The organism is Riemerella anatipestifer (genome assembly GCF_009663465.1).
GTDB classification, from domain to species: domain Bacteria; phylum Bacteroidota; class Bacteroidia; order Flavobacteriales; family Weeksellaceae; genus Riemerella; species Riemerella anatipestifer_C.
This window is the reverse complement of record NZ_QXHU01000004.1, coordinates 140,343-198,013: the sequence shown is the minus strand read 5'-3', so window position 1 is coordinate 198,013 and position 57,671 is coordinate 140,343. Positions and strand designations below refer to the sequence as shown.

56 protein-coding genes, 1 tRNA gene and 1 riboswitch (1 of these 58 only partly in view) are annotated in these 57,671 nt (G+C 35.1%); of the genes, 10 read left to right on the top strand and 47 right to left on the bottom strand.

The genetic code is table 11. The features are described 5' to 3' along the window. The first annotated feature begins 52 nt into the window (after positions 1-52). Positions 53-409 (top strand): DUF4870 domain-containing protein, encoded by a 357-nt coding sequence (locus tag D1003_RS07105; RefSeq protein WP_153936279.1) that lies wholly within the window; start codon positions 53-55, stop codon positions 407-409. Here the strand turns inward: D1003_RS07105 and D1003_RS07100 are convergent. The 24 genes from D1003_RS07100 to uvrB form a co-directional block, all read right to left on the bottom strand. Beyond that, complete coding sequence (locus tag D1003_RS07100) at positions 406-1,152, bottom strand: LytTR family DNA-binding domain-containing protein (protein ID WP_153936278.1); 747 nt, start codon at positions 1,150-1,152, stop codon at positions 406-408. The two genes, D1003_RS07105 and D1003_RS07100, sit on opposite strands and share 4 nt — an antisense overlap. 10 nt (positions 1,153-1,162) lie before the next feature. Next, positions 1,163-2,185, bottom strand: a complete 1,023-nt coding sequence (locus D1003_RS07095; RefSeq protein ID WP_153936277.1) for a sensor histidine kinase — start codon at positions 2,183-2,185, stop codon at positions 1,163-1,165. A 57-nt stretch (positions 2,186-2,242) separates the two neighbouring features. Further along, complete coding sequence (locus D1003_RS07090; protein ID WP_153936276.1) at positions 2,243-2,902, bottom strand: hypothetical protein; 660 nt, start codon at positions 2,900-2,902, stop codon at positions 2,243-2,245. Positions 2,903-3,024: 122 nt separating this feature from the next. Continuing rightward, the gene (locus D1003_RS07085; protein ID WP_153936275.1) at positions 3,025-3,216 is read right to left on the bottom strand and encodes a hypothetical protein; all 192 of its coding nucleotides are present in this window, start codon (positions 3,214-3,216) and stop codon (positions 3,025-3,027) included. 183 nt (positions 3,217-3,399) lie between these two features. Then, positions 3,400-3,603, bottom strand: coding sequence for a hypothetical protein (locus D1003_RS07080; protein ID WP_153936274.1), 204 nt, complete (start codon positions 3,601-3,603; stop codon positions 3,400-3,402). After that, positions 3,600-4,991 carry a radical SAM protein gene (locus D1003_RS07075; protein WP_153936273.1) on the bottom strand — a complete coding sequence of 464 codons (1,392 nt, stop codon included), beginning with the start codon at positions 4,989-4,991 and terminating at the stop codon, positions 3,600-3,602. Before D1003_RS07075 ends, D1003_RS07080 begins: the two co-directional genes overlap by 4 nt. Next, positions 4,981-5,727: a prolipoprotein diacylglyceryl transferase family protein gene (locus tag D1003_RS07070; RefSeq protein WP_153936272.1), complete on the bottom strand. Its 747-nt coding sequence runs from the start codon at positions 5,725-5,727 to the stop codon at positions 4,981-4,983. The genes D1003_RS07075 and D1003_RS07070 overlap by 11 nt, the downstream gene beginning before the upstream one ends. A gap of 413 nt (positions 5,728-6,140) precedes the next feature. After that, positions 6,141-6,509, bottom strand: a complete 369-nt coding sequence (locus D1003_RS07065) for a YraN family protein (RefSeq protein WP_014937641.1) — start codon at positions 6,507-6,509, stop codon at positions 6,141-6,143. A 3-nt stretch (positions 6,510-6,512) separates the two neighbouring features. After that, positions 6,513-7,442, bottom strand: a complete 930-nt coding sequence (locus D1003_RS07060; RefSeq protein ID WP_153936271.1) for an LD-carboxypeptidase — start codon at positions 7,440-7,442, stop codon at positions 6,513-6,515. A gap of 6 nt (positions 7,443-7,448) precedes the next feature. Continuing rightward, on the bottom strand, positions 7,449-8,135 hold the full coding sequence (locus D1003_RS07055; RefSeq protein ID WP_153936270.1) for a LysE family translocator: 687 nt from the start codon (positions 8,133-8,135) through the stop codon (positions 7,449-7,451). Positions 8,136-8,181: 46 nt separating this feature from the next. Continuing rightward, a complete protein-coding gene (gene trpS / locus D1003_RS07050; RefSeq protein WP_014937644.1) occupies positions 8,182-9,150 on the bottom strand; it encodes a tryptophan--tRNA ligase in 969 nt (322 codons plus the stop codon). 97 nt (positions 9,151-9,247) lie between these two features. Beyond that, positions 9,248-9,943, bottom strand: a complete 696-nt coding sequence (locus D1003_RS07045; protein ID WP_153936269.1) for a YjjG family noncanonical pyrimidine nucleotidase — start codon at positions 9,941-9,943, stop codon at positions 9,248-9,250. A 15-nt stretch (positions 9,944-9,958) separates the two neighbouring features. Next, positions 9,959-10,093 (bottom strand): hypothetical protein, encoded by a 135-nt coding sequence (locus tag D1003_RS11270; protein ID WP_014937646.1) that lies wholly within the window; start codon positions 10,091-10,093, stop codon positions 9,959-9,961. A gap of 47 nt (positions 10,094-10,140) precedes the next feature. Next, on the bottom strand, positions 10,141-10,731 hold the full coding sequence (locus tag D1003_RS07040) for an RNA polymerase sigma factor (RefSeq protein ID WP_004916220.1): 591 nt from the start codon (positions 10,729-10,731) through the stop codon (positions 10,141-10,143). Positions 10,732-10,903: 172 nt separating this feature from the next. Continuing rightward, positions 10,904-12,436: a YifB family Mg chelatase-like AAA ATPase gene (locus tag D1003_RS07035; protein WP_153936268.1), complete on the bottom strand. Its 1,533-nt coding sequence runs from the start codon at positions 12,434-12,436 to the stop codon at positions 10,904-10,906. A gap of 44 nt (positions 12,437-12,480) precedes the next feature. Next, entirely contained in the window at positions 12,481-13,569 is a 1,089-nt protein-coding gene (locus D1003_RS07030; RefSeq protein ID WP_153936267.1) for a mannose-1-phosphate guanylyltransferase, read from the bottom strand. Between the two features lie 9 nt (positions 13,570-13,578). Continuing rightward, the gene (locus D1003_RS07025; protein ID WP_153936266.1) at positions 13,579-14,160 is read right to left on the bottom strand and encodes a SprT-like domain-containing protein; all 582 of its coding nucleotides are present in this window, start codon (positions 14,158-14,160) and stop codon (positions 13,579-13,581) included. Positions 14,161-14,239: 79 nt separating this feature from the next. Further along, on the bottom strand, positions 14,240-14,848 hold the full coding sequence (locus D1003_RS07020; protein ID WP_014937650.1) for a 50S ribosomal protein L25/general stress protein Ctc: 609 nt from the start codon (positions 14,846-14,848) through the stop codon (positions 14,240-14,242). Positions 14,849-14,903: 55 nt separating this feature from the next. Further along, complete coding sequence (locus tag D1003_RS07015) at positions 14,904-15,842, bottom strand: ribose-phosphate pyrophosphokinase (protein WP_014937651.1); 939 nt, start codon at positions 15,840-15,842, stop codon at positions 14,904-14,906. Between the two features lie 91 nt (positions 15,843-15,933). Next, positions 15,934-17,394: an SGNH/GDSL hydrolase family protein gene (locus D1003_RS07010; protein ID WP_153936265.1), complete on the bottom strand. Its 1,461-nt coding sequence runs from the start codon at positions 17,392-17,394 to the stop codon at positions 15,934-15,936. A gap of 12 nt (positions 17,395-17,406) precedes the next feature. Continuing rightward, on the bottom strand, positions 17,407-18,642 hold the full coding sequence (locus D1003_RS07005) for an OmpP1/FadL family transporter (protein WP_153936264.1): 1,236 nt from the start codon (positions 18,640-18,642) through the stop codon (positions 17,407-17,409). 491 nt (positions 18,643-19,133) lie between these two features. Next, on the bottom strand, positions 19,134-19,700 hold the full coding sequence (locus tag D1003_RS07000; RefSeq protein WP_153936263.1) for a DinB family protein: 567 nt from the start codon (positions 19,698-19,700) through the stop codon (positions 19,134-19,136). A gap of 50 nt (positions 19,701-19,750) precedes the next feature. Continuing rightward, complete coding sequence (locus tag D1003_RS06995; protein WP_153936262.1) at positions 19,751-20,275, bottom strand: Crp/Fnr family transcriptional regulator; 525 nt, start codon at positions 20,273-20,275, stop codon at positions 19,751-19,753. A gap of 25 nt (positions 20,276-20,300) precedes the next feature. Beyond that, positions 20,301-22,301 (bottom strand): excinuclease ABC subunit UvrB, encoded by a 2,001-nt coding sequence (gene uvrB, locus D1003_RS06990; RefSeq protein ID WP_153936261.1) that lies wholly within the window; start codon positions 22,299-22,301, stop codon positions 20,301-20,303. A 157-nt stretch (positions 22,302-22,458) separates the two neighbouring features. On the opposite strand from uvrB, the gene D1003_RS06985 reads away from it, so the two are divergent. Beyond that, positions 22,459-23,505, top strand: a complete 1,047-nt coding sequence (locus tag D1003_RS06985) for a Cj0069 family protein (protein WP_052911473.1) — start codon at positions 22,459-22,461, stop codon at positions 23,503-23,505. Positions 23,506-23,568: 63 nt separating this feature from the next. Here D1003_RS06985 and D1003_RS06980 read toward each other — a convergent pair whose 3' ends face one another. Beyond that, positions 23,569-24,330: an amidohydrolase gene (locus D1003_RS06980; protein ID WP_153936260.1), complete on the bottom strand. Its 762-nt coding sequence runs from the start codon at positions 24,328-24,330 to the stop codon at positions 23,569-23,571. An 81-nt stretch (positions 24,331-24,411) separates the two neighbouring features. Between D1003_RS06980 and D1003_RS06975 the strand changes: the two genes are divergently transcribed. From D1003_RS06975 to D1003_RS06960, 4 genes are all read left to right on the top strand, one after another. Next, positions 24,412-24,840, top strand: a complete 429-nt coding sequence (locus tag D1003_RS06975; protein WP_014937658.1) for a DUF6646 family protein — start codon at positions 24,412-24,414, stop codon at positions 24,838-24,840. A gap of 107 nt (positions 24,841-24,947) precedes the next feature. Continuing rightward, positions 24,948-26,270 carry an RIP metalloprotease RseP gene (gene rseP / locus D1003_RS06970; protein WP_153936259.1) on the top strand — a complete coding sequence of 441 codons (1,323 nt, stop codon included), beginning with the start codon at positions 24,948-24,950 and terminating at the stop codon, positions 26,268-26,270. A gap of 70 nt (positions 26,271-26,340) precedes the next feature. Beyond that, positions 26,341-26,414: transfer RNA gene (locus tag D1003_RS06965), tRNA-Asn, on the top strand. Between the two features lie 192 nt (positions 26,415-26,606). Beyond that, entirely contained in the window at positions 26,607-26,753 is a 147-nt protein-coding gene (locus D1003_RS06960; protein ID WP_260393352.1) for a hypothetical protein, read from the top strand. Between the two features lie 154 nt (positions 26,754-26,907). Here the strand turns inward: D1003_RS06960 and D1003_RS06955 are convergent, their stop codons facing one another. After that, positions 26,908-27,459, bottom strand: coding sequence for a hypothetical protein (locus tag D1003_RS06955; RefSeq protein WP_153936258.1), 552 nt, complete (start codon positions 27,457-27,459; stop codon positions 26,908-26,910). A 26-nt stretch (positions 27,460-27,485) separates the two neighbouring features. Next, a complete protein-coding gene (locus tag D1003_RS06950) occupies positions 27,486-30,407 on the bottom strand; it encodes a hypothetical protein (protein WP_153936257.1) in 2,922 nt (973 codons plus the stop codon). Positions 30,408-30,544: 137 nt separating this feature from the next. After that, positions 30,545-30,643, top strand: a riboswitch (SAM-I-IV-variant riboswitch). Between the two features lie 73 nt (positions 30,644-30,716). Here D1003_RS06950 and D1003_RS06945 point away from each other — a divergent pair. Next, positions 30,717-32,018: a Na+/H+ antiporter NhaC family protein gene (locus D1003_RS06945; RefSeq protein WP_153936256.1), complete on the top strand. Its 1,302-nt coding sequence runs from the start codon at positions 30,717-30,719 to the stop codon at positions 32,016-32,018. Positions 32,019-32,088: 70 nt separating this feature from the next. Here D1003_RS06945 and ftsH read toward each other — a convergent pair whose 3' ends face one another. Together ftsH and rsfS are read right to left on the bottom strand one after the other, a co-directional pair. Next, complete coding sequence (gene ftsH, locus D1003_RS06940; RefSeq protein WP_153936255.1) at positions 32,089-34,062, bottom strand: ATP-dependent zinc metalloprotease FtsH; 1,974 nt, start codon at positions 34,060-34,062, stop codon at positions 32,089-32,091. Between the two features lie 15 nt (positions 34,063-34,077). After that, on the bottom strand, positions 34,078-34,446 hold the full coding sequence (gene rsfS / locus D1003_RS06935; protein WP_014937664.1) for a ribosome silencing factor: 369 nt from the start codon (positions 34,444-34,446) through the stop codon (positions 34,078-34,080). Positions 34,447-34,521: 75 nt separating this feature from the next. Between rsfS and D1003_RS06930 the strand changes: the two genes are divergently transcribed. Beyond that, positions 34,522-35,232: a biotin--[acetyl-CoA-carboxylase] ligase gene (locus D1003_RS06930; RefSeq protein ID WP_153936254.1), complete on the top strand. Its 711-nt coding sequence runs from the start codon at positions 34,522-34,524 to the stop codon at positions 35,230-35,232. Here the strand turns inward: D1003_RS06930 and D1003_RS06925 are convergent. The 4 genes from D1003_RS06925 to D1003_RS06910 all read right to left on the bottom strand — a co-directional run bounded on the left by D1003_RS06925 (position 35,226) and on the right by D1003_RS06910 (position 38,775). Continuing rightward, entirely contained in the window at positions 35,226-36,320 is a 1,095-nt protein-coding gene (locus tag D1003_RS06925; protein ID WP_153936253.1) for an LptF/LptG family permease, read from the bottom strand. The genes D1003_RS06930 and D1003_RS06925 overlap by 7 nt on opposite strands. Before the next feature lie 199 nt (positions 36,321-36,519). Beyond that, positions 36,520-37,656, bottom strand: coding sequence for a tRNA guanosine(34) transglycosylase Tgt (tgt, locus tag D1003_RS06920; RefSeq protein ID WP_014937667.1), 1,137 nt, complete (start codon positions 37,654-37,656; stop codon positions 36,520-36,522). A 7-nt stretch (positions 37,657-37,663) separates the two neighbouring features. Beyond that, positions 37,664-38,062: a DUF4296 domain-containing protein gene (locus tag D1003_RS06915; protein WP_153936252.1), complete on the bottom strand. Its 399-nt coding sequence runs from the start codon at positions 38,060-38,062 to the stop codon at positions 37,664-37,666. Continuing rightward, the gene (locus D1003_RS06910; protein ID WP_153936251.1) at positions 38,059-38,775 is read right to left on the bottom strand and encodes a polyprenol monophosphomannose synthase; all 717 of its coding nucleotides are present in this window, start codon (positions 38,773-38,775) and stop codon (positions 38,059-38,061) included. Before D1003_RS06910 ends, D1003_RS06915 begins: the two co-directional genes overlap by 4 nt. Positions 38,776-39,592: 817 nt before the next feature. Here D1003_RS06910 and D1003_RS06905 point away from each other — a divergent pair. Together D1003_RS06905 and D1003_RS11265 are read left to right on the top strand one after the other, a co-directional pair. Further along, complete coding sequence (locus D1003_RS06905; protein ID WP_153936250.1) at positions 39,593-39,976, top strand: HU family DNA-binding protein; 384 nt, start codon at positions 39,593-39,595, stop codon at positions 39,974-39,976. Positions 39,977-40,266: 290 nt separating this feature from the next. After that, the gene (locus D1003_RS11265; protein ID WP_260393350.1) at positions 40,267-41,511 is read left to right on the top strand and encodes a hypothetical protein; all 1,245 of its coding nucleotides are present in this window, start codon (positions 40,267-40,269) and stop codon (positions 41,509-41,511) included. Between the two features lie 155 nt (positions 41,512-41,666). On the opposite strand, the gene D1003_RS06895 is transcribed toward D1003_RS11265, so the two are convergent. From D1003_RS06895 to D1003_RS06830, 14 genes are all read right to left on the bottom strand, one after another. Further along, positions 41,667-42,044 carry a DUF2809 domain-containing protein gene (locus D1003_RS06895; protein ID WP_153936249.1) on the bottom strand — a complete coding sequence of 126 codons (378 nt, stop codon included), beginning with the start codon at positions 42,042-42,044 and terminating at the stop codon, positions 41,667-41,669. A 6-nt stretch (positions 42,045-42,050) separates the two neighbouring features. Beyond that, positions 42,051-44,642: a DNA mismatch repair protein MutS gene (gene mutS, locus D1003_RS06890; RefSeq protein ID WP_153936248.1), complete on the bottom strand. Its 2,592-nt coding sequence runs from the start codon at positions 44,640-44,642 to the stop codon at positions 42,051-42,053. 86 nt (positions 44,643-44,728) lie between these two features. Then, positions 44,729-47,230: an exopolysaccharide transport family protein gene (locus tag D1003_RS06885; RefSeq protein WP_153936247.1), complete on the bottom strand. Its 2,502-nt coding sequence runs from the start codon at positions 47,228-47,230 to the stop codon at positions 44,729-44,731. A gap of 4 nt (positions 47,231-47,234) precedes the next feature. Continuing rightward, on the bottom strand, positions 47,235-48,107 hold the full coding sequence (locus D1003_RS06880; protein WP_153936246.1) for a polysaccharide biosynthesis/export family protein: 873 nt from the start codon (positions 48,105-48,107) through the stop codon (positions 47,235-47,237). Between the two features lie 27 nt (positions 48,108-48,134). Continuing rightward, positions 48,135-49,238 carry a glycosyltransferase family 4 protein gene (locus D1003_RS06875; RefSeq protein ID WP_153936245.1) on the bottom strand — a complete coding sequence of 368 codons (1,104 nt, stop codon included), beginning with the start codon at positions 49,236-49,238 and terminating at the stop codon, positions 48,135-48,137. A 23-nt stretch (positions 49,239-49,261) separates the two neighbouring features. Beyond that, on the bottom strand, positions 49,262-50,389 hold the full coding sequence (locus D1003_RS06870; RefSeq protein WP_153936244.1) for an EpsG family protein: 1,128 nt from the start codon (positions 50,387-50,389) through the stop codon (positions 49,262-49,264). A 9-nt stretch (positions 50,390-50,398) separates the two neighbouring features. Then, positions 50,399-51,394, bottom strand: a complete 996-nt coding sequence (locus tag D1003_RS06865) for a glycosyltransferase family 2 protein (RefSeq protein WP_153936243.1) — start codon at positions 51,392-51,394, stop codon at positions 50,399-50,401. Between the two features lies 1 nt (position 51,395). Next, the gene (locus tag D1003_RS06860; RefSeq protein ID WP_153936242.1) at positions 51,396-52,460 is read right to left on the bottom strand and encodes a formimidoylglutamase; all 1,065 of its coding nucleotides are present in this window, start codon (positions 52,458-52,460) and stop codon (positions 51,396-51,398) included. Positions 52,461-52,469: 9 nt separating this feature from the next. Beyond that, positions 52,470-54,989, bottom strand: coding sequence for a type I DNA topoisomerase (gene topA / locus D1003_RS06855; protein ID WP_153936241.1), 2,520 nt, complete (start codon positions 54,987-54,989; stop codon positions 52,470-52,472). A 251-nt stretch (positions 54,990-55,240) separates the two neighbouring features. Then, on the bottom strand, positions 55,241-56,197 hold the full coding sequence (ftsY, locus tag D1003_RS06850) for a signal recognition particle-docking protein FtsY (RefSeq protein WP_153936240.1): 957 nt from the start codon (positions 56,195-56,197) through the stop codon (positions 55,241-55,243). A 100-nt stretch (positions 56,198-56,297) separates the two neighbouring features. Then, a complete protein-coding gene (locus tag D1003_RS06845) occupies positions 56,298-56,447 on the bottom strand; it encodes a DUF4295 domain-containing protein (protein ID WP_080985966.1) in 150 nt (49 codons plus the stop codon). A gap of 22 nt (positions 56,448-56,469) precedes the next feature. Beyond that, positions 56,470-56,652 carry a 50S ribosomal protein L33 gene (gene rpmG / locus D1003_RS06840; RefSeq protein ID WP_004916141.1) on the bottom strand — a complete coding sequence of 61 codons (183 nt, stop codon included), beginning with the start codon at positions 56,650-56,652 and terminating at the stop codon, positions 56,470-56,472. A 10-nt stretch (positions 56,653-56,662) separates the two neighbouring features. Continuing rightward, the gene (rpmB, locus tag D1003_RS06835; RefSeq protein WP_004916140.1) at positions 56,663-56,899 is read right to left on the bottom strand and encodes a 50S ribosomal protein L28; all 237 of its coding nucleotides are present in this window, start codon (positions 56,897-56,899) and stop codon (positions 56,663-56,665) included. Between the two features lie 121 nt (positions 56,900-57,020). Continuing rightward, positions 57,021-57,671: the 3' portion of a S9 family peptidase gene (locus tag D1003_RS06830; RefSeq protein ID WP_153936336.1), read on the bottom strand. 1,398 nt of this gene lie beyond the right edge of the window; the window shows 651 of its 2,049 coding nt (coding positions 1,399-2,049); its start codon lies beyond the right edge, outside the window; the stop codon is at positions 57,021-57,023.

The following is a 57,671-nucleotide window of genomic DNA, read 5'->3' as shown; positions in this document are numbered from 1 at the left end:
AGACTATTCAATATCAAATAAATTAGTTATTTTCGTAAAAAACTTTATAAAAATGGAAAACCTTAATTTTTCTCAAATGAAAGAAGACAAAGATATGTTGTTCCTACTACATCTATCTCAATTATTTAATCTTATTACAGGATTCGGTGGGCTTATAGTTCCTATCTTAATTTGGGTATTCAAAAAAGATGAAATACAAGGAATAAATGAACAAGGCAAAGAGGTTATTAACTTTCAAATCACTATGTTTCTAGCCATTTTGGTATCTATACCTTTATGCTTTATTCTGATAGGTTTTTTATTCATATCTATTATAGCACTTCTTATGATTATAGTACCTATTATACAAGCTATTAAATCTAAAGATAATCAATCTGTAAGATATCCTTTAACTATTAGATTTATTTAAAAATCTCCCTCAAGCCAAGATTTAAAGTGTTTTACTCGCTCTCTACTTATTGTAATTTCTTGCTCTATTGAATGATTAAGTTCCACTTTATAATATGGGGAAGTATGGATATTTTTAATATGCTCTAAATTGATGATGAATTGTCTACTAACTCTGAAAAATTTCTTTAAATCTAACAGTTTTTCTAACTCATCTAAAGTAAATTCCGTAGGATAAGCTCTGTTCTCGGTTTGAGCATAAACGATTTTGTTTTCGCTGTAAAAACAACTAATATTTTCTATACTCAATACCTTTAAATTATATCCTACTTTAGCTACAACTCTTGTGAGTTTAGGTGTTTCCTTTTGGATAAGTTCTTTAAAATTTAGTTGTTCGTAGCCTTGTTCTTTTGGAAGAAAAGAATGAAACTTCTCTATCGCTTGCTCTAAATCCTCTTGTGAAAAAGGCTTTAGTAAATAATCAATAGAGTTAAGTTTAAATGCCTTTAAAGTATATTGGTCAAACGCCGTAGTATAAATAATGAAACTTTTGGTTGGCACTTGTTCAAAAATATCAAAAGACAGCCCATCACCTAACATAATATCCGAAAAAATAAGGTCGGGGTGTGGTTGTGTTTTAAAATAATCAACGCCTTCCTCTACCGAAGATAAAGTTGCTACCACTTCTATCTCTGGAAACTTTTCTAACATTCGTTTTAGCTTTCTTGCAGCAAGTTGTTCGTCTTCTATAATAATTGCTTTCATTTTTTTAATATTATATCAAAGGGATTTCTACACGAAAAATAGTTTCATTTTTAATAATATTCACTTCCTTATGCGTGAGTAAGGCGTAGCGTTGCTGAATATTTTTTAATCCAACTCCTGTACCACCTGCAGGTATCTCTCTTGCTTGTAAATTATTTTCTACCATCAAATAAGACGAGGTGGTATAAACCTTAATATTCAACGGTTTTTGAATGGTTGCAAAGTTGTGTTTAATCACATTCTCCAACAATAATTGTAAGGACAATGGCACTACTAAATGATTTTCAAAGCTGGGATTTATATCAAAACTAAAATTAACACTGTCTTCAAAACGGGTTTTAAGAAGTTCGGCATAGGTTTTTGCAAAGCTGATTTCTTCGGCAACACTTACCGTTTTTTTGTCCCTTTGTTCCAAAACATAGCGGTATATTTTAGACATATCCTCCGTAAACTTTTGAGCTTTCGGTGGGTTTTCCTCAATCAACGCTGTTAAGACATTTAAAGAATTAAAAAGAAAATGCGGGTCTAACTGAGTTTTTAAACTTTGAAACTGTGCCTCCGAGGCTTTGGCTAATTGCTCCTGCACTTCTATTTTCTCTTGAGTGCTTTGCTGCAAGGCTTTCATAAAACCATAGGCGTGAAGAATAGAAGATATCAACAAAACAAAAATAATCATAAATAAGTTTACCGAATGTGATTTGGCACTAAAGTAATCCTCAGTTGGTATTCCACGAATAATTACAAAATGGAAATAATTAAACCCATAAACAAGAATAATATTAATAATAACCCCGATTATTCCCCCAAAAAGCCTAAGTTTAAGTTGGGTCGTCCAATTGTATTTTTTATCTAAAAACTCATTTAGCAAGCCATTCGTAATACCAAACCCAAATGTATATAGAAGCGATATTGCCCAACTAATAAAAAAGTTATGAATTGTTTTTTCAGGTGTAGCAAATAAAAAGAAGAAAAGGGCAGAAAGTACACTTACAATAAATAAAGTGCGTATATTTTTAAAGGAAAATGTTTTCATAAGTTAAATTTTGAAAAAGATGGTGAGGAAGAACTTTCCTCACCAAAATATTTATATTTACTTCAAAGATAAGAAATACTGAGCCTCTTTCTTACCCCAATGAGGTAATAGTTTTTGCTCGGCTTCTTGGGTTTCAAACTGTTTTAAAGCTTTTTCAAATAGTTTTAAACCAAGTTCCTTACTTCCACCGTGTTCTTTTGGTATATGATACACCGTTTCAGCTTCTAGTAAAGTAATTCTCGGATTATTAGGACTAAGTTTTTTAGCCTTCGCTAAATTTTCACCATAAGATTTGCCATCAGTCGCATAATATTTCTGTGGATTTATCATCATTCTCAATCTATTGATGCGAGCTTTAAGAATATAAATCTCTGCATTTTCAGGCGAAAGAGCCTCTGCCTTTTTCATCCATTCTTCAGCTTGGTTAGCTAAGGTTTCTAACTTGGTTTTATCGGCATAATTACCTCTGAAGCCTTCCATTACACTATTGTAACTCGCATAATAGTAAGGCAACCACTGGTTAGGATTTTCTTCGGCTATTTTCGCAAATGCTTTAGTTACAGGAGCTAATTCTTGGGCGTTTTTGGATTGTTCCATCTGAACAATGCTCTTTTGTAGTTGGGATTGGTAATCGGTTTGTGCGTGTGCAAAACCTGTACTAACGACTACGGCTAAAACAGCGACCCATTTCTTTGTGTTTAGAACTTTGTCTTTCATAATAAGATATTTTTTTGTTAAACTTTCTGATGCAAATGTAAAACGAACATTTGCCCTAAAGAAAAATATCTTACTGAACGGTAGTTTTAAATGAGTGAACGGTTATTTCTCATTAAAAACAGTTAAAAAAATCCTCCACAAATGCCAATACCTATTATGATATATACTCCTGCTAGAATAAAAAATATATTAGCCACTTTAGGACTTTTTTTTCTCAAAAGAAACTCTATAATACTAAATAATAACGGAGGTCCAAACATTATTGTCATAATAAGGGCAACTAATCCATTTAAATTACCTTCTAATATTGTCATATTTATTTTTTTAACTTATCTAACTAATTCCTATAAAATTATTTCATCATCAAAGATATGTTACGAACCTCATCTTCCAAATCTACTCTTATAAATTAAGATATTTTGTTAAACTTTCTGGCACAAATTATTTACCTTAGAAAAAATGGTGTTTTAAGCAGTTATTATCCCATTAAAAACAGGTTATTTAAATCCTCCACAGATACCAATACCTATTATAAGTAATATGAAAAATAATATGAAATACACCCATATTAAATTAAAAAAGACTTTAGCTGCTTTAGGGTTCTGTTTTTTTACCAAGATGCCTATAATACCAAAAAGTATAGCTGGGCTTGATATTGCCAAGAGGGCTGCTATAATATAGGGCAATCCTTCTAATGTCATATTTCTTTTTTTAATTGGTTCAAATAGTCTACCTTTTCATCTCTGTAAAACAAATTCATAGTTTCAAAAGGTATAATGGTATTATCTTTATTTACAATGTGTACGCAAGATTTTTTTATGGCACGAACATCAAAATTATAAGCATCAATAAATTGCATAATAATAATTCTGAATAAGTTATCGTATCCTAAATTAGGAGCTTCTACAAAAGGAAGACAGCACAAAAGACTATGCAATTTAGATGAAGCCTTATCGGTAGATGTCCCTGTGCTAAATATCTCAAACATTTTTTGATGCAATGCTTCATCTTGCTCATATACAATGGTATTTTTGCTATTATCCAGCAAGTCTGTAGGGTTAATATATCTTGTAAGTGGAATATTATTTCCATTTAGTTTTAATATATAGCCCATCGCCAATGCATCTGGGTTGCACGGAACAGGAATTAAATCATCTGGGGTAAATATATCCGTCTGTTCCAATATCTTTCTACGAACTTCTGTGAGCGTAATTCGGTCGGTTTCATGATTAAAGTGTTCCAATCTTCCTGCTATCTGTGTAGGCTGAAACGTTACTCCTCTTACACATTTTTGTTTAAGCCCATACTCTATTATCTCACCCATTTCATCATCATTAAGCCCTTTTTGTAGGGTAACTACTAAAGTAGTTGAGAGGTTTAATTCGTTTAAATGTTCTATTGCTTTTTCTCTAATTTTCTTTAGAGTAGCCCCTCGTAATGATAATAAAGCCTCTTCTTTAAAAGAATCAAACTGTAAATAAATTTCAAAGTCAGGAGCATAGCTTTTTAAACGTTTTGCAAATTCGAAATCTTTAGCTATACTAATCCCGTTGGTATTTACCATAAGATGTTTTATCGGCAGCGTTTTGGCGTAATCCAATATCTCAAAAAATTGAGGGTGTATTGTAGGCTCTCCACCACTTATTTGCACCACATCAGGCTCCTTCTCATTTCTAACAATGGTATCTAACATCGCTTTTACCTCTTCTAAAGTTCTATGTCTGCCATAAGTAGGAGATGAACCAGCGTAACAAGTAGGACAGGTTAAATTACAACGGTCTGTTATTTCCACAACTGTAAGACACGAATGTTGTTCATGGTCGGGGCATAATCCACAGTCGTAGGGACAGCCATAATGGGTTTTAGTATTAAACTTATATGGCATTTCCGAAGGTTTGTTGTAGTTCCTGATGTTCTTATAATACGCTATATCATCAGCAATCAACACTTTGGAATTGCCGTGTTCGGGACATCTTTTAAGCATATAAACCTTGTGGTCTTCAAACACAATTTTAGCATCAATACGCTTTAAACATTCAGGACACAAACTAAGGGTATAGTCGTAATAAGTGTATTTTCTAGTAGGCATTTTTTATTATTTTTTTAATGGTAGGGAAGTAATAAATCCAACAAACTATGCAAAGCCATTGGATACTGCTTAAACCTAAAGTATAGAAAATATTAGGCTTAATAAATTCAATTATAAATCGAAAACCAAAATAAGACAACATAAATATTTTGAATAACAATCCGTTCTCCTTTTGTAAAGTTACTTTATTTTTTCTCAAAAATAGAAAAAGAAACACCAAAAATATTATTTCATATAAAGAGACAGGGTGTCTATAGAGCCCGTCTCCCAAATCCATTCCTGTAAAAAATTTGGTTTCTGTCCCATAAGTAAATTCATTAACTCCAGTAAGAAAACAACCAACTCGCCCAATAATAATTCCAACTATAATAGGAAAGGTAAATAGGTCTCCCGAAGATTGTTTTTCCTTGATTATCTTTTTCATTACTTCAACCCCAATAAGTCCGCCAAATAATCCGCCCATAATAGTCTTGGTGTTGAATAACTGGATTAGTTGATTAGGACTGAAATCAATCAAAACTGGGTTCTCTAAAAAGCCAATTAGCCGAGAGCCTAAGAAAGCTCCAATAGTAGCTCCCAAAATGATAGAAATTCTATTTTGGCTGGGTATAGTGTCCTGCACCGACTTTCTCAACCATACATAATATCTAAAGCCAACAAAAAACGCTAAATACTCCAAAATCAAATGGATATTTATTTTTACTCCAAATAGTACAGGTTCAAAAGGTATGGTCAATTTTTATTATTTTTAGAAAAGTTACTTCCCAAAGGTACATATTTTAGACAAAAGTCAAGCCTAAAATAAACTGCCCAGCTGTATTTCAAAACCATTTTAAGGAATTTTAATGATATGCGTTCAGTTTTTTTGGATTATATTCAATTTTATGGATAAAAACCATTCATTCTTCTATCGCCCTAAGTTGTTTTCCTGTTTTTTATCAACAATTTTTGTTGCCCATTGTCATTATTCTTTCGCCCTACCTCATTTTTGTATCGCCCCTCGTCATTATTAAGTCGCCCCACCTTGTTGGTCTATCGCCCCAGATATTTTTTTGTTTCCCCCAGTTGATTTTTGTTTTGCCCCAATGTTTTTGGGGGTGGATTGAAGATGTAATTATTTTTTTTGGGGATAAAAATAGCCTTCGTAACCTAACCATCTATACTCTCAAAGGCATTTTCTATATGAGTAATTTCAAATGCGTCTTGAGTTGTCTTTATAATAGAAATAATATCAAATCTTACTTCCACATTCTTGGGATAGCTTTGTAGAAATTCGTTGGTGGCAGAGATAATGAGTTTTATTTTTCGCCTGTTCACCGCTTCGTGAGGCTCTACCAAAGTACTGTGTTGCCTTGCTTTAACTTCTGCTACCACCAAAGTATTATCTTTTTCGGCAACAATGTCTAGTTCTGCTTTAAGGTATCTGTAGTTTCTTGCTATGATATTATAGCCCTTTTGTTCCAAGAAAAATACGGCTTGATTTTCGGCTTCTTTTCCAAAATCATTATGCTCCGCCATTATTTATAGATAAAAAAGTTCTGCTTTTTCAGAGGTAATTTCAAGACGAACCGAAGCTCCCAAAATAAGCGGTAAATTATGATAGATATGCCCATTAGGAAACTGATACATCATAGGGATTTTATATTTCTCTAATCTTTGTTTTACAATTTCATAAGCAAAGCTATCAAAGCTGTCTTCATAGTTTGGATTATCGGTTTCGGAGCCCATATTCGTCATACCACCTATAATAAGCCCTTTTATTTTTCTAAATGCTCCAGCAAGTTCTAGCCCCATCAACATTCTATCAAGAGCGTAAAAGTTTTCGCCTATATCTTCTATAAAAAGGATTTTATCTTTAAAATTAAAGGAATACGGACTTCCCAACAAGGCATAGACCAAGGCTAAATTTCCACCTATTAAAATGCCTTCTGCAACACCTTCTTTATTAAATGAGTGTGGTGTGATTTTATATTTAGGAAGTGTCCCCTCAAGAACATCAAAAATAAGCTGATAACTTTCTTCCGATACCCCAAACGAAGCAGTTTTAAGTGTTTGCCCGTGTATGCTAGCAAATCCGTTTTTTAGAAGATAGCTTTGGATTACAGTATTGTCCGAATAACCTATATACCATTTAGGATTCTCTCTGAAAGCAGATAACTTAATCTTTTTAATGAGATGCTGACAGCCATAACCTCCTCTAGTTGCCCATACGGCTGAAAGCTCCGTGTTAGAAAACGCCCAATTGATGTCTGATAAACGTTCCTTTTCTGTTCCAGAATAATTGTATCCATTCTTAAAAATCCCCAAGCAATATGGACTTAAAATAGGCTCATATCCTTTGGACTGTATTCGTTCTATACCCGCTTCTATCTGTGAGGCTTCTACGGCTCCAGCAGGAGAAACAATGCCTATTTTAGCTCCTTTTTTTAGTTTTTTGGGAAACGTTATCATATACAATTATTTTCTGATTTTTAGAGAATCCCTCACATAGCCACTTCTTTCCAACTCTTGGTCAAACTTATTAAATTTTTTGAAGCTCTGCATAAATATAAATACACTAATGATAACTAATATCACTCCAACAGCACTTCGTATTTTATTAGCAAGATTTTGAGTCAATTTATGATGGAACTGTTTTGCTAAAAGGATTTTAATTAAATCTATCCCAATGTAGGTGGCTATCATAATCCCAATGTATAAAATAAATTTATACGGATTAGGATATTGATTTCGCACCGATATTACAGTAACCAACCAAAATAAAACTACACCTATATTAAGAATATTTAGTAAAAAGCCATTTAAAAAAGTTTTAAAATAGTTCTGACTGATGATTTTTTTTTCGCCTTCTATCCTCATTTTAGTTTTGGAGACTATCATAAAAATCCCATAAATGAAGATAATAAAAGCCGTTATTCTATAAAAACTAGGATATTTGTCTATAATCTCTACTAAATCATCACTCGCAAAGTAGGCCACTAAGATACAAACCAAATCTGCAGTTATAACCCCTATATCTAAGGTTAATGCATGCCTTGCTCCACGCGAAAAGCTAGTTTCTATAAGCAGGAAAAAAATAGGTCCTATAAAAACCAAGCTCAACATTAGCCCTAAGCCGATAGCAGAAAATATAAGTTCTAACATTTAGTTTTTTTCAATATTACAAAATCTCTAGCAAATGACCTAACAACTACATTCCTAGGTTTTTTCTCACCCTAGCTAAAGTTTCTGCTGCTACTTTTCTAGTTTTTTCTGCTCCTTCTTTTAGTTTAGCTTCTAGCTCATCAAGGTGAGTCATATAGTAATTAAATAACTCTCTCTCCTTTGAGTAAGTTTCTAAAATTAAATTAAGAAGCTCTGTTTTAGCGTGCCCGTAGCCAAAATTTCCTGCTAAATATTTCTGTCTTAACTGTTCTGTTTGTTCTGGTGTAGCTATTAGTTCGTATAAAGCGAATACTTTATCTGTTTCAGGGTCTTTAGGCTCTTCTAAAGTTTTAGAATCCGTTTCTATAGACATCACCTGTTTTTTAAGCTGTTTCTCTGGCAAAAATATATTGATGATATTTCCTCTAGATTTAGACATTTTGTTACCATCAGTACCAGGCACATACTTGGTATTTTCTTGCAGTTCTTCTTGTGGTAATACAAAAGTTTCTCCCATTTGATTGTTAAACCTCGCTCCCATATCTCTTGCCATTTCTAAGTGCTGTAATTGGTCTTTTCCTACAGGAACTATCTCTGCATCGTACAGAAGTATATCCGCTGCCATAAGAACGGGATAAGTAAAAAGTCCAGCATTTACGTCTGCCAAACGGTCTGCTTTATCTTTAAATGAATGAGCTAAAGTAAGCCTTTGATAAGGAAAAAAGCAAGACAAATACCACGACAATTCACATACTTCGGGTATATCACTTTGTCTATAGAAATAAGTTTTTTCCGTGTCAAGACCGAAAGCCAACCACGCAGCCGCTATTTCGTAAGTATTTTGTTTTAGTACTTCTGCATCTTTTATTTGGGTTAAAGAATGCATATTGGCAATAAATAAAAACGATTCGTTTTCAGGATTTTTAGATAACTCTATTGCTGGGATTATCGCTCCTAACAAATTTCCTAAATGAGGCGTTCCCGTAGCTTGAATTCCCGTAAGTATTCTTGACATAGTATTTCTAATTTTTTAAATTAAATATCCCTTCCTTTATCAGGAAAGGATTTACAAAAGTAAGGATTTTTTACCACTCCTTATGGCTCTGCATTCTCTAAAGATAACGCTCTACCTCCGCTAAAGATTTAATATTGATAACGCCTTGCTCCTCAAAACCTTCGTTGAAGACATCAAAAAATAAAACTTTCAAACCAAAATCTCTAGCACCCAAAGCGTCTGCAATCCAATCATCTCCTATAAAATAAGACTCCTCCACCGTTGCTTTCGCTTTATCTAAAGCGAGTTGAAAAATCTCAGGATGAGGTTTTCTTAGTCCTATTTCGTCTGCGCTTGTTACCGTATCAAAGTAATGAGCAATGCCACTTCCATCTAACTTTCTGTGAGTAACCTCTTGAAAACCATTAGACAAAATATGAAGAGTATAGCCTTTATCTTTTAAATAATCTAAAATAGAAATGCTGCCCTCCACCAGTTCGTTGTATTCTATAATCTCATCTAGAAAAAGATTTTCAAAGGTTTGAGATAATTCAAAATCATCTAATCCAAAATGAAGAAACACATCATAAAAACGATGTTTTCTTAAAGTTTCTTTATCTATAATTCCGTCTCTAATTTTAGCCCAAAGCTCTTCGTTAATGGTATGATACACCTCGTGAAAGGTTTCAAAATCTACTCCGATTTTATCCTCAATCAAATATTTATTAAAAAGTTTTTGGAGCGTGAGTCTCGCATTTTTACGATGATCCCAAAGTGTGTTGTCTAAATCAAAAAAAATGTGCCTTATCTTCATAAGGCACAAAATTAGTTAATTTTTTGGAAGTACATAAACTCTCTTCTTGGAAGAAAGCACCGATAAGGATTTAGAAAAATCTAATAAAAATTTTATCGTAGAAGATTTTGGTAATTTTACCTTTACTACACTAGGATAAACTTTTTTCATAGGCACATATATTTTACCATAGAACGAAAAGCTCAAACCTTTAGTATTTATCTTGTTAAAATTATTTGATTTTCTTCCATTATTTTTCTAAGGTTCATCACAGCGTACCTTACTCTGCCTAAAGTGGTATTGATGCTACAATCCGTATGCTCTGCAATTTCCTTAAAACTAAGTCCATCAAAAAAACGGAGTTTTACCACTTCCTTTTGGTTATCTGGTAAGAGTTGTATCATTTTCATAAGGTCTTCATTTATCTGAAGAGAAATTAAATAATCCTCTATATTTTCCGTAGGTTCGCTGATATGGTCAAAAATAGAAAATTCCTCATCTGAATATGAGGTTTCTGAAACTTTTTTATGCTTAGATAACAATCGGTAATGGTCTATAATTAGATTGTGAGCAATACGCTTTGCCCAAAGTACAAATTTGCCCTCATCTTTATACTCTCCTTTTTTCAACTTGATGATAATTTTCATAAAGGTATCTTGGAAAATATCATTTGCTAAACTTTCATCTAGCACCTTGTAAAAAATAAAGTTAAAAAGGTCAGATTGATTTCTTTCTATAAGCCTTTCTAGGGCTAGTTCATTGCCATTTTGATACTCTTGTATAAGCAGGCTATCCGTAATTATTTCCATAACTTTACCTTTAATTTAAACCAAAGTAAAACCATTCCTTACTTGGAAGACCGTTTTATTACTAATTGTTAAACGATTAAAAAATGTAAAGTTATCCCTATAAATGTCTATTTTGAGAGGACAAATGTATATAAAAAATATGATATTTAAGATTTTTTAACAAAAAATTGTTTTAAACCTTCCAAAAATCTCTATCCAAACTTCTATATTGTATAGCTTCCGCAATGTGGTGGCTTTGTATATTAGTTTCTCCTTCCAAATCTGCTATGGTTCTAGATACTTTCAAAATACGGTCATAAGCCCTTGCAGAAAGATTGAGCTTTTCCATAGCATTTTTTATTAGAAGTAGAGATACCTCATCTAATTCGCAAAAACGCTCTATTTCTTTAGGTCCCATCTGGGCATTGTAACTAATAGCCAAATCTTGATAGCGTTCTTGCTGTATTTCCCTTGCTTTTAGCACCCTTTGTCTGATAATCTCACTAGACTCTCCTTTTCTTTTGTCGGACAGTTGGTCAAATTCTACTTTTTGAACTTCTATATGAATGTCTATCCTATCCAAGAGAGGTCCCGAAAGTTTATTAAGATAGCGTTGCATCTCAAAAGAAGAAGAGGTATTATTGGGGTCATCAGGAAAAAATCCGCTAGGGCTAGGATTCATAGATGCTACAAGCATAAAACTAGCAGGATAGTTTACTGTAAATTTAGCTCTGGAAATAGTAACTTCTCTATCCTCCAAAGGTTGTCTCATAACTTCTAGAACGGTTCTTTTAAACTCTGGCATCTCATCTAGAAATAGTACCCCATTGTGAGCCAAAGAAATTTCCCCAGGCTGAGGATAACTACCACCACCTACTAACGCTACATCGGAAATGGTATGATGCGGCGACCTGAAGGGTCTGATGGTCATAAGGGAAGTTTCAGCTCCCATCTTTCCTGCTACAGAATGTATTTTGGTGGTTTCTAACGCTTCTTTTAATGTTAAAGGAGGGAGAATACTTGGAATCCGTTTTGCTAACATTGTTTTACCACTCCCTGGGGGACCAATGAGAATAATATTATGCCCTCCTGCTGCCGCAACTTCCATTGCTCTTTTAGCGGTCTCTTGACCTTTAACTTCCGAAAAGTCAAATGGAAAAAGATTTACTCTTTTGTGAAATTCCTCTCGTGTATTGACTTTAGTTGGTTCTAAAGGACAGTTTTCATTAAAAAAATCTATTACCTCTTTGATATTTTCTACACCATAAACTTCCAAATCGTTTACAATAGCAGCCTCTCTTGTGTTTTGTTTCGGTAAAATAATTCCTTTAAAACCTTCTTCTCTTGCTTTTATTGCAATGGGCAAAACACCTTTAATCGGTTGTAAACCTCCATCTAACGAAAGCTCTCCCATAATAAGATACCGCTCTATCTCTGGAGCTATAATCTGACCAGATGCAGCTAAAATCCCCAACGCAATGCTTAAATCATAAGCAGAACCTTCTTTTCTGAGGTCGGCAGGAGCCATATTTATGGTAATTTTTTTCCCTGGCAATTTATAACCTACATTTTTAAGTGCAGCGGAAATTCTATGACTACTTTCTTTAATAGCATTGTCTGGCAACCCTACTAAATGGTAACCTACTCCTTGATCTACATTAACCTCTATTGTAATGGTTTGTGCGGAAACACCATGTATAGCACTACCGTAAACTTTTACCAACATCTATTATAGATTTTGAGTTAAATTTAAGCGTTTTTATTTAAATACTACATAAAATCTTCTCCGTTTTTGATATTCTTTAAATCTAAAACAAAATCTTTTATTTTTTGATCATTTTCTCTAGGACAGATAAGTAGTGCCTTTTCTGTATCTACCACTATATAATCCTGTAGTCCATCTATAATTGCTAGTTTATTACTTTCTTTTAACCTTATTATATTTCCTTTAGAGTTATAGGTTAAAATATATTTAGAATTGGTGGAATTTTGCTCTTTGTTTTTTTCAGCATTGTCGTAAACAGAATTCCAAGTTCCTAAATCGCTCCAACCAAGGTCTGCAGGAATCACATAGACATTATCTGCCTTTTCCATAATCCCATTATCGATAGATATTTTTTCTGCTTTTGGATATATTTTTTCTATACAATTAGGTTCAGTCTCATTAGCGTCGTAGTCACATTCATCAAAAAGATGCTTCATCTCAGGCAGATGCTTGGAGAATGCTTTTATAATACTTTTAGCAGACCAAATAAATATCCCGGCATTCCAAAGAAAATCTCCTGCTTCTAAGAATGTTTTAGCAATCTCTAGGTTAGGTTTTTCGGTAAAGGTTTTTACTTTTAGTAGTGGTATACCTTTCCCTTCTACAAACTGAATATAGCCATATCCCGTATCTGGACGGGTAGGTGTAATCCCTAATGTGATGAGATAGTCGTTTTCTGCCGCAACATTTAACCCCAATAAAACTTTGTCTAAAAACTTATCTTCTTTTAAAATAAGATGATCTGCAGGTGTAACTATTATTTGAGCATCTGGATTTTGCTCTGCAATAATATTAGCCATATAGATATTACAAGCAGCAGTGTTTTTCATCATAGGCTCTCCTATAATATTTTGCGGGGGTAGATTTGGTAACTGTTCCGATGTTAGGCTAACATATTCTTTATTAGTAATAACAAAAATATTTTCGGCAGAAATCAACTTAGATACTCGGTCATAAGTTTGTTGTATCATAGTTCTACCCACACCTAGTATATCTTGAAATTGCTTAGGATAGCTTTGGGTACTTAGAGGCCAAAAACGACTCCCAATCCCCCCTGCCATAATAACACAATAGTGATTTTTATTATATTCCATTTCTCTTATTTAATCAATTAAAATCTCTGCAAAAGGACTGAACAAATATTGCCTCCCTGTATCTAGATGAGTACAAAGATAACGCTTTTTCTTTTTTTCAATCATTCTAAATTTGGTGTTTCTGAAAGTAAAAATCTGCCCTTCGTCTAAATTTTCTATAAATAAAGCTCCATCTCTGTTTTCTTTTTTAAAATACATTTCTAAATCCCGACTCGCATTAAAACTTGCCTTAGGATTTTTAGAGAATTTTAATAATATTTTTTGAAAATCAACATCATAAACACCCAAACTTTCCAATATCATTTCTCTAAAAGTCTGTTTCCATTCTTTGCCATGAGGAGCTATCTTTTTATATTTCTCAAATGCTATAAGATGTGCTATTTCGTGAGTTAATACAAAAAAGAACAACGGCTTCTCAAGTCCTCCGTTAATTGTAATTTGGTGTTCTTCATTTTTTAATTTTTTATAATCCCCCAACTTAGACACCCTATCCTTGGTTATTTTAATAAGTATGGAATAACCATTACACCATTTTTCCACATAACTAAAAGCTCCTAACGGAAGAAAGTCCTCCAATTTTTCTTTTGACATTTTTTATTCTTCAGCTATACAAAAATAAAAATCCCACCTGTTAAAAGTGGGATTTATGATTATAAATTCTTGTTAAATCTTATTCAGCTGCAGCTTCTTCTTCCTCTTCATCGTCATCATCAGCAATAGCTCCACCTTTCATTGCTGTTCTAGACATCTTAACTGCTACTACCACAGCGTTGTCTGGATGCATAAAAGTGTAATCTGGAGATTTGATATCACCTACATAAGTTTTGTTACCAATTCTTAGTTTCGTTACATCTATAACGATTTCATCTGGTAAATTAGCAGGAAGCGCTTTTACTTTAAGTTTTCTGAAAGATTGTCTAAGTACACCACCTGCAACAACCCCTCTAGATCTACCTGTAATTTTTACTGGTACCTCCATAACCACAGGTTTGTCATCGCTTAGCTGATAGAAATCTGCGTGAAGAATTCTGTCCGTAATAGGGTGAAACTGAATATCCTGCAATACTGCTGGAATAGTTTCTCCGTTTACTTCAATAGATACCGTGTGTGCCTCAGGAGTGTAAACCAAATTCTTAAACGATTTTTCTTCAGTAGAAAAATGTAAAGGTTCCTTACCTCCATAAACAACACAAGGAACTAATTCAGCATCGCGTAACGCTTTCGTAGATTTCTTGCCTACGCTTTCTCTTTTCTGTCCTTGAATTGTAATAGATTTCATTTATAAAAATTTAAATTTGTTTTATTTCTAATTGTTTTTATCTGCTTATTATCAATTAAATGATAAATTTATCACTAATAGATTTATGTTCGTGTACCATCTGCATCACTTCGGCAAATAACGGGGCACAAGATAGCACTTTTATTTTAGATGACAAATTATTTTTGATAGGAATTGTATCAGTTACAATAACTTCTGTTATTTTAGAGTTCTCTATATTTTCGTAAGCCTTTCCAGAAAACACCGCATGAGTTGCCATCGCTCTTACGCTCTTTGCTCCTTTTTCTATGAGGATATCAGCGGCTTTACAAAGCGTTCCAGCTGTGTCTATCATATCATCTATCAAGATAACATTCTTATCTGTTACATCACCGATTAGGAACATTTCCTCCACCACATTGGCTTTTTTTCTTTCCTTATAGGCTATCACAACTTCAGCACCTAAATGCCCTGCATAGTTTTTAGCTCTTTTTGCTCCTCCCATATCTGGTGAAGCAATGGTTAAGTTATCTAAATTTAAAGATTTGATATAATCCACAAAAATAGTAGAAGCATAAAGGTGATCTACTGGAATTTCAAAGAATCCTTGTATTTGGTCTGCGTGAAGATCCATCGTCATAATTCTTGTTGCTCCCGCTGCAGTTAATAAATTGGCTACCAGCTTTGCTCCTATTGGAGCTCTTGGTTTGTCCTTTCTGTCTTGTCTCGCAAGACCATAGTAAGGTATAACCACAGTGATGCTCTTAGCTGATGCTCTTTTAGCCGCATCTATCATTAAAAGCATTTCTAAAAGATTGTCTGCTGGAGGAAAAGTAGAGCCTATCAAAAACACTCTCCCACCTCTTACAGATTGGTCTAAAACAGGTTCGAACTCGCCATCGCTAAAGGATTGAAAGTTGATTTTCCCTAATTCTTGACCGTAATGTTTTGCGATTTTTTCCGCTAAGTCTTTACTGGTTCTTGTACTGAATAGATAACTTGCCTGATTTGCCATTTTTACTTTTTTATTGAGGTTGCAAAGTTAAAAAAATAAAAGCAGTTTAAAAATTTTAAACCGCTTTTATTCTTTTGCTTTTATTTAAATATTATGGGAATTTAATTCCTGAATAATTATTAGGGTTTACCTGCGGTAGTGTAGATTTATACTTAGCGTTAATAGCTTTTATAAATTCGTTAGCAATAACTGCGTAGCCTCTACCCGTAAGGTGTACTCCGTCTAATGAAAATGCCCCGCCTGTCAAAAAAGAGGTAGTATATTTAACTCCATCAAACTGAATTCCAGAAGTGCCATTTAACTCTACCATTTTAGCATTAGCATCTACAAAGGCTAACCCATAAGCATCTGCTAAAGCTTTTATACTTGCATTATATTTAGCTGTAGCTACCTGTACCCTCTTGGCTTCTGTATATGTTAGAACCTGCTCATCTTTCAAGACTACTTTAGTTCCTCCTCCTTGTTCTTTCACAAATTTTAAATAGGGCAATAGAATAAAATCACCAGAGGTGGTCTGTCTATACGAAGGAATACCCAATGCTGATAGATTGGTTAAATCTTTATCTTCTATTACTAATCCACTAACCACATTCCCTGCAACAAAATTAATTACTCTCTTGTTATATTCTTCGGCAGTTAAAAGTCCCAAAGTTTTAGCTTGTTTTAAAGCCGCATTATACTTACCATAGGCTTCCATAGACATAAGACCCGCTGCTTGAGCTTCTGTAAGGTCTAATCTAAGCATAGACGGTATTGTTGTAAAGAATGGTATAGAAGTAATATCTGGAATATTCGCGATAACCCCTTTGGTAGCACCTACAGCCTTCATACCATCTAATATGGCTTTAATAGAACCCGCCAATACATTAGGGTCTGTAATATCGTTATTTCCATAGGTTCTTGGGTCAAGGTTTCCTGTCTGGTCTTTACCAACCCCACCAGAAGCAGCATAGTAAAGGGCATCGTTATTTCCTATCCATAGAGAGAAGAACGTTGGTTTTTGAGCCATAGCATCTTTAAGTACACTCGTATTATCACTTGATGCAAATCTAACAAAGTAAGGGTTAGCCTTTCCCAATGCTAGAGCCGTCTTGCTACCATAGCCATCTGCCACTAAATGAAATGACTTAGCTCCAGGAACTCCCATATTATTAAAAGTTCCAGTCAGTTTATCTAAAGCCTCAGTAGGAGTTGAAGGTTTAGGAGCTAGAGCTCCTTCCTCTAAGTTTAATACCAATTTACCTGGAAAATCTGGTAAATTACTAAATCCACCTACATCATTAGGCATCATTGGTTGAGTAAACGCTCCACCACCTGCTTTTTGCATTTGAGAAGCAACTATAGATGGGTATGACTCTAATTGTCCGCTAGAGTATAATGCTCCATCTCTATAACCAGAAGTAAGAGAGTTTCCTAGTGCTACATAGTTTGAGAAGTCGGCTTCTCCTTTTGTGATAGCAACATCTGCTACATCTGTATCAAAATCTGTTTTACAACTCATAACGGATAACATAGACACTACCGCTAATGAGGATATCATTATTTTTTTCATAAATCTGTTAAATTAAAAAGGGTTGTAAGATAGACCTAAACCAAAATACACTGCTTTAGCCTTAGCCTGTCCATAAAAACTATAATAATCATTAGCTACTGTTCTCGCTTGTGGAAAAGCCATTGCACCTGCTAAATCTATCCCTACTTTGTTTAGTTTAAATCCTAAACCTGCTGTAACAACACTAGAGTTAAACGATGGGGTTTCTGGGATAAAATCTTTGTCTGTATAGGAAGATTCATCATAGTAATAACCTAGTCTGGCTGCTATTTTATCCGTTACCATATATTGGGTTCCGAAACGCCAAGTTTGAGTGTTTTTGAAATTCTTAGGTGTAACAAGTAGGGTAGCATCATTAGGCTGGTTGCCAAGTTTAGCGTTTTCAAAATCTAACGCTAGGTGGCTGTACTCCGACCAACCTGTATAGTTAAAATCAGCAGAAACTAACCATTTAGGTGTAATCTTGTAAGTTGCTCCTATTGTGTACTCATCTACTAGAGGCAATGTAGCTTTGAAGTTATCCTGCCCATTAGCATCAAGTTCCTTTAGAGTATATAAACTTTTCGGCATATTAAACGAAACTTTCCCACTATTAGCTTTCATATCTACTGGCGAACGGTAAGCTACACTAACGTCCCACTTTTCGTCAGGTTTAAAGTAAAAACCAAACGAGAAACCTTGCCCTGACGCTTTTTCATCTTTAATGTTCATAGTTCCATTAACGCTAGTTACCGCTTTGTCCCAGTTTACGGAACCTTTAGCATAGATATAACTTGCACCTAGAGATACCCAATTGGCTAACTTTACAGAAACCATTGGCTGAAAGAAAATACTTTTCAGTTGCATTTTTTGCACCATTTCCTTCCCTGCCCAATCTTCGCCCCACTGTACGGTGCTTCCAAAAGGTGTGGTAACGCTAAGCCCTAACGAAACATCATCTGTTACTTTATAAGCTACCGCTGCATAGAAAGGTGTTCCTAAAGGGTTATCGGTAGTGTAAGAGTTTAAAGTGTTTAAATTCTGATAAGTTACGCTAGATAATGCACCAAAGCCTCCTGCTACAACACTTAGTTTGGACGGAATGAAGGATATACCTGCGGGATTAAAGAAAGCCACGCTCGCATCTTCTGCGTGAGCACTTGTATGCGCCATAGCCAACTGTTTTACCCCTTGCAAAGAAACTCTAAAGCCTCCTGCTTGGGCTAACACACCGCATAATACTGCCGATGTTAATATTATTTTTTTCATAAACTGTTATGTTAGTTAATTAAAGTTTTCAAATATAGAACTTTTTTTTAAACAATAGCGATAAAATAAGTACTGTTTAAAAATTAAAACTATTCTAAATAGCCAATTTTCAGGATTGATTATAAATCAATAGGAATAAAATATTTTTTTGTTTAACATTAAACGAACTCGTGATAATGATTACCTGAAAAGTGGTTATTAACCCGTTTTGTAGGGCGTAAGATACCGTTGCTAAGGGGTCGCTAACTATTACTTAAGTGGTCATTAACCCGTTTTGTAAGGGGCAAGATACCGTTGCTAAGGGGTCGCTAACTATTATTTAAGTGGTCATTAACCCGTTTTGTAGGGGGTAAGATGCCGTTGCTAAGGGGTCGCTAACTATTACTTAAGTGGTCATTAACCCGTTTTGTAAGGGGTAAGATGCCGTTGCTAAGGGGGCATTAACTTTTTTTAGTGATAAAAACATAGACATCAATAATATCGAAGCTAAACTATTCTAAAATACATACCTCTATGTTTGGGTAAACCTGTTGTAGATGTTCTATTTGATGTAAGTGTCTTAAAATATGATTGACATAGAACATAAAACCATCTCCTAGTCGTAATTTTATCCATTTAGAAATGGAAATATTTATTTTCGTTCTGCTTAAGCTGATGCTTTTAGATAAATTTAGCAACTCTAAAAACCGCTCTTGCTGATAAATAAATCGTTCTAAAACCGATTTATCTAGGTTTTTGTTGATTGGGTTTTTACTCTTTGCAGTTCTCATTTTGCTTTTGGGGTTTGGCAATATCCTTTTTGCAAAATAGCCTCCCAACCAACCACTTTTGAAATCTGCCTCTGGTATGGTATGAGAGGATTTTATTTTTAATTCAAATTCGGGGAGGTAAAAATCACCATATAGATTAAGGTGTTCTACACATTCTAATATATTCCACGAGTGTTCCTGTGGTTTCCAAGTAAGGTAATCTAGGTCTTTAGTTTTAAGAATTTCAGCCGTTGTTATAGCTTCTTTAATTTGCAACTCTAAGGTCTGTAATAAAAGTTCTGTACGCATTTTTTTTCTGCAAAGTTCTGTAGCGTAGCTTTAATAAAAATTGATGGAAGTCAAGATTTTTTCAACCTTGATAAAGTTTCGGCACTTATACCTAAGTAATCCGCTATATATTTGTTAGGAACTTCTTGGAAAAGCCTTGGGCTTCGTCTTAAAACACGCAGATATCTTTCTTTTGTAGATGGGGTTAAAATATCTTTCTCGCGTTCCATCTGTTGGAGGAGTAGGTTTTCTAGCAAGGCTATCCATAATTTTTGGTTGTCCTCTTTGTCTAGAAATGCGTCTATTTTGTATTTGGGAATTATTTTCACTTCCGAAGCTTTTATTGCTTGAATTAAAAACTCCGATGGTTTTTGGGACAGAAAAGAATCAAGAGCAACAATGAAATCGCCTGTATAACCTAACCTCACCGTTTGTTCTCGTTCTTTGTTTAGAAGATACACTCTAAAGCTACCTTTAGTGATGTAATAGAGGTTGGTATCTACCGAAGCAGAGGCTTTAAGTAAGTCATTCCTTTTTAAGCGAATGGTTTTCTCCGATAATTTAATGATATTATTGAGGTCTTGGGGCGTTAGCATCAATTATGGTTTTAATTGAGAGTATTTACGGTGTTCCTTTTAGAGCCTTTATTTCATCTCTTAGTTTTGCGGCTAAGATAAAGTCTAATTGTTTTGCAGCAGCTTCCATTTGTTTTTGTTTCTCTGCTATTATTTTCTCCAAATCCTCTGCATTACCATAGCTAACCTTTGTTTCAGCTACCTGCTTCACAATTTCTTTTTGGATATATTCTTGTTTCGGGAAATCAGGTGTATGCCCTACCAAAACATCGGATATTTTCTTATTTAAAGGCTGTGGTATAAGACCGTTAGCCTCGTTGTAGCTCATTTGTTTTTCTCTACGATAGTTGGTTTCATCAATGGTGGCTTGCATAGATTTAGTCATCTTATCTGCATACATAATGGCTTTGCCATTGATGTTTCTAGCCGCCCGTCCTACCGTCTGTATCATTGAACGGCGAGAACGAAGCATACCCTCTTTATCTGCATCTAAGATAGCCACCAAAGATACCTCTGGTAAATCTAAACCTTCTCTAAGTAGATTAACCCCCACAAGTACATCAAAAAGTCCTGCACGCAAATCTTGCATTATCTGTATGCGCTCCAATGTATCTACATCAGAATGAATGTATCTGGTTCTTATCCCAAATTTGGCAAAATATTTAGTGAGTTCTTCTGCCATTTTCTTTGTGAGTGTGGTTACTAAAACCCTCTCATCTTCCTCTGCTCTTTTTTGAATCTCCTCCATTAAATCATCTATCTGATTAAGGGTAGGTCTTACCTCTATAATCGGGTCTAGCAAACCTGTTGGGCGGATAATCTGCTCCACATATTCGCCTTGCGTCTTTTCCAGTTCATAATCCGCTGGCGTGGCAGATACATAGATGACTTGGTTTTGCATACTTTCAAACTCCTCAAACTTCAAAGGTCTGTTATCCATAGCGGCTGGTAGCCTAAACCCGTATTCTACCAAATTCTCTTTTCTACTACGGTCGCCGCCGTACATTGCGTGTACTTGAGGTATGGTTACGTGGCTTTCGTCTATCACCATTAAATAATCATTCGGAAAATAATCTAATAAACAAAACGGACGAGAACCAGGATTTCTACCGTCCATATACCTAGAATAATTCTCTATGCCAGAACAATAGCCTAGCTCTTTTATCATTTCTAAATCTAATTCTGTTCGTTCTTTCAAACGCTTGGCTTCTAGGTTTCTTCCTATTTTATTTAAAAAATCTACTTGCCTCACAAGGTCATCTTGAATTTTCCTAAGGGCGTCATTCATCGTTTCTTTTGAGGTAACGAATAGATTGGCTGGATAAATATTAATTTTATTAAAATCCCCCATAATATTCCCTGAAACTGGGTCAAAACTTTGGATTTTATCAATCTCGTTACCAAAAAATCTTATTCTAACTGCATTATCGGCATAAGCGGGGAAAATATCTACCACATCTCCTTTGACCCTGAAACTCCCTCGTACAAATTCATTAACCGCCCTAGAGTAAAGTGCACTAACTAGCTTGTGGAGCAAATCTGTTCTAGAAATTTTAGATTGTAGCTCCAATTCTATAAGAGATTTATTAAACTCTGTAGGGTTACCAATACCATAAATACACGACACCGAAGCCACTATAAGCACATCTCGCCTCCCTGAAAGAAGACTTGTCGTAGCAGAAAGCCTTAATTTCTCTACCTCCTCATTTATACTAAGGTCTTTTTCTATGTAAGTTCCCGTACTGGCAATGTATGCTTCGGGTTGGTAATAATCGTAATAGGATACAAAATATTCTACTGCATTTTCAGGAAAAAATTCCTTAAACTCCATAAATAGCTGGGCAGCTAATGTCTTATTATGAGCAAGAACAATAGTAGGTCGTTGGACAGTATTCACTACATTGGCAATGGTAAAGGTTTTACCGGAGCCTGTAACTCCTAGCAGAGTTTGGTAAGGCTGACCTTGTTCTATCCCAGAGACCAACTTATCAATCGCTTGTGGCTGGTCTCCAGTAGGTTTAAATTCGGAGTGGAGCTTAAATTTCATTTCACAAATATAACCAATAATTAAGAACTGGTATCACCATAAATTCATACCTAAAAACACGTGTTGAATATCATATTACAAAAATGTAAATATTGATAAACATCATAGTTTTCTTTGAACTTTATCTTTACCTTTGATAGGTTAATTTTATTCAATTATGAAACATAAGAAAATTGTAATTTTTGAATCTGTTGGAGGTAGTGACAAAGGTGCAGACGGACACAGAAAGGATACTCTACCTATCTTAAATTCCATTAAAGATTTAGGCTGGAATGCTGAAGTAGTAAAGTTTGAAAATGATAAGGCTGAAGAAATCTTTAATTATGTAAAAGACAACTTCGACGCTTATATTAGTAGAGTGAACCCAGGCTCGTTACCTGACAATGAAAAGATATATTTTTCTATTCTATCAAAACTTTCAGAGTACGGTCTTGTAGGAATGAGCGAGCCTAAATCTATGATAAAATTCGGGGCAAAAGATGCTCTTGTAAAATTAGCAAATACCAGTCTTGTGCCTACAGATACTTTCGCTTACTATACCATAGAAGAATTCAGAAAGCATTTCCCAAGAAGTATCTCGCATGGTGAAAGAGTTCTAAAACAAAACCGAGGAAGTACTGGGGAAGGTATTTGGAGAGTGCAGGTGGACGGCAATATTTCTTACCAAGCAGGAGATGAACTCCCTCTAGATACGCCACTCAAATTAACTGAAGCTGTGGACAATCACGTGGAATACAAAACGCTAGAAGAGTTTATGGATTTTTGTGAGAGGTATATTACTGGGGAAAACGGTATGCTAGTAGATATGAGATTTATGCCTAGGATTAAAGAAGGCGAAATTAGAATTCTAATGGTAGGCGAAGAACCTGTTTTTGTAGTACATAAAAAACCAGCCAATACAGAAGATGCTTTCTCCGCGACTTTGTTTTCTGGGGCACAATACCGCTACGATAACCCCGAAGATTGGAAACCACTAATGGATATTTTCCTTTCTCAGCTTCCAAAAGTAAAAGAAATATTGGAGGAGAAAAATACACCTCTCATTTGGACGGCAGACTTTATGCTAGACTATCACCCAGATGGTAGCGACAAGTATGTTTTAGGTGAAATTAATTGTTCGTGTGTAGGTTTTACAAGCCACCTAGATATGGGCATACAAGAAAAGGTTGCTAAAGAAGCTATACGACTAGCAGAAGGCAGATAATATCATTTTTTTGATTTTTTAAATCTCTTAAACTACAAAACTAGTTTAAGAGATTTTTCTTTTTTAAAGACTAACTTTAAAGTCATCAGCATCTCCTAAAAAAGGAAACTTCGTTCTAAATTTATTCAAACTTTCCATATCTAAAACAACCTCTACTAAATCTCCTTTTTTATGAGAAACTTCTCTGCCATCAGGAAAAAAGCAATGAGTGCTTTCAGGATATTCTAATCCATTACCATCTGTACCTACTCTATTAACCCCAAATACATAGGCTTGATTTTCAATTGCCCTAGCTTTTAACAAAGTATTCCACGCATCTATTCTTTGGATAGGCCAATTAGCCACATATAAAGCCATATCATAATCTCCCTTATTTCTACTAAATACAGGAAATCGCAAATCATAGCAAATTTGCAGTAGAAATCTCACGCCTTCGTATTCCACAATCACTCTATCATTACCTTTAGAATAAACCTTATCCTCCCCAGAGTATGAGAAAAGATGCCTTTTATCATAAAAATAATAATCTCCACAAGGTTTCACAAAATAAAATCTATTATAGTAATTATTGCCTTCTTTCACGGAAACGCTACCTCCAATGGCAGCATTCTTATTTTTAGCTAAAACTTTCATCCACTGTAGTGTTTTTTCTTGCTCATCTGCAATTTCTTCTGGTTTCATATAAAATCCTGTAGAGAACATTTCAGGAAGGAGGAACAAATTAGCATCTATACCTTTAAGACTACCTTCTATTTTGCTAAAATTATCCAATGGCGATTTCCACTGAATATCAAAGTTTAAAGCTGTAATTTTAAAATCATTCATAATTAAGTTGAAAAAATGGCGTTACTGTAAGGAAATATATCTTTATTTTTGAGGCTAATTTAAACTAAAAAAAAGATTTCTATGAAAAAAACACTTTTAATTTTCACGATGAGCTTATTATCCCAATTTTCGTTTGCACAGGCTTGGAACGGTACTGGGGACCAAAAAATACAAATAGGACTTTCTGCTTGGGGCTACGGTTCTGGGCTATCGGGTACTTATGATTATGGAATTACAGATGCTATTTCGCTAGGAGGTGGAGCTCATTTTTATTTCAATAACAAAAAAGAAAATGGTTTTTTCTTATTCGGTAGAGCTAATTACCACCTACAAGATGCCCTTAATCTACCTGATCAACTAGACATCTATCCTGGTCTAGATATAGGTGTACTTGGAAATGGGTTTGGGCTGGGAGCTCACATTGGTGCAAGATATTTCTTCACTAAGAAGCTAGGCGTTTTTGCCGAAATAGGCAACAACGGAGGACTAGGAGTTTCTATCAATTTATAAGTAAAACCATCAACATCATTAAGAGAGATTACCTTTGGTAGTCTCTTTTTTATTCAAAATCATTTTAGTTTATTACCTTTGCACCAATTTAAAACAAAAATTACCATATGGATTTGTTAACCCAAATATTTCAGTTTGTACTTAGTATTTCAATTTTAGTTACCTTGCACGAGTTGGGGCATTTTATCCCTGCTAAATATTTTAAAACTAAAGTTGAGAAATTCTATCTTTTCTTTGACCCTTGGTTTTCTGTTGCTAAAAAGAAAATAGGGGAAACAGAATATGGTATCGGTTGGCTTCCGTTCGGAGGCTATGTAAAAATAGCAGGTATGGTAGACGAAAGTATGGATACCGAACAACTTAAAAAACCTGCACAGCCTTGGGAGTTCCGTTCTAAACCTGCTTGGCAAAGGCTTATCATTATGCTAGGTGGTGTTACGGTGAATTTCTTTTTAGCTTGGCTTATTTATTCTTGTCTTAGTTTTTTTAATGGAGAAACTTACCACGATAATAGTAAATTTGAGGACGGAATTGCCGTAAGTGAAGCTGCCCAAAAGATGGGACTACAAAATGGAGACAAAATAGTTGCCATAGACGGTAAACCTGCTGAAAGAATGGAAAATTCTATGGTAAATCTACTTTTGTCTGACAAAATTACCGTTCTTAGAGAAGGTAAAGAGGTTACTTTTCCTACTAATGAAGATGGTGTAGCAGAAGTTATGAAAGCTAATGAAGTTAGAGAAATTTATTCTGCTAGATTCCCTGCGGTTATAGATAGTATTTTACCCAATAGTCCTGCACAAAAGGCTCAACTTAAAAAAGGAGACAAAATAGTTGGTATAAACAATACTCCTATAAAGTATTTTGACAATCTTGCCTCTATACTTAAAAACCTTAAAAATCAAACGACAGAAATTGAAGTTCTGAGAAATGGGAGTTTATTGAAGCAAACTATTACGGTAAATAAGGATGGAAAACTTGGTTTTACTTCCGACGAAGAAGAAAGACTAAAATCACTTAATAGTACATTAGTAAACAAGGAGTACAGTTTACTACAAGCTATACCTAGGGGGCTAGAAAGAACAATAGACACTCTAGTAGTACAAGTAAAACAGTTTAAAATTATTTTTAACCAAAAAATACAAGGTTATAAAAAAGTATCTGGACCAATAGGTATTGTTAAAATGATGCCTACCACCATCAACTGGGAAGCGTTTTGGGCATTTACGGCTATGTTTTCGGTGTGGCTGGCATTCCTTAATTTACTTCCTATACCTGGTTTAGATGGCGGGCATGTTATGTTTACTTTATGGGAGATGATTACAGGAAAACCTGCACCTCAAAAAGTAATGGAAATAGCCCAGACAATTGGCGTTATTTTTCTTATGGGATTGATGTTACTTATTATAGCTAGTGATTTTTTTAAATAATTTTTAAAAAAAATTTGGAGGATATTAGAAAAAGTTTCTATATTTGCACCACGAAAAAACAACAAACCATTCCTCCTTAGCTCAGTTGGTTAGAGCATCTGACTGTTAATCAGAGGGTCGCTGGTTCGAGCCCAGCAGGAGGAGCAAAAAGGCTTACAGAAATGTAGGTCTTTTTTGTTTTATACTGCTTTTAAAGCATTTGAGTGCTATTTCTGCTATTCTATTTAATTTACAACATTTGATTTTTTACAACTAAAAGCCTTATAAAAGGCTAACATTTGGGTTGCAACTTTTTTTACTTGGGTTGCAACATTTATAATATCTAAAATCACAGCAATGAATACAGACATTTTAAAAATATTATTTGTAATTTCAGCTTCAAGAATAAATAAGCTGGGATTAGCTCCATTAAATTGTAGAATCACCTACAATTTAGAAAAGAAGCCTTTTGCAACAGGATTATTCATAAATCCTGATAACTAGAATTCTAAAAAACGAAAAGCATGATTGTTATAAAATAAATCTTTTGTTATCAACAACGCCTCATAAAACGCTGCTACTGTTTAGTCAAAAAAAAACAAGAGTCCACTAAGATAGTGAACTCTTGCTTTTTTTAGTTTTTATATTCTTATATCATTTAATCCTTCCAAAATGTCCATACAGTACCATTGAATACCGCCAACTGGTTCGTTTTTGTGTCGTATGCCATCATACCTGGAGCAGGATTGATAATTTTCAAATGTGGAGAATCCATCTTAGGTAAAATCATTGCTTTATTATTATCTGACAGCACCAATATTCCCGAAGGTTGATTACTGGTATTAGCTCCTATAATTACAGAAGCTTCGGTTTGTTCTACCTTAGTCTTTTGCAGACTTGTATCTACTTTACCTGTGGTATCCACCGTTACACCTCCAAAAGTATGCGTGGTGTTAAAAGTAAGCTCTTTCCAATCTCCATTATGGCGTGCATATTTCACTATTCCATCAGAACTATCCATTACCACTGTCCCTGGAACTGCATTGGATACAGAAGACAAAGACGTTACATAAGGAAGAATAAACCCTCTGTATTGTGTTCCAAATTCTAGTGATACAGATGAGTTAGATATTTCCTCTTTACCTAAGGCTACTTGACCAAACGTCAATATAGATAAGCCTATAAAAAATATTGATAATTTAATTTTCATTGTTTTTCTATTTGTATATTATAAAATTACTCTGGGCAAGTTTGCGTTGAGAAACAACTCCAAATTCTACCGTTATAAATTTTTAGACAGTTGTTGGTAGTGTCATATACCATCATACCTGCTACAAAGTTAGCTGGTGGAATACCTACAGGAAGCCCATTACTGTCAAATGCAACTCTGTTTACCACAAATCCTTTAGTATTAGATTCTAAGGCTATCCAACCGCCCTCTCTTACCATTGGCCAGTTTTCCCCTTTTGCATCTACTCCCAATCTAGCAAGTGAACTTATCCCTACTCTTGTAGGGAGTGCGTCTCCTGCTGTACTTATAATTGGCTTTTTGTAACAAACTTTTGCTAGGTTAATAGTCACTTCTGCAGTATCAGCTGTGCCTCCACAAGCTCCTTTAACTGTATATTTAAAACTATAAGTCCCTGATTGTGCTGAACCAACTCTCCATTGGTTACCTACCAAAAGACTACTTGACGGAATGGTAGTTTCTGTCCAAGTTCCAAAGCCATCGTATTCTCCTTGAAGATAATCAAAAAGATTAATGTTTGTTCCTATAGTTTCATCATAGGTCAAGTTAACAGTTTGCCCCGTACCTGCATTTGCTGCTGTAAGTGCATTTACCGTAAGTTTTAAATTTAAAGTTGTATTGATACAGCTGGTAGGAGAATTAGTACTAAGACGCACATGGTAAACTCCTGCTTTATCTGCCGTATATGTTCCAAGGTTTAGTACATTAGTATTGGATAACACCTCTGTGCTTCCTTCCTTTGTCCACTCGTAGTTTAGATAATCTAGCCCATCTACCACGAGGCTTAGCTCATTAGAGTCACATACAGGAGCCATACGAATATTTGGACGCCCCAGTTGGGCAATTTCTAGTTTTCTTGTTTCAAAATTTCCACACTTATCATACACACGGAAGAAATAAGTGCCTCCTGGAAGCCCTTCAAAGATTGGATTGGTACCATTATCTCTAAGCACCGTTGCATCATTAGCCTCTGAAGATACTATAGCATAAGTTAAAGGAGCTGTACCTCCACTTGCAACTATAGTAACATCATAAGTCCCATTAGCACACTCAAATGCATAGGCATTAGAAAAAGTTAAAGCAATAGTTGGCTTTATCTCAAACTCATCAACAACAACAGGATCACACCACAGAAATGCCCGTTGATTATCTTTCACATCATTATATTGCGTTAATTCTTTAATTACCCTATATCTACCCTCTGGTTGAGATTGCCACTCACCATCAAGAGCACTAAATAGTGGAGCAGGCTTACCCGAGCCATCTATATGAACTCGGGTAGGAGAAGTTCCCCATGCATTCTGTTCTGGAAAATAACGCTGATAATAAATAGCTCGACCTTTTGCCTCTAAAAATCTAAATTGACCACCGCACGAATACTCCATAGTATATTTTGGGGAATATGAAGGGGGAAATTTATATGTTGTAATATCTTTTGTTACAACTAAATCATTACAAGCGTTACCTGTAGAAAAAGTATAATCTCCTAAAGGCATATTTTTTAACAAAAACCTAGTTAGCTTTCCTGTAGTAGCATCTATTTCAAATCTGTCCTTTGGGATGAGGTAGGGAAGAGGTCCATACTCATCAATAAAAGATTGAGGCGCTTTTGTAATTTGTGTATCAACAAATCCAAAAGAAAGACCATAATACGCATCAGATATTCTTCCAACTAAATTAACTCTATCTATATCACAACTGTTTCCCTGTTCAACATATAATGTTGGAGCCATTGTTTTGATAACAACAGTTCTTTCACTTATTCCTCCGCAAGAATCTATAATTTGAAAACGATAAGTTCCCGCTGGTAAAGGTTGAGATGTACTTCCATAATCATGAGAACTTTTATACTGTCCATGAAATTCATTATAGGCAGCAGGATCAAAATTTGCAGGAGACTCTATAAAATTAACTTTATAAGTAGAGTATATATTTTGGTATCTATCCCAGACTCTTTTTAGATAAAAATATTGTCCTCCACAAGAACTACTCTCTGCAACAGCATCTATACTATAACTAAAATAATCCGTCTGAGTAACCGTTCGTCCACAAGCATCGGTTGTTGTAACCGTAAGAAGGAGTTTATCTATCCCTTGAAACCTTGGAATAACAACCATAGGATCTCCATTACTACTAACGGGATTGGAATTTAATGTTACCACCTCATTGGTATTAGGGTCAGTGTAGCTTACTTTAACTTGATAAGGAGATTTTTGAACTAAATTATATCCTTTTACCGAATTGAATATTAATTGAACTCCCGAACAATCCTCCAAATTTTTACCATTATAGTAAATACTTGTAAAATTAGTTGGCGTATTTGTAATTACTGTTTCTCCCACAATACCAGTTCCACAATCATCTATTACCCTATATTTGTAGTTGGCTGCTTTAAGTCCTGTAAAAGTATAAGAGTTTGTACTACTTTGGAACTCCGAAACCATCACATTGTTGGTATCTAAGAGTTGGTAACGATAAGGTGCTCTACCACCTGCAACATTTACCGTAAATAAGCCATCGTTTCCACAAATTTCACTCCGCCTGTGGTAGTCAAGAGTAACTGTCATTTTTGGTGGTTTTTGGTCAGCAATGGTAAAATCGTTACTTATCGCTTGATTGCTCTGATTTGTACCTAAACTTTGTGTAGCTACTACTCTATAAGTACCTGCAGGAAGGCTACCATAAGTTGATAAATTAGTCGTTTTAATAGCATTATTTAAATCGGAGGTTTTATAAATACTATAAGTTAAAGTAGAATTAGCCGTCGTCCCACTTGTCGTCCAAGAAAGTGTCCCTGTTTCAGGGCAAATTTCTGGCGTTCCTGTAAGGGTAATTGTAAAATTTTGTAATTGTGCTAGAATAAGCAAAGGAAGTATGACTAAGGTCAAACTTAGTAGTCTTTTTATCATAGTGTGTGTAATTTTTGTGCAAACATAAGTATTATTTTAATATACCACAATGTATAACTTAGGAGTGGGCAATGTAAATATTATGCTAAAACTAACTTTTTCACGAATAAAATTTATTTTTATTATATTTGCACCACTGTATTTATCAAGAACCTTAATAGAAAGGTAGCAACCTGCAACAACAAGCAAGGTGCTGAAAATGATAAGCCTTAAATAAAGGAAAAAATGTTGTCTTTAAGTATTCCGCATTATTTTTCTTGAATTAAGAAGGTTCATTGATTGATACAGATTAAAAAAACTGTATTGGAAATGAAAAAAACTTCTGTTATCTCTGTTGTACCTCTATTGGTATTCGTATTTACCTTTATTGGCAGTGGTATTTATTTTAACGATTTTTACGCTTTGCCTTCTCCCATTGCTGTGATGGCAGGTATTGTAGTGGCTTTCATTTTGTTTAAAGAGTCTTTTAATGAAAAAATAGATACTTTCCTAAATGGTTGTGGCGACCACAAGATACTCAATATGTGTATCATCTATCTCCTTGCTGGAGCTTTTGCAGTGGTATCTAAGTCCATAGGAAGCGTAGATATTATCGTGGATTTTGGAGTGAGTCTAATTTCCTCCTCGTACATTCCTTTGGGTATTTTTATTATCGCTGCTTTTATTTCTATATCATCTGGAACTTCCGTAGGAACTATTGTAACTCTAGGCTCTGTGGTTGTTGGATTTGCCGATAAAGGGATAGATATTAACCTATTAGGAGCAGCACTATTAGGAGGTGCTATGCTAGGTGATAATCTTTCTGTAATTTCGGACACCACTATAGCCGCTACCCAATCACTAGATTGTGAGATGAAGGACAAGCTAAGGACCAATCTTAAAATAGCTATTCCTGCAGCCATTATTACCTGCGTATTATACGTCATACTAGCAAACGTAATTTCCACGCCTACCGAACTCAATACCACAACGTCTGTAGATACTCGCCAATTATTTCTCACCTTACCCTATTTATTGGTGATTATCCTTTCTCTTGCGGGTATCAATGTTTTTTTAGTGCTTCTACTAGGTATTGTATTCAGTAGTTCTTTAGGGTTTTTCATTTTGGATTTTGGAGTATTGGAAATCAGTAAAAAAGTATATGAAGGCTTTACAAGTATGCAAGAAATCTTTATACTTTCACTTTTTACAGGTGGTTTGGCCGCTTTAGTTGAAAAGGCAGGAGGAATGGAATTTCTTCTTAATAGAATAAAAAATATCATTTCAGGAAGAAAATCTGCTTTACTGGGAGTAGGTACACTTGTAAGCCTTGTAGATATGGCCACTGCCAATAATACAATCGCTATTATTATTTCAGGTAAAATTGCAAAAAATATAAGCACGCACTATAAGATAGCTCCTAGATTTATGGCATCTGTACTGGATATTTTTTCTTGTGTTATACAAGGACTACTGCCTTATGGAGCTCAAATACTTATCATTATTGGACTAAGTAACAACCGTATTGACTACTTCAACTTAGTAAGCTATACTTTTTATCCCATTTTATTGCTTTTATGTGTACTCCTTTGGATTTTCTTCTCCAAAGAAACGAAGAAAGAACAAGCATAAAAAACAAAAACAGATTGCTCTTTGAGGAGCAGTCTGTTTTTGTATTCAATTTTCTATATTGATTTAACTCTTATTTTTCTTCATCATTGTCAATTACTACTGGTTCATCATCTTTCTTAATCTCCTCTATAGAGGAAACTGGAGTTTCAGTAAGTTCTGGATCCCACGCTCTCTTGCCAAATATCGCTTCTAAATCTTCACGGAAGATAACTTCTTTCTCAAGGAGCTTATCCGCCAATGCATCTAGTTTATCTCTATTTTCGTTCAAAATATTGATAGCTCTTTGGTATTGACCTTCAATAATTTTAGAAATTTCCTCATCTATCATTTTAGCCGTTTGTTCAGAATAAGGCTTTCCAAAGCTGTATTCTTGCTGCCCTGAACTATCATAATAAGAAATATTACCTACTTTATCATTTAAACCATAAATAGTAACCATTGCTTGAGCTTGTTTCGTAACTCTTTCCAAATCAGACAATGCTCCCGTAGAGATGGTTCCAAATACTACTTGCTCTGCTGCTCTGCCACCTAGAGTTGCACACATTTCGTCTAGCATCTGCTCTGTAGTAGTAAGCTGTCTTTCCTCTGGAAGATACCAAGCTGCACCTAGAGAACGCCCTCTAGGAACAATAGTTACCTTAAGCAACGGTGCTGCGTGTTCTACTAACCAACTAATACTCGCATGCCCAGCTTCGTGGAACGCTACCCTTCTCTTCTCGGAAGGCTTAATTGCTTTATTTTTCTTCTCTAATCCACCTATAATTCTGTCCACTGCATCTAAGAAATCTTGTTTCCCTACCGCTTCGTGTCCTTTTCTTGCCGCCACTAATGCCGCCTCATTACACACATTCGCAATGTCTGCACCACTAAAACCAGGCGTTTGCTTTGCCAAAAACTCTACCTCTACAGTATTGTCTAGTTTTATTTTAGCTAAATGAACATTAAATATCTGTTTTCTCTCGTGTAATTCAGGTAAATCTACATAGATAGAACGGTCGAACCTTCCTGCACGCATCAAGGCTTTATCCAAAATATCTGCACGGTTGGTTGCTGCCATCACTATCACATTAGTATCTGTACCGAAACCGTCCATTTCTGTTAGAAGTTGGTTCAGCGTATTTTCTCTTTCATCATTTCCTCCCGTAAAAGCACCTCTACCTCTAGCTCTACCAATAGCATCTATCTCATCTATAAATATAATGGCTGGCGATTTTGCTTTAGCTTGAGCAAATAAATCTCTCACTCTAGAAGCACCAACACCCACAAACATTTCTACGAAATCCGAACCAGACAACGAAAAGAAAGGCACTTTAGCTTCCCCAGCCACGGCTTTAGCCAATAAAGTTTTACCTGTTCCTGGAGGTCCTACAAGAAGTACTCCTTTAGGTATCTTTCCGCCCAGTTTAGTATATTTTTCTGCATTTTTAAGAAAATCTACCACTTCTTGTACTTCCTCTTTAGCTCCTTCTAATCCTGCAACGTCTTTAAATGTTACCTGCACTTTATCTTTTTCATCAAAAAGCTTAGCTCTCGATTTTCCTATGTTGAAAATCTGACCACCAGCACCACTGCCTCCAGCCATCTTTTTAAAGATAACAAAATAGAACAAAAACATAATCCCTATCCAAAACAACGCTTGGAATAACAAACTCTGCATTGGCGATTCAGAATCATCAAAGTCCATAGAAGTTTTTACCTGAGGGTTTTCTTTCTTTATAGCATCATATCTCTGCTGAAAATATTGTAAATCTCCAAAAGCAAATTTAAAATCTGGCGACGGTTGTAACGCCATAAGCGGATTATCCGCTTGCTTAGATGCATCTTTAGAAGCTGTTCTTGCCGCTTTGGTTAAGAAAACTTGCCCCTCTTTAGAGTCTCTCATCAATACTAGGTTCTCTACCTTGCCTGCTTTCATCATATTAAAAAACTCGTCTTCGTTAATGGTTTTTGTATTAGACGAAGAAAACAACTTTGGCAAAAACAAAACCGCCAAAGCACCAAAAATAAGTAAGTAGAACCAGTTGAACCCTTTATTTTTATCCATATTTTTTCTTGAAATTTAATTTAAATCTTCTATTTTCTTTACTTCTGCATCTCCCCAAAGCTCTTCTATTTCATAGTATTCTCTAATATGCTTTTGGAAAACATGCACCACTACAGATACATAATCTACCAATACCCACAATGCATTTTCTGCACCTTCGGTATGCCAAGGGCGTTCTTTAAGCTCGTTACGTACTGTTTTCTCTATATTCCCTGCAATGGCAGACACTTGAGTGTTAGAGTTTCCACTACAAATAACAAAATAATCTGCTACGGCATTTTCTATTTTAGTTAAATTAAGAACTTGGATATCTTCTCCCTTAGTATCTTGTATTGCTCTAATGATAGTGTCTATCAACTCTTGTTTATCGTTTGTATTACTCATTCAAAAATGTATTATCTGCAAATTTAATTGTTTTTTATTTATTTTATCTACTTTAACACCGTAATTTTGCCCATTATGAAAATCTTACATCACCTTACCGAATGTAATTCTACTAATGACGAGATTATCAACTTTGTCCCCTCTATTCTCCAAAAAGAAGACTTAGTAGGTGTCTATACACTTAACCAAACTCGAGGAAAGGGACAATACGGCAATTCTTGGGAAATAAATCCTAACGAAAACATTGCTATCAGCCTCGCAATTTCTTTGGATAGATTTCCATTTGCGATTTCTATCATCAATTATTATACCGCCATTATCGTGAGAGATTTTATTGCCAATTTGACCCAAATTCAGCCAAAAATCAAGTGGCCAAATGATATTATACTCAACCAAAAGAAAGTATCTGGTATTCTCCTTGAAAAGAAAAATAACTGTTTAGTCATTGGCATCGGCATCAATGTATTACAGCAAAACTTTGAATGTTTCCCAAAAGCAGGGTCTATCTATACGCAAACTCATCGCTCTTTTGAACCTCATCTACTTGCTAAAGAGTTATTTGAATTTTTCACTAACGAAATAGCACAACCAAAAACGGAAACTCAAATTCTAGAGATACTTAATAATACTCTTTTCAAAAAAGACGAGGTCTGCGTGTTTGACATTAAAGGCGTAAGACAAAATGGCATTATCCGAAAAGCAGATGCAGAAGGACATCTTTGGGTAGAACTAGAAGATGAGCAGCTACACAAGTTTTACCACAAGGAAATCCAAATGCTCTACTGACGAGCCCTTCTGAAATACAGCACCAAAGCAAGTGGAGCAAATACAAAATTAGGCATCCACATTGCTACGAAAGGTGTGAGTATTTTACTAGATGAAACCACTTTAAGTGCCTCAAACGAAAAAATAAACACAAACGCCAAAGCTATCCCCACAGCAAGATTAACTCCTATCCCACCTCTCTTTTTTTCGGACGCTAAAGCTAAACCTAAAATGGTTAAAATTATAATAGAAACAGGCATTGAGGTGCGGGCGTGAAGCTCATTAAGATAGGTATTGATGTTACCGTTGCCTTTTATTTTCTCTCTATTGATGAATTTCACCAGCTCTGGTGTTGTTTTGTTCTCACCTAAAAGTTCATCTGGAAAAAGCTCTTCTGGTGGATAACCAAAACTCTGGTAGGTCTGCGTACCATTGCTTAACTTTTCAGTTTCGTTTTTACCTGCTTTTTTTTCGTAGAAAGAAGTGATGGAAAAGGCTTGTTTCTTTTCGTCCCAAGAGACATAATCACCCTTAATCTGATGTATGAGTTTGTTGTTGTTATCAAATTTTTGGTAAAGGTAATCCGAGCCTCTTGCTTCCTTTCTGTGATAAGAGCCTATAAATACATATTCTGTTGGCGACATCTGAGCCGAGATAGCAACACTCCTATTCTTTTCCTCTTGCCTTACCTGACTTTCGGTAAAGACCATCAATTCGTTCTTTTTAACATTAGCCCAAGGCAGAGCATAGTGGTTAAGCACAAGCATAAACAAGGCTATCCCAACTGCTACCATAAAGTATGGTCTTGCAAATCTATGAAAACTAGCTCCGCTACTTACAATGGCTACAATTTCGGTATTATCCGCCATACGAGATGAAAAGTAAATGACGGAAATAAACACCAAAATAGACATAAAGGTAAGGATAAGATATATCATCCAAAACGGATAGAAGTGTAATAAAAAGTACCCCACCGTGTAACCACTTTTCTCTATGTTGGGAGCTTTCGCCTGTATGTCCACCACTATCACAATAATAGATAGCAACATCAGCATAAAAACTAATGTTCCTAAAAACTTCTTGATGATATAGGCGTCTATTATTTTCATAATTTAATTCTTACTTTTCTCTGTTTTTGTTTTGGCTGCCACCGCGTTAGGGATAGAGCGGATACCCCGAAGGGAAGAAGCCGCGGAGCGAAGCGGAGCGGCAATGACCGAAGGCGTATGAGCGATAGCCCGACCCTAGCCGTTGGACTTTAGCCCTGGAGAGGGAAACGCCCTAACCTTACTAAAAGTCGTAAACTCACTAAAGCCTTTGTTTTAAAACTGGTACAATCTGCTCCTTCCACTCGTAGAAATCCCCTGCTAAGATATGCTCTCTAGCCACCTTTACCAAATCTAAATAGAATGCCAAGTTGTGTATAGAAGCAATCTGCTTACCTAGGTATTCTTTAGCTACAAAAAGATGCCTTACATAAGCCTTAGAATACTCCTTGTCCACAAAGCTCGTCCCCATCTCATCTAACGGAGAAAAATCTTCTTTCCACTTTTGGTTTTTCATATTCATAACGCCTTGCCAAGTGAATAACATTCCGTTTCGGGCGTTTCTAGTTGGCATCACACAATCCATCATATCCACTCCCAAACCTATACTTTCCAAAATATTCCACGGTGTACCTACGCCCATTAAATATCTTGGTTTTTCTTTCGGAAGAATATCGGTAACCTCGTTGGTAATTCGGTACATTTCTTCTTCTGGCTCCCCTACCGAAAGCCCTCCGATGGCATTACCTTCAGCCCCTGCCTCTGAAATAACTTCAGCGGAAATCTTTCTTAAATCAGAATAAGTAGAGCCTTGAACTATCGGAAATAAACGCTGCTTATGCCCGTACAATTCGGCATTATTTTCTGTCCATTCTATACAACGCTTGAGCCACCTGTGAGTAAGCTCCATAGAGGCTTTAGCTTGATTATACTCACAAGGGTAAGGTGTACACTCATCAAACGCCATAAAAATATCGGCTCCTATCTGCCTTTGTATTTCCATAGACTTTTCTGGAGAAATGAAGTGGTAGCTTCCATCAATATGAGATTTAAACTTAACCCCTTCCTCCGTCATCTTTCTGCTTTTTGAAAGAGAAAAGACCTGATAACCTCCAGAGTCCGTAAGGATAGGACGCTCCCAGTTCATAAAACGATGTAGTCCTCCTGCTTTCTCCATCACTTCCATACCTGGCCTTAGGTAAAGATGATAGGTGTTACCTAAAATAATTTGTGCCTTAACATCGTCTCTTATTTCTCTTTGGTGTAGTGTTTTTACCGATGCTACCGTACCCACAGGCATAAAAATAGGCGTTTGGATTTCTCCATGAGCGGTACTAATTACTCCTGCTCTAGCCTTAGATTCGGTAGTTTTTTCTATACTAAAAAATGGTTTTGACATTGCGTTGCTATTGTTGTTGTAAATCTCCTGCATTAACTTTTTCTTCTTTATTTTGGTTTTTATTTTCTGCTTCTTTCTTCTTAATATACTCTTCTAAATCCGAGTCTTTAAGTAATATGTCTTGAGCCATATCGTAGATTTTATCTACATCGGACGGTTTGTACAAATAATATTTAAAACTGTCTTCAAATGCTTTGCCTTTAGCTTTGTTTTTATTCATCACAAAACGACTGACTTCCTCCATATCCATATTTCTAGTAAAATCGGAAGACTGTGTATAAACAGCAAAGTCTGCTACTATCTGTGCCATTTCTTCTTTGGATAATAAATCTTTAGGGGCTTCAACCGAGTGCCTACAAGCTACCACGAAAATCATCACCCAAAAAAGCCCAATTAACCTATTCATAATCTACCTATTAAAGCCTTCCATCTTAGATTAAGCACACCTATTACGGCTTCTTTAATGATTCCGCCATTCATTTTAGACTCGCCTTTGGTTCTATCGGTAAAAATAATAGGAACTTCCTTTATTTTTAAACCTTTTTTGAATACTCTGTATTTCATTTCCACCTGAAAACCATAACCTTTTAGTTTTACCTTATCTAACCCTATTTTTAGAAGAGTGTCTTTTCTGAAACAGACAAACCCTGCCGTAGTATCGTGCACGGGTAAACCTAAAATAAACCTTACATATTTAGACGCAAAATAAGATAACAAAACCCTTCCCATAGGCCAATTAACCACATTAACCCCTTGGGAGTAACGAGAACCTACCGACATATCCGCCTCTAAACACGCCTCATAAAGTCTAGGTAAATCTTTTGGATTGTGAGAAAAATCGGCGTCCATCTCAAAAATAAAATCATAGCCCTGCTCTATTGCCCAACGAAAGCCGTGCAAATAAGCCTTGCCCAAACCATCTTTTACTTTTCTTACGGTTAAATGAAGCCTACCCTCAAAAAGCCTCTGCATAGAACGAACAATATCTGCCGTACCATCGGGAGAGGAATCATCTACGACCAAAATATGAAAACCTCCCCCCAAATCCATCACCGCTTGAATAATGGACTGTATATTTTCTTTTTCGTTATAGGTAGGAATGACAACGATTTTTTTCATTCAAAAAAAAACTAATAGTCTGCAAAGTTAAGTCTTTTATTCAAATATGCAGAATTAACTTTTTAACCATTTAATTGGTGGGGGTATCCATTAGCCTTTTCTTAGATAACCCCATAATGGACATTGGTTCAAAACATAATTACTCTTAAACAATGGCAGTATTATATTCTCCCTCTACTGAAAAATAACCCCTCCTCTTGCTCGCATCAAAAAAAGTTTTTACATTTGCCATCGCTATGCCTTACTTTATCAGCAACATACAACCAAATGTGAAAAAGTTGCAAAATTATTTGGTAGTTCCAAATAATTTTGTAAACACACACACAGAATAGTTGCGTGCGTACGCGTATTATACCACTTTTTATCTAGATTTTTATCGTTAATTATAAATGTTCCGCCAATTTTTGTTGGGGGCTTTTGGCGTTTATCCTATTCTAATTTTAGCTTTCATCAATATTTGCTAAAAGCACCATTGTTTTGTCTTACAACTTGGTCGTTCTTGTTGGGTGCTTTTAGCGTTCAGAAAGGGAGCTTCAGCTTTCTTTCTGCCTTAGCCTTTCCTCTCGTTTTGTGTGTGTTTAGAGGGGAAAGGCGTTTTCTTATGAGTTCAAAGAGCTTTAGTTTAAGGTTTAAAGTTCAAATATTCAAGGAATCATCGGAGCTATTGAACTACGCCCCCAGAACTTTAAACTTTGAATCCTTGAACTTTGAACCGCTGAACCTCCAAGCTCTAATAGCCACCAACCATTTAACAATTAACAACCTAACGACTGAACAATTTAACAACTAACAACTAATATCTAAAAACTAAATCTTTATGCCAATCAAGTACAAAGTGATTCAGAAAGGGCAACCGGGAGTTGCCGGTGGAGGCGAGAAAAAATACTACGCTTCTGCCAATGTAGTCAGCGAAAAAACTTTAGCAGGTCTGACTAGGGACATCGAGAAAATTTCCACCGTAAGTGGGGCGGACATCAGAGCGGTGCTTTACGCTTTGGTAGATGTGATGCAGTCTTCTCTAGCCGAAGGACAGATTATCCGCCTAGGAGAACTCGGCAGTATGAGGGTGAGCATCAGTAGCGAGGGAAAATCTAAAGAAGAGGAAGTAACCCCCGCAGCCATTAAAAACGCCAAGGTGGTCTTTACCCCAGGTTCTGACCTGAGAAAGATGCTGGCAACGCTAAGCTACGAAAAGCTCTAGCAGAGGGCGATAAAACCGCACGCGTGAAAAAAAAACCGCAGGCGTGCGGTTGGGCAACCACAGGCGTGAAAATTTAAACGACACGCCTGCGGTTTTTCAGAAGTAGGTGTGTATAAAAAAACGCCTAAGGAGAAGTTCAGAATTTCCTGCCGTGAAAAAAAATTTTCCTAGCTAGGAAATCTTAATTCTCTAGTTAGGAAATCCTAAACGCCACGCTAGGGAATTTTAACCCAAAGAACAACAAAGAAAAAAATTAAACAAAATCATTAACAACTTTAAAATTAAATTTTATGAAAACAAAGACTACAAAATTAAGTGTGTTAGCCTTGTTAGGATTAGGGCTCGTAACTTATGGACAAGATTATAGTGGTAAAATAGGGATTAACTATAACAAGCCTAATGCTACTTTAGAAATCAAAGGGAAGTCAGACAATACGGATAAGACTTTAGAAGGATTGATAATCCCAAATGTGAGTAAAAATAAAGCTTATCTCATGACAACCAATACAGAGATGCTCCTTAAAGAATCTACCTTAATCTATGTAGATAATATTTCAGATTACACTATCTCTCCAATAGATACTAAAGTAGCAGATATTACAGAAAAAGGATATTACTATTGGAACGGTACGAAGTGGGTAAAGAGTGGAAACAATGGAACTACGATTTGGGTTAACGATTCTACAAACAAAGTAGCAAAAATCAAAAACTTATCAGATGGGATAACCGAAAGATTAGATGGAAATAATATTTTTATTAACGATGAAGGATATATAGGAGTAGGAACTAAATCACCCGAAAGAAAGTTACATTTAGTTGGAAATGGTAATGCTTTGGGTGAAATTCTATTACAGTCGGCTTCTAATACAAACATGTCGCCAGGGGTACTATCTAGAAAATTGAGAGGGACAATTGAAAATCCAGAAGCAGTAATGGAAAATGATCATCTAATAACCTTGGGAGGAGGAGCTTATGATGGGGTCAAATATAATTATAATAGAGGGGGTATTTTTGTTAATACTTCAGAAAATTGGACAGATGTAGCACATGGAACAAATATTACATTTCTAACAACATTGAATGGTTCAGATACACGATCAGAAGCTATGAGAATAGAAAATAATGGTAATGTGGGGATAGGAACTACTAGCCCAACTGAAAAGTTAGAAGTGGCAGGTACTGTAAAAGCCACAGGTTTTACGGGAGCTAGTGGTGCTACTATCTTCCCAGACTATGTATTCCAAAAGTATTATACAGGTACTTCTAGCCTAAAGGCAGATTATAGCTTTAAAACCCTTAGCCAAGTAGAAAACTTTGTAAAGACTAATGGGCATTTGCCAGGGTACCAATCTGCAGAAGCTATCAAAAAGCAAGGCTATATAGACCTTATGGCTACCCAACTTACCAATGTGGAGAAGATAGAAGAACTCTACCTACACAGCATAGAGCAAGACAAAGCCCTAAAAGCTAAAGATGCCGAAATTAAAGAACTCAAAGAAAGGCTATCTAAGATAGAAACTCTATTATCTAAGTAATTTGGTATTCTAGAAATATTATAAAAAATCACTTGGAGAACAAACCTTCAGGTGATTTTCTTTTTAGTAGCCCCCCACAACAGAGGCACTATAATAGCCACAAAACTAATATTTTTAATTAGAAAAAGTGGTTTGCAGAGAAATCGCAAGTTCTGTTATTTACCTCTCATTTTAACCAATACAAAAATAAAAGCACATCCCACCGCATAGCACAATAGGTCTAACCAAGAGAAAGAGTTCCCAATAACAATATGCCCTACACTACCTTCTCTAAACCCTAGCTTCTCTGCAATGCTAAAATATTGTAATACCTCTACTAAAACAGAAAATAGAAATATCCCTAAAATCAGTTGAGTTTTTTCTTTAGTTTTAAAGAAAGTCAAAACAAAGGTATAAATAAGAATTACCACCAATACATCTCCTAGATATGCCCTAATAAAATAACAGGATTTAAGCCAAACCGCAATTATCACTTCTGTTAAAAATAACAACAGAGTAATGGCACACCAGAAAAGACTAAACCTTGGTTTCATTTTGTATTATTTGCCTATCATATTTTTAATGGCGTTGAGTTTCATCATAGCTTCTATAGGCGTGAGCGTGTTGATGTCTATCTTAGTAAGCTCTTCTCTGATGTTTTCTAAAACGGGGTCGTCTAATTGGAAGAACGAGAGTTGCAAATTTTCTTCCGTTACCCTTTTAACAGATTCTTTTGTATCATTCTGTGAGCGGTTGTTTTCCAAAGTTTTTAGGATTTCGTTAGCTCTATTAACTACCGTAGCAGGCATTCCTGCCAATTTTGCCACGTGGATACCAAAGCTATGTTCGCTACCACCAGACACCAACTTCCTCAGGAAAATAATGTTCCCCTTATGCTCTTTAATTGAAATGTGGAAGTTTTTAATCCTTTCAAAATTATTGGTCATTTCATTCAACTCGTGGTAGTGGGTGGCGAATAAAGTCTTAGGTTTGGTTGGGTGCTGATGCAAATATTCCGCAATAGCCCAAGCGATAGAAACGCCATCATAAGTGGAAGTACCTCGCCCTATTTCATCTAAAAGAATTAAACTTCGGTCGGAAATATTATTGAGGATATTAGCGGCTTCGTTCATTTCCACCATAAAGGTTGATTCTCCCGCAGAGAGATTGTCCGTTGCTCCCACCCTTGTAAATATCTTATCTAAAATGCCAATAGAAGCATATTTAGCTGGGACAAAACTCCCGATTTGTGCCAAAAGACAAATAACTGCCGTTTGCCTCAATATCGCCGATTTACCCGCCATATTGGGACCAGTTACCATAATAATCTGCTGCTCCTCTCGGTCTAAAAACAAATCGTTAGGAATGTATTTTTCGCCTAACGGCAAAGCATTTTCTATAATAGGGTGTCTTGCCTCTTTGAGTTCTATACTAAAGCCATCGTTAAGCACTGGTTTAGTATAGCCTTTTTCCACAGACAACTCTGATAACCCAACCGCCACATCTAGCTGTGCGATAAGTTGTGCGTTTTCCTGAATTTGGTCTATATAAACAAGTACCTCTTGGCATACCTTTCTATAAAGCTCTTGCTCTAGAATGGCTATACGCTCTTCTGCTCCTAAAATTTGGTCTTCGTATTCCTTCAGTTCTGTTGTAATGTACCTCTCGGCATTGACTAGCGTTTGCTTTCTAATCCATTCTTCAGGAACTTTGTCCTTATGCGTATTTCTAACCTCTATATAATAACCAAAAACATTATTAAAATTGATTTTCAGACTAGCAATGCCCGTTCTTTCTATTTCCCTTTGGCACATCTCGTCTAGGTAATCTTTACCAGAGTTCTGCAAACCTCTCAAACGGTCTAGCTCGTCAGAAACACCCAACTTAATCACATTGCCTTTGGCTAAGTTTACAGGTAGTTCCTCATTTAGGTTACTCTCTAAAGTATTGATAACTTCCTCCAAATGATTAAGTGGATTAAGCCACGCCAAAACATCAGGATATTGATGCAGTAACGATTTTATCTCGGAAATATAAACTAAACTTTGTCTAAGATAGCCTAGTTCTTTAGGTGATATTTTCTCTGCCGCTAGCTTACCCATCAATCGGTCTAAGTCCGAAATACCTTTAAGCCTTGTTGCAACATCTAGTCTTAGCTGCTCCTCATTATTCAAAAATTCAACTAAAGAGAGTCTTCTGTTAATTTCATTTACGGATTTAAGTGGCAATATCAATCTTCTCCTCAAAAGCCTTCCTCCCATTGGAGTGGCTGTTCTGTCTATAATATCCAAAAGACTTTTCCCGTTTTGATGTGTAGGAAATACCACTTCCAAATTTCTCAGCGTAAACTGATCCATCATTAAATAATCTTCCTGCGGAATAAGTTTTATCTGAGTAATATGATTGAGCAAATTATGATGCGTATCCTCCACCAAATAGGCAAAAATAGCTCCAGCAGCCGTAATGCCTAGCTTATAGTCTTCTACTCCGAAACCTTTAAGAGAATTAGTTTTAAAGTGTTGCGTGAGCTTTTCGTAAGCAAAATGATACTGAAATGCCCAATCCTCCATCTTAAAAACGCTTTTGTTTTTAACTTGACTAGGAATTTCTTGAGTTCTTTGGTAAATAATTTCGCTAGGTTCAAATGTATTGATGATATGTAGTAACTTTTCTAAATTGCCCTCTCCTAACAAAAATTCTCCTGTAGAAATATCCACTAAAGCAACGCCATACTTCTCCTTTTCCTTGTGAAGGGCAAGTAAAAAATTATTTTTCTTAGAATTAAGAACTTGGTCATTAAATGTAACTCCAGGAGTTACCAATTCCGTAACCCCTCTTTTGACGATACCCTTTACCAATTTAGGGTCTTCTAACTGATCACATACTGCAACCCTAAGCCCTGCTCTTACCAATTTTGGAAGATAAGAGTCTAAAGAATGATGAGGAAACCCCGCCAGTTCTATACTCTGTCCATCTCCACCATTGTTTCTTTTAGTAAGAACAATGCCCAAAATTTGAGCTGTTTTGATGGCATCTGTCCCAAAGGTTTCATAGAAATCTCCTACTCTGAAAAGCAATATTGCATCAGAGTATTTTGCTTTAATACTATTATATTGTTGCATTAGAGGAGTTTCTTTCTTTGCTTTTGCCATATCTATCCTTGTTTTGAACAGCAAAAATAACAAAACATTATGGGGAAAAAAAACTACCTCCCAAATTAGAGGTAGCCTGTATTTCTTTAATTCTTACTAAATATTGATTTTAATTTATTTCTCCATTTTACTAAGAAAGGCTCTTGATAATTTTTATCTTCGTCAAAGTAGCCATAACCGTAGCCATAGCCATAGCCATAGCCGTAACCGTAGCCATAACCTTGATTAGCTGAATAACCATTATACACCAAGCCTAGATGCTTAACCTCTTGTTTGTGATATTTTTCTATAATCATTTTAAGCATATACTTTTCGGTATATTCGTGACGCACAACATAGATATTAACGTCGGTATGCTTCATCAATTCAAAAGAATCTGCTACCAATCCAACAGGAGGAGAATCTATAACAATAAAATCGTAATTTTTCCTAAGACCTTCTATAAATTTAATATTCCTATCACTCATCAATAACTCTGACGGATTAGGCGGAATAGGTCCAGCAGTAATTACATCTAACGTAGAGATTTTCGTTTTATTGATGATTTGCTCCATAGATACTTCCCCTGTTAAAAAATTAGAAATTCCGTTTTTGTTACTGATTTCAAAATCTCCAAAAATTTTAGGTTTTCTCAAATCCATTCCCAATAATATGGTTCTCTTTCCACTTAATGCCAAAACGGAAGCTATATTTATAGAAGTATATGTCTTACCTTCTCCACTGATAGAAGATGTTACCAATATGACTTTCCCCTCCTCTCCGTCATCATCGTATAAAAATCTCAAATTTGACCGCACCCCTCTAAAGGCTTCGGAAATAGAAGATTTAGGCTGCTGAATTACTGTAAGATTATTCTCGGTAGAACTTTTACCAATAACCCCCAACAGTGGCATTTTGGTAGCCTTGATAATTTCTCCAATATTTCTCACCTTATTATCCAAAAGAGAACCTATAAGCAGTATGAGAAACGGAATAGACAATAATCCTCCAATAAGTGCTATCCCAAACATAGACGTATTGGGACCTATTGGACCTTGACCAAGATTTTTAGCCCAATCTAAAACAGTTATATCAGACAACCCTATTGCAAGACGCATTTCTGCTTTTGCTTGCTCTGAAAGCAAAGTATTATATGTTGTTTCGTTAATTGAATAGCCTCGCTCTGCATCAATTAATTTTTGTTCCTTAATAGGAAGTTTTCTAAGTTCTCTCTCATACTGTAAAAGCTCTACATCTAGTTTTTCTATATCGCTCAAATACATATTATAATAATTCCCCACAACCCCAGAAGACTTGCCTCTGGCTTCTCTAATAAGACGATTGATTTCCTTCATAGGTTCGGAGTTTGGGGTATAAATCGTTCTCATCTCCTCCCGTTTCTGTATAAGAGTTTTCAGTTCAGTAACAGAAGCCATAAAATTACCATCTTCCACTCCCGCAGCATTGATATTGATAACCTCATCTAAATTTTTGTTCATAGAGTTTCGGATATTATTAAGTGCAGAAATACGAGTTAGTAAATCGGCTTTCCTTTTTTCTATATCCTTAATTTTTTCCATTATAGGACTTACTCCTCCTCCAACATCAACAATATTTTCATCTATTTTAACCCCATTTAGACTTTGCGCTGATGAATCTAACTTTATTTTTACACTGTCTAAATTTTTCTTTATAAAGGCAACTGTATTTTTATCTACTAAACTTTTGTCTTGTTTCCTTTTTTCTATAAGTTCCTTTATTGTGCTATTCAAAAAGTTAACTGTAGAGTTTAGATTAGTCCCCTTCTTTGATATAGACATTATAGAAGGTAGTTCTTTATCAAACTCTACATTGATGCTATTTATATTTTCTTTTACCTTTTGGTCTATACTACTCAAAATAACCGTTATATTATCGTACCCAATATTATGCTGTACTGGATTTTTCACAAGTCTAAATCTAAAATGGGGAGACTCATACCATTGATATAGTCGTATTCTTTTAGAAGTCGTACTATCTTTCCCCTTTCTCTTTAAAGGATGAAAATCCTCGGTCTTATAGCTATACAAATAATCGGGCAAGATTTCTGGCAAATTAACTTTATAAGAATTCCCATCGGGGATAAATGTAATTGGGGTATTGATTGCCTGAAGGTGCTCTTTATCTATTTCTAAAAGGAACGGGGCTTCATTCTTATCCAAGAATGTACTTTTTAGTTTACCAGAAGTGCTATAGTTGATATACAAATCAAGTTTTCTAGTAATAAACTCGTTATGAGTCCTTGAAAGCAATATTTTTTTCACATACAACCCATCTTGATTTCCTCCTTGCCCCCATATGAAATTAATAGACTGGTTGCTAGGCGCTAAATAGCTTGCTGTATTATTAGAAACACTCAGAGAAATACTAGATTCGTAAATGTATTGTACATAATATCTTTTATAAATGTAGCTAATAATGTAGCCTAGTATACCTAGCAACAAAAACCAGTACCAATTTTTTATGATTTTTCTTAAAAAAAATTCTACATTAAAAACATCAAAAGTCCCAACTTTTGATGTTTCAGGCTGAATATTAGATGATTTTTGTCCTAATTTATCTGGTATCATAAATCTAAAATCTTGAAATTAACAAATATACAGAAAGTGCTGTGGTTATAAGAGAAACCCCTGTAGTTAATGTTTGCAAAGGTTCCTTACCAAACCCATACAAACTCTTAGATCGGGTGTTAAGATAAATCATATCCCCATTTTGAATCCAATAATATGGAGAATTCATAATATCATCTCTTGTTAGGTCTAGTGTAACTCTTTTAATACCTTCTGGATACTTTCTTTGTAAAACTACGTATCTTTTATCCACCGTCCTGTTCAGTCCTCCATTTTGAGCTAAAGCCTCAGTAATACTTAGCATACTGGTATAAGACCTCTTTTCTCCTGTAAGATTACCTCCCTCCTCTATATCACTCAACATATAATAAGTAATCCCGTCTGTATTAAGTCTTACTTGAGATTTGCCTTCCACAAAATTTTCATTAACACGAGTTTGTATTTCTGCTTCCATATCTTCAATAGTTCTACCCACAGCTTTTATTTCTCCTATACCCATTATATCTATATTCCCTCTAGAGTTTACCTTTAACCCATTAAAATAAAAAGTTCTATTTCCTCCTACACCTCCCACATTTCCTCCACCAGCAACGCCGCCTCCTACTGCCCCACCTACATTTCCTCCATTTTCCCCACCAGAGGTATTAAAACGAGAATAGAACTGTGCTGCATCACCTTTGGGAGTGGTTACTATATTAAGATTAAGAATATCCGCCTTAGTCACTCGATAAACCTCATTGCTATATGGGATTAACCCTTTCTCATTAAGAACAAGATGTTCGTTAGGCTGTTGGTATCTCACCTCTTTAGTCGTCAGACAAGATACTAGAAACAAAGATACAATTGGCAATAATAGATATAGTTTTACCTCTTTCATAGAAAAATATTTATGCAAAAGTAAGTTTTAATTTCTCAATTTTAGAATAAATCTTGGGGTATATGCTCCTACAAAACCTAGCGTCAAAACAAAAACAAGAAGCAGGTTTATATCCATATGTCTAAGAAAATAGACCATTATTATCGTAAACATATAGTAACATAGGATATAAAAAGTTGATTTTTTATGTGATAACCCAAGGTCTAAAAGCTTATGATGAATATGATTCTTGTCTGCTTCCATAGGTGATTTTTTGCTAAGTAGCCTTATCAAAATCACATTGAGGGTATCTACCATTGGTAAAATGAGTATCGCAAACGCAATAACAGGAGCCGTTGGCAGATAATATGGACTTCTTTCTCCACTTAATGTGAAGATATTTATAAAATATATTGCAGTAAATGCTAATAAAAACCCTACTATCATAGAACCCGTATCTCCCATAAATATTTTTTTACTTCTACTACTAGACAAATTGTAGTATAAAAAACCACTTAAAGCTCCTATTATTGAAGAACACAAAATAACCATAGGATAATTACCCTCTCCTAATTTGTAGTAACTAATACCAAAAAGTAAACAACAAATAACAGTATATGTCCCTGCTAAACCATCTATTCCATCTATCAAATTGAACGAGTTTATAATAATTACAATAGTAACTATTGTAAACAAAATACTTATAAAATAGGGCAATTCATAAATACTAAAGAGTCCAAACAAACTTCTTATCCTTACATCAGAACCTATTACCATTAAAGAAGCTACAAATATTTGAATAAATAATTTTTTATACGCCCTCATAATGACAATATCATCCATCACTCCCACATATAATAGAATAATCAGCGTGGGAAATAGAAATTTATATAAATCAAATAGTTCATATCCAAACATCGGAGTAGCTATACCAATAGCATAAAATATGGCTATCCCTCCCAAATTAGGAATTTTACGCACGTGAGAACTCCTAATACCAGGCTCATCCATTAAGTTTTTCCTTTTAGAAATCTTAAGTATGATAGGAATTGAAAAAAAGCATAATATCAATGATACAAAAACAGCACCCACTACCTTTATATAAAATAAAGGTATTCCTAATTGCAGAATTAAATAGTCTAGATAAGCCATATCCTAATTTAAAAAAGTTTAATTTACCATAAATAATTGCTATAATACCATGTATATCCAGCTCTAGTGGCTTGAAGACTACCATAGACAAAATAATAAAAAATAGCAAAACAAACAATTATTAAGTGTAAATATTTTTTATGTTTTTCATTACCTACAGCTGCAATAATATTAGGCAAAACCATTACTATAAAAATCATATATATCATAGCTAATCTTGAAGAAAATATTGGACTCCCTCTGAATATAAAAGACAAACAAATTCCAAACAATGCTATATTCCTCATATATTCATAATAAGGAATTTTCTCACACGCCTCTTCATTATAAGTAACTAGGAAATAGCCATAAAAAATAGCCATCATATCTGTAAAGCTTATTCTCCCCGTTGTTTCACTATTCTCTATCGTTTCGTATGCAGAAAAGCCCTCATAAACCTCAGCAGGCGCTAATGTATCAAACAAGGAAAAATATTGATACACTTGAAATGGAGATAAAATAGCACTAACTACTAAAAAAAGAATAATTCTTGTTTTAGTCATTGGAATTAAGGCTATCCAATAAGCTAAAATAAAAATAGCAGCAGATTTATGAAAACCCATTGCCAAATAAATCATCAATAAAAACAACGGTAAATTTCGTTTTTTAATAAAATGAAAAGAAAAAATAAGAATAGACATTGACACAGCCTGCCTCATATGCCCCCCATCTGCTGTAAAATAAGAAGGAAACATATAAAGCAATAAACTCAACGATGGATAAACCACCGCATTCTCAAAAGTAAAATACTTTGGAAGAATTGAAAATAAAGCTACTACAAATGTGAAAATAAAAAAAGGAAAACCAAAATCATATACATATTTTCCTACCAAAACATAAAGCCACTCAATATCTAACCTCTCACTACCAGAAAAAAAAGCTTTATTATAAACCGTCGTATATGCTGTTTTCTGACCAAAATATTCATACATCTGTACATATACTCCATAGTCTGCACCTACCCCACTCCTAAAACCTACCAAAAGAATCATCACAAATACCACCGCCCACACCGATTTATAATTTTTATAATTATAAACCTCTAAAAAACTATAAGCTATTAAAATTATAGTTATAATGGTAAATATAGGATGTAAAAAAACAATTTTCATTGCTTGTTATTAGTGAATTAGTTTTCTTAACAATCTATTTAAGCCCAACAGGTAAAGTAAATAGTAAACCCGCTTCCCAATCGGCAAAGATACGAGATAATTCTTTCCAAATCTATTATATTGCAATATTTCGCTCTTAGTAATATTTCGTTTAAGGAGAAATCTTTTTAACTCTTCAGATAATTTACAATATACTTTTTCATCTTTAACAAATGCCAAATAGGCTAAAAAAGTATAAAATCCTTCCAAAATCTGAAATCCTTTTAATTCTTCTTTTTTAGACTTATAGAACGATTTTCCAAATGCATCTTCCACATCTTCTACCGCTCTTATAATATCTAGCCCCTTTTCTGTATGGGTTTTAGTAATAGAGTCTGTTCGCTCCAAATATTGATAGTGGTAGGTTTGAGTTTGAGCAATAACTCTGCACTCTAACAATAATTGAGGGATAAGCTGTATATCCTCAAAATGAACTCCTTTTTTAAATCTTTTATTCTGAAATAAATCACTATGAAACAATTTATTACACGCAAAATAACTCATATCAGAAAAGACTGAAAAATGCTCCTCTAGGACTATTTTTTCGGGCATATTAGGTATTTGTGTAAGTCGCTGGGTGACTTCTCCCTTTTCATTTACTTTTTGTAGATTACATACTACCATTTCTGCTCGGTGCTTCTTTGCAAGATGATACATCTCCTCAAACATTGTTTCTCGCACAAAATCGTCACTATCTACAAAGCCTATATACTCACCATTCGCTTGTTCTAAGCCAAAGTTCCTAGCATCACTCAATCCACCATTCTCCTTTTGGAACGCCTTTATTTTATTAGGGTACTTATTTTCGTATTCAGTAATAATAGATTGAGAACCATCATTGCTTCCATCATTTACTATGATAATTTCAATATCCTCTAATGTTTGGTTGACCAAAGAGTCCAAACACTTCTTTAAAAAGCGTTCAACATTATAAACAGGAACAATAACGGAGACTTCTTTCTTCATACTATTTTAAAAATCTAGGATTTAAAAGCCCATTTTTAGCATTATGATAGTCCATTTCTGCACAAGGCAAGCACTTCAAAATGTTATCATTGCTCCCAAAATACCATAATCCACTAAAGGTATCTCTCTTAAAAGTATAATCCTGATTATTGATTACCACTAAATAATTTTCGTATTGGCGTTCTTTAGGGTGAGTTTTCTGTATACTAAAGCCTTCTAAAAAATACCAAATCATTTGAGAAACAAGCTGATTGTAAGCTAAATGAGAAACATCTATATTTACATTAAATAGACCAAAAGCCATTAAGTTTTCACCTAAGCCTATTTCTTTCATATAGGCACAAATTTCCCTCTTATTCAACCCATTAACTTGAGCGTGAAAAGAAAACTCTCCACTAAAACTCTCCACCGCATCAGCACTAAGGCTTACCACTTCCGCCCTTCTTAAGAAAGGCTCCGCCAAATCTGTGCTATTCATCATATCAGCGAGTCTTAGCACTTCAAAATCTATCTCTTTGAGTACAGAAACCGAATGAGGTTCGTTCAAATGTTTTTGATAGCCTAAATGATAATAATTCTTCAGCGAAGCTTCATTCAATATTTTAGACACGAAATTTCGTTCGTTAATCCCCTCCTTTACATCTTCTAAATGTATAAACGAATTGATTTGTGTATAGGTAATCTTCTCTTTATGTTTTTTTACGGCAGAGTATAACGAAAGTGCCAAGTCGTTACCTCCACCAATAACTATAGGTAATGCACCTTCAGCAATACATTTAGAAGCAATTTCAGCAACAATATACTGCGTGTCTTCCAACGATTTCCCCGATATTAGGTCTCCTAAATCACAAATAGGAAAGCTAAAATCACTTTTAGAAAGTTGATATAAACATTTTCTTATTGTACTAAAATCCTTCGCTACCGCAGAGCTACCTGCTCCTCTATCATCAGAGCAAAATAATAATACGACTCCTCCTTCTTTTATCTCATTAGAAACCAAGCTCCCCAGTTGCCAATTTTTATAATTCCCTAGAGGAAAAGACTTTACTATCTCTTCTATAGTCATTAGTATGTACTATTTTTTCTTGGTTGTGGTTTTCTTTTTAGCTATTTTCTTCTCTGCAAAAGCGTTTTTATCTTGGGCCACAATCCATTTTTTAATCTCTTCCAAAGGTATTTCTTTCAATTCTTCAGCAGTGTATTTCTCATCTCCATTTTTAGGAATCCTGAAATTAGTTTTATTAAATTTGATAAACGGTCCCCACCTTCCATTCTCTATAGAAATACCTTCTTTTTCCCATTGTTTAATGTAACGGTTGGCTTCTTTCTCTAGCTTAGCCTCTACTAGCTCTACAATATCATCTTGACTAAGATTTTCAAAATCATACTTCTTAGGCACATTTACGAAAATATTTTTATACTTCAAGAAAGGTCCAAAACGCCCCGTTCCTTTAGTTACAGGCTCTCCTTTAAATGTTGCTATAGGAGCATCGGCTTTCTGTTTTTCTCTGATAAGCTCTTCTGCTCTTTTTTGATTCACAGATAATGGATCTTCCTCCTTGGGAATACTAATATAAGCTTCACCCCACTTCACATAAGGTCCAAAACGACCTACCCCCACCAAAACAGTCTTGCCGTCTACTTTTTCTAAATCAAAAGGAACTTTAAACAAGTCTAAGGCTTCTTCTAACGTAATGGTATTGATATTCTGGTGGGACAATAACGAAGAGTAAATGGGATTATCATCATCACTATCTCCTAGCTGAGCCATAGCTCCATATCTACCAATTCTCACTAAAACCGTCTTTCCTGTTTTAGGATCTTTTCCTAAAATTCTCTCCCCATTGGCTCTCTCCGCATTTTCCTCTACATCTTCTATTTTATCGTGGAATTTTTCATAAAACCCAGACAGCACCTCCTTCCATTTTTCATCACCATTTGCAATATCATCAAAATCTTGTTCCACCTTAGCTGTAAAACCGTAATCTAAAACTTCTGCAAAATTTTCGGTTAAGAAATCATTAACTACAATACCTATATCCGTAGGTACAAATTTATTTTTATCTCCACCGTAATTTTCGGTTAAAACTTCTCTATCTATCTTATTTGAGGTAAGATTAAGTTTAATAATTTCTCTTTCCTGTGGAGCAATCTCTTTTTTATCTACATACTCCCTATTCTGTATGGTCTGTATAGTTGGAGCGTAGGTAGAAGGCCTTCCAATACCCAATTCTTCTAACTTCTTCACTAGCCCTGCCTCTGTATATCGTGCAGGTGGACGAGTGAATTTCTGAACGGAAATAATACTTTGATAAGTTAAGCTTTCCCCAACCCTTACCTTTGGTAAGGTTTTTTCGGCATTCTCTGTATCCTCCTCTTCCGACTTTAATATGCCATAAACTTTTAAAAAACCTTCAAATACAATAACCTCTCCATGAGCCTCAAAATTATACGGCAACTTCGGATTACCTATCTCTACAACTGTTTTTTCTATTTGAGCATTCGTCATTTGACTAGCCAGCGTTCTCTTATAAATAAGTTGATATAGCCTATTAAGTTGAGTATCTCCTGCAACCGTTTTCAGTTTGAAATCTGTGGGGCGAATAGCCTCGTGAGCTTCCTGTGCAGAAGATGATTTAGTAGTGTAATTTCTCGGTTCAGAGTATTCTTGTCCAAATTCTTTTATAATTTGTTCTTTGGCACCTTCTATCGCTTCTTGGGATAAATTAACTGAGTCGGTTCTCATATAGGTAATGTATCCCTCCTCGTACAATCTCTGTGCAATTCTCATAGTAGTGGTAACTCCGTATCCCAGACGATTACTCGCTTCCTGTTGAAGTGTAGAAGTAGTAAAAGGAGCAGAAGCTGTTCTTTTACCTGGTTTTTTTTCTATATTGAGAATTTTAAATTCTGTATTCTTTGATAATGTTAAAAATTCTTTTGCTTCAGCCTCTTCAAAAAAACTTTTTTTCAATTGAGCCGATATTTCCTGATTATCAGAATTTAAAAATTTCCCTTCTGTCTTATAATAAGAATTAGGAACAAAGTCTTGTATCTCCTTTTCTTTTTCTACGATAAGCCTAACTGCAACCGACTGAACCCTACCCGCAGAAAGTCCTGTTTTTACTTTTTTCCAAAGCACAGGAGACATTTCAAAACCTACTATTCTATCCAAAATACGCCTAGCTTGTTGTGCATTTACCAAATTTTTATCAATATTTCTAGGTGTTTCTATGGCTTTTAGAATTGCATTTTTGGTAATTTCGTGGAATACGATTCTTTTTATTTTATCATCTTCTAACTTAAGTTCTTGAGCCAAATGCCAAGCAATGGCTTCCCCTTCTCGGTCTTCATCAGATGCTAGCCATACCACATTTGCTTTCTTCGCTGCTGCTTTCAAATCTGACACCAACTTCTTTTTATCTGCAGACACCTCATACTCTGGAGTAAAGGTACTAAGGTTAATCCCCATTCCTTTTTTAGGCAAATCTCTAATGTGTCCAAAGCTAGACAACACTTTAAAATCTTTACCTAAATATTTTTGTATGGTTTTTGCCTTTGCAGGAGACTCTACGATGACTAAGTTTTTGGGCATGTGTTTTTTTATTTTTTGCAAAAGTATAAACTTTTTAATAAATAGCTATTTATTATTACTTAATTACTTGAAAAATACTTTTTTATTTTTTTTATGTTTTATTTACAAAAAAAGAGATTGCCCTTGTTTTTAGAACAATCTCTTTATAATTAAGTTAATCAAAAATATTAGTATATAACTGTATTAGGTTAATAATACTCCTACTTTTTTATTTAATAATTTAAAGATTTAGTGTTTTATTTTTTGAGTTTTTAGCTCTTTTTCTTAAAGAAAGAATCAACAAACTCTGTGCCATTAAATAACTGCAAGTCTTCCATCTTCTCTCCTACCCCTATATATTTTACAGGAACTTGAAATTGATCTGAAATACCAATAACTACACCTCCCTTTGCTGTACCATCTAGTTTTGTAACGGCAAGAGCGTTAACTTCTGTTGCAGCAGTAAACTGCTTAGCTTGTTCAAATGCATTTTGACCTGTAGAACCATCTAACACCAATAAAACCTCATGTGGAGCCTCAGGGATTACTTTTTGCATCACTCTTTTTATCTTAGACAACTCATTCATTAGGTTCACTTTATTATGAAGCCTTCCTGCTGTATCTATAAGCACTACATCAGCATTTTGAGCTACCGCAGACTGCACTGTATCAAAAGCAACAGAAGCAGGGTCAGAACCCATATTTTGCTTTACAATAGGCACCCCAACTCTCTCACTCCATATTACCAATTGGTCTACCGCTGCTGCCCTAAAAGTATCTGCTGCTCCCAACACCACTTTTTTACCCTGTGTTTTAAACTGATGTGCTAATTTACCTATCGTAGTTGTTTTACCCACTCCATTAACTCCCACTACCATTATTACATAAGGTTTCTTAGTTTCATCTACATTACCTGTATTGGCGTGAGGATTTTCTAAAAGCAATGCTGTAATCTCCTCTTTAAGAAGCTTATGTAGTTCATCTACACCAACATACTTATCCCTAGCAACTCTATCTTCAATTCGTTCGATAATCTTGATGGTTGTCTGAGCCCCCACATCTGACGCAATAAGAACTTCTTCCAAGTCATCTAGAACTTCATCATCTACCTTACTTTTCCCTATGACAGCCTTGGATATTTTTTCAAAAAAGCCTTGACTTGACTTTTCTAACCCCTTATCTAAAGTTTCCTTCTCTTCCTTTTTGAATATTTTTTTAAACCAACTCATATATTTTTATGTATGATTAACAGAAACAAATATATAAAAAAACTACCCAAATAAATTATTTGGATAGCTTTTATATTTCTTATACTAAACGAATAAATACCTATTTTTTCAAATAAGCATCTACATCATCTGCATTCATTACTTTCTCTTCAAAAACATAAGCTCCTGTTTTAGGAGATCTTACCATTTTCACTACTTTAGTCATCTTCTTAGAAGATGTTTGTAGGGTTGCTACTACTTTCTTTGCCATTGTAAAATATCTTTAAAGATGATTACTTAATTTCTTTATGAAGTGTATATTTTTTAAGAACAGGATTATACTTCTTAAGCTCTAATCTTTCTGTTGTATTCTTTTTATTCTTAGTAGTGATGTATCTGCTCATTCCAGCAACACCACTTTCTTTATGCTCTGTACATTCCAAAATCACTTGGACTCTATTTCCTTTTTTTGCCATGATTTCTTAATTATTTGATAAATCCGTTACGAGTTGCTCTTTCTACAGCCTCCTCAATTCCAATCTTGTTAATTACTCTCAATCCGTGAGCAGAAACTTTAAGTGTAATATGTTTCTCTTGCTCAGGAAGGTAAAACTTCTTCTCTAATAAATTAATCTCAAAACGACGCTTCGTTTTGTTATTAGCGTGAGAAACATGGTTTCCTACCATCGCACGCTTTCCTGTTATTTGGCAAATTCTTGACATATCTCGATGTTCTTTTTTTACTACTAAATATTTGAGAGTGCAAAATAAAGAAGTTTTTTTGACATAGCCAAATATTTTTCTAAATTAATTCTCAAAACCAGCACTTTCATCAGATAATACACTACCTGCTTGAGTTTTCTAACTTCATCAAAAAAGCATACTCTAAAGCATCTTCCTTTAGTGACTCAAATCTGCCACTAGCCCCTCCGTGTCCTGAAGAAAAGTCAGTTTTAAAAATCAAAAGGGTTTGGTCTTTTTTCATATCTCGTAGCTTTGCTACCCACTTTGCTGGTTCCCAATATTGCACCTGACTATCGTGATATCCTGTAGTCACTAGTAAATGAGGATAACTTTGAGCCTTGATATTATCATACGGAGAATAGGACTTCATATAATGGTAATATTGTTCTTCTTTAGGATTTCCCCATTCGTCAAACTCACCTGTTGTTAAAGGAATTTCTTCGTCTAGCATCGTGGTAACCACATCTACAAACGGAACTTGTGCAACCGCTCCATTAAAAAGGTTAGGTTCTTCGTTAATAACAGTCCCTACTAATAATCCCCCCGCACTACCTCCCATAGCATAAAGATGCTTTGAAGAAGTATAGTTTTTCTCAATTAGAAATTTGGCACAGTCTATAAAATCGTAAAAGGTATTTTTTTTGTGAAGTAACTTTCCTTTTTCGTACCATTCCCTACCTAAATATTCTCCTCCTCTAATATGTGCAATAGCAAAAACAAAACCTCTATCTAGTAACGACAATCTCCCTCT

Excerpts from the sequence above, each read along its gene's own strand:
- D1003_RS07105 (WP_153936279.1), top strand. The coding sequence starts at position 53 with ATGGAAAACCTTAATTTTTCTCAAATGAAAGAAGACAAAGATATGTTG.
- D1003_RS06995 (WP_153936262.1), bottom strand. The coding sequence starts at position 20,275 with ATGCTAACGCCCCAAGACCTCAATAATATCATTAAATTATCGGAGAAA.
- D1003_RS07090 (WP_153936276.1), bottom strand. The coding sequence starts at position 2,902 with ATGAAAGACAAAGTTCTAAACACAAAGAAATGGGTCGCTGTTTTAGCC.
- rsfS (WP_014937664.1), bottom strand. The coding sequence starts at position 34,446 with ATGAGTAATACAAACGATAAACAAGAGTTGATAGACACTATCATTAGA.
- D1003_RS06865 (WP_153936243.1), bottom strand. The coding sequence starts at position 51,394 with ATGAAGAAAGAAGTCTCCGTTATTGTTCCTGTTTATAATGTTGAACGC.
- D1003_RS06985 (WP_052911473.1), top strand. The coding sequence starts at position 22,459 with ATGAAACATAAGAAAATTGTAATTTTTGAATCTGTTGGAGGTAGTGAC.
- topA (WP_153936241.1), bottom strand. The coding sequence starts at position 54,989 with ATGCCCAAAAACTTAGTCATCGTAGAGTCTCCTGCAAAGGCAAAAACC.
- D1003_RS06905 (WP_153936250.1), top strand. The coding sequence starts at position 39,593 with ATGCCAATCAAGTACAAAGTGATTCAGAAAGGGCAACCGGGAGTTGCC.
- D1003_RS06955 (WP_153936258.1), bottom strand. The coding sequence starts at position 27,459 with ATGAAAATTAAATTATCAATATTTTTTATAGGCTTATCTATATTGACG.
- D1003_RS06895 (WP_153936249.1), bottom strand. The coding sequence starts at position 42,044 with ATGAAACCAAGGTTTAGTCTTTTCTGGTGTGCCATTACTCTGTTGTTA.
- tgt (WP_014937667.1), bottom strand. The coding sequence starts at position 37,656 with ATGTCAAAACCATTTTTTAGTATAGAAAAAACTACCGAATCTAAGGCT.
- mutS (WP_153936248.1), bottom strand. The coding sequence starts at position 44,642 with ATGGCAAAAGCAAAGAAAGAAACTCCTCTAATGCAACAATATAATAGT.
- uvrB (WP_153936261.1), bottom strand. The coding sequence starts at position 22,301 with ATGAAATTTAAGCTCCACTCCGAATTTAAACCTACTGGAGACCAGCCA.
- rseP (WP_153936259.1), top strand. The coding sequence starts at position 24,948 with ATGGATTTGTTAACCCAAATATTTCAGTTTGTACTTAGTATTTCAATT.
- ftsH (WP_153936255.1), bottom strand. The coding sequence starts at position 34,062 with ATGGATAAAAATAAAGGGTTCAACTGGTTCTACTTACTTATTTTTGGT.
- D1003_RS07035 (WP_153936268.1), bottom strand. The coding sequence starts at position 12,436 with ATGTTGGTAAAAGTTTACGGTAGTGCTATACATGGTGTTTCCGCACAA.
- D1003_RS06845 (WP_080985966.1), bottom strand. The coding sequence starts at position 56,447 with ATGGCAAAGAAAGTAGTAGCAACCCTACAAACATCTTCTAAGAAGATG.
- rpmG (WP_004916141.1), bottom strand. The coding sequence starts at position 56,652 with ATGGCAAAAAAAGGAAATAGAGTCCAAGTGATTTTGGAATGTACAGAG.
- D1003_RS06875 (WP_153936245.1), bottom strand. The coding sequence starts at position 49,238 with ATGGCTTATCTAGACTATTTAATTCTGCAATTAGGAATACCTTTATTT.
- D1003_RS06915 (WP_153936252.1), bottom strand. The coding sequence starts at position 38,062 with ATGAATAGGTTAATTGGGCTTTTTTGGGTGATGATTTTCGTGGTAGCT.
- D1003_RS07045 (WP_153936269.1), bottom strand. The coding sequence starts at position 9,943 with ATGAAGATAAGGCACATTTTTTTTGATTTAGACAACACACTTTGGGAT.
- D1003_RS11265 (WP_260393350.1), top strand. The coding sequence starts at position 40,267 with ATGAAAACAAAGACTACAAAATTAAGTGTGTTAGCCTTGTTAGGATTA.
- D1003_RS06885 (WP_153936247.1), bottom strand. The coding sequence starts at position 47,230 with ATGATACCAGATAAATTAGGACAAAAATCATCTAATATTCAGCCTGAA.
- D1003_RS07060 (WP_153936271.1), bottom strand. The coding sequence starts at position 7,442 with ATGATAACGTTTCCCAAAAAACTAAAAAAAGGAGCTAAAATAGGCATT.
- D1003_RS06870 (WP_153936244.1), bottom strand. The coding sequence starts at position 50,389 with ATGAAAATTGTTTTTTTACATCCTATATTTACCATTATAACTATAATT.
- D1003_RS06945 (WP_153936256.1), top strand. The coding sequence starts at position 30,717 with ATGAAAAAAACTTCTGTTATCTCTGTTGTACCTCTATTGGTATTCGTA.
- D1003_RS07000 (WP_153936263.1), bottom strand. The coding sequence starts at position 19,700 with ATGCGTACAGAACTTTTATTACAGACCTTAGAGTTGCAAATTAAAGAA.
- ftsY (WP_153936240.1), bottom strand. The coding sequence starts at position 56,197 with ATGAGTTGGTTTAAAAAAATATTCAAAAAGGAAGAGAAGGAAACTTTA.
- D1003_RS07080 (WP_153936274.1), bottom strand. The coding sequence starts at position 3,603 with ATGACATTAGAAGGATTGCCCTATATTATAGCAGCCCTCTTGGCAATA.
- D1003_RS11270 (WP_014937646.1), bottom strand. The coding sequence starts at position 10,093 with ATGAAAAAAGTTTATCCTAGTGTAGTAAAGGTAAAATTACCAAAATCT.
- D1003_RS07085 (WP_153936275.1), bottom strand. The coding sequence starts at position 3,216 with ATGACAATATTAGAAGGTAATTTAAATGGATTAGTTGCCCTTATTATG.
- D1003_RS07005 (WP_153936264.1), bottom strand. The coding sequence starts at position 18,642 with ATGAAAAAAATAATATTAACATCGGCAGTATTATGCGGTGTGTTAGCC.
- D1003_RS06860 (WP_153936242.1), bottom strand. The coding sequence starts at position 52,460 with ATGACTATAGAAGAGATAGTAAAGTCTTTTCCTCTAGGGAATTATAAA.
- D1003_RS07100 (WP_153936278.1), bottom strand. The coding sequence starts at position 1,152 with ATGAAAGCAATTATTATAGAAGACGAACAACTTGCTGCAAGAAAGCTA.
- rpmB (WP_004916140.1), bottom strand. The coding sequence starts at position 56,899 with ATGTCAAGAATTTGCCAAATAACAGGAAAGCGTGCGATGGTAGGAAAC.
- D1003_RS07015 (WP_014937651.1), bottom strand. The coding sequence starts at position 15,842 with ATGGCAAATCAGGCAAGTTATCTATTCAGTACAAGAACCAGTAAAGAC.
- D1003_RS07040 (WP_004916220.1), bottom strand. The coding sequence starts at position 10,731 with ATGGAAATAATTACGGATAGCCTGCTTATACAAGAGTATCAAAATGGC.
- D1003_RS06960 (WP_260393352.1), top strand. The coding sequence starts at position 26,607 with ATGAATACAGACATTTTAAAAATATTATTTGTAATTTCAGCTTCAAGA.
- D1003_RS06880 (WP_153936246.1), bottom strand. The coding sequence starts at position 48,107 with ATGAAAGAGGTAAAACTATATCTATTATTGCCAATTGTATCTTTGTTT.
- D1003_RS07025 (WP_153936266.1), bottom strand. The coding sequence starts at position 14,160 with ATGTCAAAAGAAAAATTGGAGGACTTTCTTCCGTTAGGAGCTTTTAGT.
- D1003_RS06980 (WP_153936260.1), bottom strand. The coding sequence starts at position 24,330 with ATGAATGATTTTAAAATTACAGCTTTAAACTTTGATATTCAGTGGAAA.
- D1003_RS07020 (WP_014937650.1), bottom strand. The coding sequence starts at position 14,848 with ATGAAATCTATTACAATTCAAGGACAGAAAAGAGAAAGCGTAGGCAAG.
- D1003_RS06910 (WP_153936251.1), bottom strand. The coding sequence starts at position 38,775 with ATGAAAAAAATCGTTGTCATTCCTACCTATAACGAAAAAGAAAATATA.
- D1003_RS07010 (WP_153936265.1), bottom strand. The coding sequence starts at position 17,394 with ATGAAAAAAATAATGATATCCTCATTAGCGGTAGTGTCTATGTTATCC.
- D1003_RS06925 (WP_153936253.1), bottom strand. The coding sequence starts at position 36,320 with ATGAAAATAATAGACGCCTATATCATCAAGAAGTTTTTAGGAACATTA.
- D1003_RS07030 (WP_153936267.1), bottom strand. The coding sequence starts at position 13,569 with ATGGAATATAATAAAAATCACTATTGTGTTATTATGGCAGGGGGGATT.
- D1003_RS07065 (WP_014937641.1), bottom strand. The coding sequence starts at position 6,509 with ATGGCGGAGCATAATGATTTTGGAAAAGAAGCCGAAAATCAAGCCGTA.
- D1003_RS07055 (WP_153936270.1), bottom strand. The coding sequence starts at position 8,135 with ATGTTAGAACTTATATTTTCTGCTATCGGCTTAGGGCTAATGTTGAGC.
- D1003_RS07095 (WP_153936277.1), bottom strand. The coding sequence starts at position 2,185 with ATGAAAACATTTTCCTTTAAAAATATACGCACTTTATTTATTGTAAGT.
- D1003_RS06950 (WP_153936257.1), bottom strand. The coding sequence starts at position 30,407 with ATGATAAAAAGACTACTAAGTTTGACCTTAGTCATACTTCCTTTGCTT.
- D1003_RS06975 (WP_014937658.1), top strand. The coding sequence starts at position 24,412 with ATGAAAAAAACACTTTTAATTTTCACGATGAGCTTATTATCCCAATTT.
- D1003_RS06930 (WP_153936254.1), top strand. The coding sequence starts at position 34,522 with ATGAAAATCTTACATCACCTTACCGAATGTAATTCTACTAATGACGAG.
- D1003_RS07075 (WP_153936273.1), bottom strand. The coding sequence starts at position 4,991 with ATGCCTACTAGAAAATACACTTATTACGACTATACCCTTAGTTTGTGT.
- trpS (WP_014937644.1), bottom strand. The coding sequence starts at position 9,150 with ATGTCAAGAATACTTACGGGAATTCAAGCTACGGGAACGCCTCATTTA.